This is a genomic window from Murdochiella massiliensis (assembly GCF_900059565.1).
Classification (GTDB): Bacteria; Bacillota; Clostridia; order Tissierellales; family Peptoniphilaceae; genus Murdochiella; species Murdochiella massiliensis.
This window is the reverse complement of sequence record NZ_FIZW01000002.1, coordinates 1,036,343-1,090,777: the sequence shown is the minus strand read 5'-3', so window position 1 is coordinate 1,090,777 and position 54,435 is coordinate 1,036,343. Positions and strand designations below refer to the sequence as shown.

70 protein-coding genes (1 of these 70 running past the window's edge) are annotated in these 54,435 nt (G+C 48.1%); 8 read left to right on the top strand and 62 right to left on the bottom strand.

The window, feature by feature from the left end; translation table 11 throughout:
* Positions 1-386 precede the first annotated feature (386 nt).
* The gene (locus BN3910_RS06555; protein WP_187367696.1) at positions 387-1,742 is read left to right on the top strand and encodes an ISL3 family transposase; all 1,356 of its coding nucleotides are present in this window, start codon (positions 387-389) and stop codon (positions 1,740-1,742) included.
* 107 nt (positions 1,743-1,849) lie between these two features.
* On the opposite strand, the gene BN3910_RS06550 is transcribed toward BN3910_RS06555, so the two are convergent.
* From BN3910_RS06550 to BN3910_RS06530, 6 genes are all read right to left on the bottom strand, one after another.
* The gene (locus BN3910_RS06550) at positions 1,850-2,428 is read right to left on the bottom strand and encodes a CHAP domain-containing protein (protein ID WP_082790345.1); all 579 of its coding nucleotides are present in this window, start codon (positions 2,426-2,428) and stop codon (positions 1,850-1,852) included.
* On the bottom strand, positions 2,373-2,801 hold the full coding sequence (locus BN3910_RS07910; protein ID WP_197457233.1) for a hypothetical protein: 429 nt from the start codon (positions 2,799-2,801) through the stop codon (positions 2,373-2,375). The genes BN3910_RS06550 and BN3910_RS07910 overlap by 56 nt, the downstream gene beginning before the upstream one ends.
* 264 nt (positions 2,802-3,065) lie before the next feature.
* On the bottom strand, positions 3,066-4,103 hold the full coding sequence (locus tag BN3910_RS07905) for a hypothetical protein (protein ID WP_197457232.1): 1,038 nt from the start codon (positions 4,101-4,103) through the stop codon (positions 3,066-3,068).
* Entirely contained in the window at positions 4,100-4,762 is a 663-nt protein-coding gene (locus BN3910_RS06540) for a hypothetical protein (RefSeq protein ID WP_066925646.1), read from the bottom strand. Before BN3910_RS06540 ends, BN3910_RS07905 begins: the two co-directional genes overlap by 4 nt.
* Positions 4,749-6,407, bottom strand: a complete 1,659-nt coding sequence (locus tag BN3910_RS06535; protein ID WP_066925644.1) for a hypothetical protein — start codon at positions 6,405-6,407, stop codon at positions 4,749-4,751. The genes BN3910_RS06540 and BN3910_RS06535 overlap by 14 nt, the downstream gene beginning before the upstream one ends.
* Before the next feature lie 106 nt (positions 6,408-6,513).
* Positions 6,514-7,659, bottom strand: coding sequence for a CD0519/CD1768 family membrane protein (locus BN3910_RS06530; RefSeq protein ID WP_066925641.1), 1,146 nt, complete (start codon positions 7,657-7,659; stop codon positions 6,514-6,516).
* 168 nt (positions 7,660-7,827) lie between these two features.
* Here BN3910_RS06530 and BN3910_RS06525 point away from each other — a divergent pair, with 168 nt between their 5' ends.
* Together BN3910_RS06525 and glmL are read left to right on the top strand one after the other, a co-directional pair.
* On the top strand, positions 7,828-8,598 hold the full coding sequence (locus tag BN3910_RS06525) for a putative ABC transporter permease (protein WP_066925638.1): 771 nt from the start codon (positions 7,828-7,830) through the stop codon (positions 8,596-8,598).
* 1 nt (position 8,599) lies between these two features.
* Complete coding sequence (glmL, locus tag BN3910_RS06520) at positions 8,600-10,003, top strand: methylaspartate mutase accessory protein GlmL (protein WP_066925635.1); 1,404 nt, start codon at positions 8,600-8,602, stop codon at positions 10,001-10,003.
* Between the two features lie 80 nt (positions 10,004-10,083).
* On the opposite strand, the gene BN3910_RS06515 is transcribed toward glmL, so the two are convergent.
* Both BN3910_RS06515 and BN3910_RS06510 read right to left on the bottom strand, forming a co-directional pair.
* On the bottom strand, positions 10,084-13,095 hold the full coding sequence (locus BN3910_RS06515; RefSeq protein ID WP_066925632.1) for a BTAD domain-containing putative transcriptional regulator: 3,012 nt from the start codon (positions 13,093-13,095) through the stop codon (positions 10,084-10,086).
* A 53-nt stretch (positions 13,096-13,148) separates the two neighbouring features.
* A complete protein-coding gene (locus tag BN3910_RS06510; RefSeq protein WP_148417349.1) occupies positions 13,149-13,382 on the bottom strand; it encodes a hypothetical protein in 234 nt (77 codons plus the stop codon).
* Between the two features lie 79 nt (positions 13,383-13,461).
* On the opposite strand from BN3910_RS06510, the gene hutH reads away from it, so the two are divergent.
* Positions 13,462-15,003: a histidine ammonia-lyase gene (gene hutH, locus BN3910_RS06505; RefSeq protein WP_066925626.1), complete on the top strand. Its 1,542-nt coding sequence runs from the start codon at positions 13,462-13,464 to the stop codon at positions 15,001-15,003.
* A 165-nt stretch (positions 15,004-15,168) separates the two neighbouring features.
* On the opposite strand, the gene BN3910_RS06500 is transcribed toward hutH, so the two are convergent.
* The 51 genes from BN3910_RS06500 to BN3910_RS08015 all read right to left on the bottom strand — a co-directional run bounded on the left by BN3910_RS06500 (position 15,169) and on the right by BN3910_RS08015 (position 50,086).
* On the bottom strand, positions 15,169-15,672 hold the full coding sequence (locus tag BN3910_RS06500) for a hypothetical protein (protein WP_066925623.1): 504 nt from the start codon (positions 15,670-15,672) through the stop codon (positions 15,169-15,171).
* Positions 15,673-15,756: 84 nt separating this feature from the next.
* Complete coding sequence (locus BN3910_RS06495) at positions 15,757-17,367, bottom strand: hypothetical protein (protein WP_148417348.1); 1,611 nt, start codon at positions 17,365-17,367, stop codon at positions 15,757-15,759.
* Positions 17,368-17,372: 5 nt separating this feature from the next.
* The gene (locus BN3910_RS06490) at positions 17,373-18,425 is read right to left on the bottom strand and encodes a glycosyltransferase family 2 protein (protein WP_075968007.1); all 1,053 of its coding nucleotides are present in this window, start codon (positions 18,423-18,425) and stop codon (positions 17,373-17,375) included.
* A gap of 106 nt (positions 18,426-18,531) precedes the next feature.
* The gene (locus BN3910_RS06485; protein ID WP_066925618.1) at positions 18,532-18,870 is read right to left on the bottom strand and encodes a type II toxin-antitoxin system HicB family antitoxin; all 339 of its coding nucleotides are present in this window, start codon (positions 18,868-18,870) and stop codon (positions 18,532-18,534) included.
* Complete coding sequence (locus BN3910_RS06480; protein WP_066925615.1) at positions 18,863-19,123, bottom strand: type II toxin-antitoxin system HicA family toxin; 261 nt, start codon at positions 19,121-19,123, stop codon at positions 18,863-18,865. The genes BN3910_RS06485 and BN3910_RS06480 overlap by 8 nt, the downstream gene beginning before the upstream one ends.
* A 413-nt stretch (positions 19,124-19,536) precedes the next feature.
* Positions 19,537-19,731, bottom strand: a complete 195-nt coding sequence (locus BN3910_RS06475) for a hypothetical protein (RefSeq protein WP_066925612.1) — start codon at positions 19,729-19,731, stop codon at positions 19,537-19,539.
* Between the two features lie 414 nt (positions 19,732-20,145).
* Positions 20,146-20,376 carry a phage holin gene (locus BN3910_RS06470; RefSeq protein WP_066925609.1) on the bottom strand — a complete coding sequence of 77 codons (231 nt, stop codon included), beginning with the start codon at positions 20,374-20,376 and terminating at the stop codon, positions 20,146-20,148.
* Positions 20,373-21,278, bottom strand: coding sequence for a GH25 family lysozyme (locus BN3910_RS06465; protein ID WP_066925606.1), 906 nt, complete (start codon positions 21,276-21,278; stop codon positions 20,373-20,375). Before BN3910_RS06465 ends, BN3910_RS06470 begins: the two co-directional genes overlap by 4 nt.
* 73 nt (positions 21,279-21,351) lie before the next feature.
* Entirely contained in the window at positions 21,352-21,675 is a 324-nt protein-coding gene (locus tag BN3910_RS06460) for a HigA family addiction module antitoxin (RefSeq protein WP_066925604.1), read from the bottom strand.
* 21 nt (positions 21,676-21,696) lie between these two features.
* Positions 21,697-21,993, bottom strand: a complete 297-nt coding sequence (locus BN3910_RS06455; protein ID WP_066925601.1) for a type II toxin-antitoxin system RelE/ParE family toxin — start codon at positions 21,991-21,993, stop codon at positions 21,697-21,699.
* 90 nt (positions 21,994-22,083) lie between these two features.
* Positions 22,084-22,812, bottom strand: a complete 729-nt coding sequence (locus BN3910_RS06450; RefSeq protein ID WP_066925599.1) for a hypothetical protein — start codon at positions 22,810-22,812, stop codon at positions 22,084-22,086.
* Between the two features lie 15 nt (positions 22,813-22,827).
* Positions 22,828-23,274 carry a hypothetical protein gene (locus BN3910_RS06445; protein WP_066925596.1) on the bottom strand — a complete coding sequence of 149 codons (447 nt, stop codon included), beginning with the start codon at positions 23,272-23,274 and terminating at the stop codon, positions 22,828-22,830.
* 13 nt (positions 23,275-23,287) lie between these two features.
* Complete coding sequence (locus BN3910_RS06440; RefSeq protein ID WP_066925593.1) at positions 23,288-23,833, bottom strand: hypothetical protein; 546 nt, start codon at positions 23,831-23,833, stop codon at positions 23,288-23,290.
* A gap of 10 nt (positions 23,834-23,843) precedes the next feature.
* A complete protein-coding gene (locus tag BN3910_RS06435) occupies positions 23,844-24,527 on the bottom strand; it encodes a hypothetical protein (RefSeq protein ID WP_066925591.1) in 684 nt (227 codons plus the stop codon).
* A gap of 11 nt (positions 24,528-24,538) precedes the next feature.
* Complete coding sequence (locus BN3910_RS06430) at positions 24,539-24,769, bottom strand: hypothetical protein (protein WP_066925588.1); 231 nt, start codon at positions 24,767-24,769, stop codon at positions 24,539-24,541.
* Positions 24,766-25,128 carry a hypothetical protein gene (locus BN3910_RS06425; RefSeq protein ID WP_066925585.1) on the bottom strand — a complete coding sequence of 121 codons (363 nt, stop codon included), beginning with the start codon at positions 25,126-25,128 and terminating at the stop codon, positions 24,766-24,768. Before BN3910_RS06425 ends, BN3910_RS06430 begins: the two co-directional genes overlap by 4 nt.
* A gap of 145 nt (positions 25,129-25,273) precedes the next feature.
* The gene (locus BN3910_RS06420) at positions 25,274-25,555 is read right to left on the bottom strand and encodes a hypothetical protein (protein ID WP_066925582.1); all 282 of its coding nucleotides are present in this window, start codon (positions 25,553-25,555) and stop codon (positions 25,274-25,276) included.
* Positions 25,556-25,662: 107 nt separating this feature from the next.
* A complete protein-coding gene (locus BN3910_RS06415) occupies positions 25,663-26,352 on the bottom strand; it encodes a hypothetical protein (RefSeq protein WP_066925579.1) in 690 nt (229 codons plus the stop codon).
* Between the two features lie 12 nt (positions 26,353-26,364).
* Positions 26,365-29,679, bottom strand: coding sequence for a phage tail spike protein (locus BN3910_RS06410; protein ID WP_066925576.1), 3,315 nt, complete (start codon positions 29,677-29,679; stop codon positions 26,365-26,367).
* Positions 29,680-29,692: 13 nt separating this feature from the next.
* Positions 29,693-30,469: a distal tail protein Dit gene (locus BN3910_RS06405; RefSeq protein ID WP_066925573.1), complete on the bottom strand. Its 777-nt coding sequence runs from the start codon at positions 30,467-30,469 to the stop codon at positions 29,693-29,695.
* A 9-nt stretch (positions 30,470-30,478) separates the two neighbouring features.
* Positions 30,479-32,674 (bottom strand): phage tail protein, encoded by a 2,196-nt coding sequence (locus tag BN3910_RS06400; RefSeq protein ID WP_066925569.1) that lies wholly within the window; start codon positions 32,672-32,674, stop codon positions 30,479-30,481.
* Complete coding sequence (locus tag BN3910_RS06395) at positions 32,667-32,846, bottom strand: hypothetical protein (protein WP_066925566.1); 180 nt, start codon at positions 32,844-32,846, stop codon at positions 32,667-32,669. Before BN3910_RS06395 ends, BN3910_RS06400 begins: the two co-directional genes overlap by 8 nt.
* A 170-nt stretch (positions 32,847-33,016) precedes the next feature.
* Positions 33,017-33,415, bottom strand: coding sequence for a tail assembly chaperone (locus BN3910_RS06390; protein ID WP_066925563.1), 399 nt, complete (start codon positions 33,413-33,415; stop codon positions 33,017-33,019).
* 66 nt (positions 33,416-33,481) lie between these two features.
* Entirely contained in the window at positions 33,482-33,991 is a 510-nt protein-coding gene (locus tag BN3910_RS06385; RefSeq protein ID WP_066925560.1) for a phage major tail protein, TP901-1 family, read from the bottom strand.
* 14 nt (positions 33,992-34,005) lie between these two features.
* Positions 34,006-34,392, bottom strand: coding sequence for a DUF3168 domain-containing protein (locus BN3910_RS06380; RefSeq protein WP_066925558.1), 387 nt, complete (start codon positions 34,390-34,392; stop codon positions 34,006-34,008).
* 7 nt (positions 34,393-34,399) lie between these two features.
* On the bottom strand, positions 34,400-34,759 hold the full coding sequence (locus BN3910_RS06375; RefSeq protein WP_066925555.1) for an HK97-gp10 family putative phage morphogenesis protein: 360 nt from the start codon (positions 34,757-34,759) through the stop codon (positions 34,400-34,402).
* On the bottom strand, positions 34,740-35,060 hold the full coding sequence (locus tag BN3910_RS06370) for a hypothetical protein (RefSeq protein ID WP_066925552.1): 321 nt from the start codon (positions 35,058-35,060) through the stop codon (positions 34,740-34,742). Before BN3910_RS06370 ends, BN3910_RS06375 begins: the two co-directional genes overlap by 20 nt.
* Positions 35,057-35,392, bottom strand: a complete 336-nt coding sequence (locus BN3910_RS06365) for a phage head-tail connector protein (RefSeq protein WP_066925548.1) — start codon at positions 35,390-35,392, stop codon at positions 35,057-35,059. Before BN3910_RS06365 ends, BN3910_RS06370 begins: the two co-directional genes overlap by 4 nt.
* 20 nt (positions 35,393-35,412) lie before the next feature.
* Positions 35,413-35,649, bottom strand: a complete 237-nt coding sequence (locus tag BN3910_RS06360; protein ID WP_075968006.1) for a hypothetical protein — start codon at positions 35,647-35,649, stop codon at positions 35,413-35,415.
* Positions 35,649-36,539: a phage capsid protein gene (locus tag BN3910_RS06355; protein ID WP_066925546.1), complete on the bottom strand. Its 891-nt coding sequence runs from the start codon at positions 36,537-36,539 to the stop codon at positions 35,649-35,651. The genes BN3910_RS06360 and BN3910_RS06355 overlap by 1 nt, the downstream gene beginning before the upstream one ends.
* A gap of 16 nt (positions 36,540-36,555) precedes the next feature.
* Positions 36,556-37,137 (bottom strand): DUF4355 domain-containing protein, encoded by a 582-nt coding sequence (locus BN3910_RS06350; protein ID WP_066925544.1) that lies wholly within the window; start codon positions 37,135-37,137, stop codon positions 36,556-36,558.
* A 138-nt stretch (positions 37,138-37,275) separates the two neighbouring features.
* The gene (locus tag BN3910_RS06345) at positions 37,276-37,470 is read right to left on the bottom strand and encodes a hypothetical protein (RefSeq protein ID WP_066925541.1); all 195 of its coding nucleotides are present in this window, start codon (positions 37,468-37,470) and stop codon (positions 37,276-37,278) included.
* Complete coding sequence (locus BN3910_RS06340; RefSeq protein ID WP_066925538.1) at positions 37,467-38,975, bottom strand: minor capsid protein; 1,509 nt, start codon at positions 38,973-38,975, stop codon at positions 37,467-37,469. Before BN3910_RS06340 ends, BN3910_RS06345 begins: the two co-directional genes overlap by 4 nt.
* Complete coding sequence (locus tag BN3910_RS06335; RefSeq protein ID WP_066925535.1) at positions 38,962-40,392, bottom strand: phage portal protein; 1,431 nt, start codon at positions 40,390-40,392, stop codon at positions 38,962-38,964. Before BN3910_RS06335 ends, BN3910_RS06340 begins: the two co-directional genes overlap by 14 nt.
* Before the next feature lie 13 nt (positions 40,393-40,405).
* Complete coding sequence (locus tag BN3910_RS06330) at positions 40,406-41,680, bottom strand: hypothetical protein (protein WP_066925532.1); 1,275 nt, start codon at positions 41,678-41,680, stop codon at positions 40,406-40,408.
* Entirely contained in the window at positions 41,661-42,041 is a 381-nt protein-coding gene (locus tag BN3910_RS06325) for a phBC6A51 family helix-turn-helix protein (RefSeq protein WP_066925529.1), read from the bottom strand. The genes BN3910_RS06330 and BN3910_RS06325 overlap by 20 nt, the downstream gene beginning before the upstream one ends.
* A 205-nt stretch (positions 42,042-42,246) precedes the next feature.
* Positions 42,247-42,663, bottom strand: a complete 417-nt coding sequence (locus tag BN3910_RS06320) for a sigma factor-like helix-turn-helix DNA-binding protein (RefSeq protein ID WP_066925526.1) — start codon at positions 42,661-42,663, stop codon at positions 42,247-42,249.
* Positions 42,664-42,702: 39 nt separating this feature from the next.
* A complete protein-coding gene (locus BN3910_RS06315) occupies positions 42,703-43,062 on the bottom strand; it encodes a DUF7768 domain-containing protein (protein WP_066925523.1) in 360 nt (119 codons plus the stop codon).
* A complete protein-coding gene (locus tag BN3910_RS06310; protein ID WP_066925520.1) occupies positions 43,059-43,385 on the bottom strand; it encodes a hypothetical protein in 327 nt (108 codons plus the stop codon). The genes BN3910_RS06315 and BN3910_RS06310 overlap by 4 nt, the downstream gene beginning before the upstream one ends.
* The gene (locus tag BN3910_RS06305; protein WP_066925517.1) at positions 43,385-43,795 is read right to left on the bottom strand and encodes a RusA family crossover junction endodeoxyribonuclease; all 411 of its coding nucleotides are present in this window, start codon (positions 43,793-43,795) and stop codon (positions 43,385-43,387) included. The genes BN3910_RS06310 and BN3910_RS06305 overlap by 1 nt, the downstream gene beginning before the upstream one ends.
* Positions 43,792-44,157, bottom strand: coding sequence for a hypothetical protein (locus tag BN3910_RS06300; RefSeq protein WP_066925514.1), 366 nt, complete (start codon positions 44,155-44,157; stop codon positions 43,792-43,794). Before BN3910_RS06300 ends, BN3910_RS06305 begins: the two co-directional genes overlap by 4 nt.
* Positions 44,148-44,621, bottom strand: a complete 474-nt coding sequence (locus BN3910_RS06295; RefSeq protein WP_066925511.1) for a hypothetical protein — start codon at positions 44,619-44,621, stop codon at positions 44,148-44,150. The genes BN3910_RS06300 and BN3910_RS06295 overlap by 10 nt, the downstream gene beginning before the upstream one ends.
* Positions 44,622-44,775: 154 nt before the next feature.
* Positions 44,776-45,240, bottom strand: a complete 465-nt coding sequence (locus BN3910_RS06290; RefSeq protein WP_066925509.1) for a DUF4373 domain-containing protein — start codon at positions 45,238-45,240, stop codon at positions 44,776-44,778.
* A gap of 12 nt (positions 45,241-45,252) precedes the next feature.
* Positions 45,253-45,969 (bottom strand): MBL fold metallo-hydrolase, encoded by a 717-nt coding sequence (locus BN3910_RS06285; RefSeq protein WP_082790343.1) that lies wholly within the window; start codon positions 45,967-45,969, stop codon positions 45,253-45,255.
* Complete coding sequence (locus tag BN3910_RS06280; protein WP_066925503.1) at positions 45,969-46,907, bottom strand: recombinase RecT; 939 nt, start codon at positions 46,905-46,907, stop codon at positions 45,969-45,971. The genes BN3910_RS06285 and BN3910_RS06280 overlap by 1 nt, the downstream gene beginning before the upstream one ends.
* A gap of 1 nt (position 46,908) precedes the next feature.
* A complete protein-coding gene (locus BN3910_RS06275; protein ID WP_066925501.1) occupies positions 46,909-48,828 on the bottom strand; it encodes an AAA family ATPase in 1,920 nt (639 codons plus the stop codon).
* A gap of 39 nt (positions 48,829-48,867) precedes the next feature.
* Positions 48,868-49,095, bottom strand: a complete 228-nt coding sequence (locus BN3910_RS06270; RefSeq protein WP_066925498.1) for a hypothetical protein — start codon at positions 49,093-49,095, stop codon at positions 48,868-48,870.
* Positions 49,088-49,474 carry a hypothetical protein gene (locus tag BN3910_RS06265; RefSeq protein ID WP_066925493.1) on the bottom strand — a complete coding sequence of 129 codons (387 nt, stop codon included), beginning with the start codon at positions 49,472-49,474 and terminating at the stop codon, positions 49,088-49,090. The genes BN3910_RS06270 and BN3910_RS06265 overlap by 8 nt, the downstream gene beginning before the upstream one ends.
* Positions 49,475-49,477: 3 nt before the next feature.
* On the bottom strand, positions 49,478-49,630 hold the full coding sequence (locus BN3910_RS07835) for a hypothetical protein (RefSeq protein ID WP_156469880.1): 153 nt from the start codon (positions 49,628-49,630) through the stop codon (positions 49,478-49,480).
* 12 nt (positions 49,631-49,642) lie between these two features.
* A complete protein-coding gene (locus BN3910_RS06260) occupies positions 49,643-49,939 on the bottom strand; it encodes a helix-turn-helix domain-containing protein (protein WP_066925490.1) in 297 nt (98 codons plus the stop codon).
* 12 nt (positions 49,940-49,951) lie between these two features.
* Positions 49,952-50,086 (bottom strand): hypothetical protein, encoded by a 135-nt coding sequence (locus tag BN3910_RS08015; RefSeq protein ID WP_262361707.1) that lies wholly within the window; start codon positions 50,084-50,086, stop codon positions 49,952-49,954.
* Between the two features lie 141 nt (positions 50,087-50,227).
* Here BN3910_RS08015 and BN3910_RS06255 point away from each other — a divergent pair, with 141 nt between their 5' ends.
* Entirely contained in the window at positions 50,228-50,416 is a 189-nt protein-coding gene (locus tag BN3910_RS06255) for a hypothetical protein (RefSeq protein ID WP_066925487.1), read from the top strand.
* Here the strand turns inward: BN3910_RS06255 and BN3910_RS08055 are convergent.
* The 3 genes from BN3910_RS08055 to BN3910_RS06245 are packed head-to-tail and all read right to left on the bottom strand — an operon-like array spanning position 50,340 to position 51,070.
* Positions 50,340-50,519: a toxin-antitoxin system HicB family antitoxin gene (locus BN3910_RS08055; protein ID WP_392390498.1), complete on the bottom strand. Its 180-nt coding sequence runs from the start codon at positions 50,517-50,519 to the stop codon at positions 50,340-50,342. The genes BN3910_RS06255 and BN3910_RS08055 overlap by 77 nt on opposite strands.
* Before the next feature lie 31 nt (positions 50,520-50,550).
* Positions 50,551-50,835 carry a hypothetical protein gene (locus tag BN3910_RS06250; protein ID WP_066925484.1) on the bottom strand — a complete coding sequence of 95 codons (285 nt, stop codon included), beginning with the start codon at positions 50,833-50,835 and terminating at the stop codon, positions 50,551-50,553.
* A 31-nt stretch (positions 50,836-50,866) separates the two neighbouring features.
* Positions 50,867-51,070, bottom strand: coding sequence for a helix-turn-helix domain-containing protein (locus tag BN3910_RS06245; protein ID WP_066925481.1), 204 nt, complete (start codon positions 51,068-51,070; stop codon positions 50,867-50,869).
* A 136-nt stretch (positions 51,071-51,206) separates the two neighbouring features.
* Here BN3910_RS06245 and BN3910_RS06240 point away from each other — a divergent pair, with 136 nt between their 5' ends.
* The 3 genes from BN3910_RS06240 to BN3910_RS06230 form a co-directional block, all read left to right on the top strand.
* Entirely contained in the window at positions 51,207-51,863 is a 657-nt protein-coding gene (locus BN3910_RS06240; RefSeq protein ID WP_066925479.1) for a LexA family protein, read from the top strand.
* Positions 51,864-51,879: 16 nt separating this feature from the next.
* Positions 51,880-52,911, top strand: coding sequence for a RhuM family protein (gene rhuM, locus BN3910_RS06235; RefSeq protein ID WP_066925475.1), 1,032 nt, complete (start codon positions 51,880-51,882; stop codon positions 52,909-52,911).
* A gap of 467 nt (positions 52,912-53,378) precedes the next feature.
* On the top strand, positions 53,379-54,435 hold the 5' portion of the coding sequence (locus tag BN3910_RS06230; protein WP_066925472.1) for a tyrosine-type recombinase/integrase. The gene runs 71 nt beyond the window's last position; 1,057 of the gene's 1,128 nt are visible here — the first part of the coding sequence; it begins with the start codon at positions 53,379-53,381; the stop codon falls past the right edge of the window.

Genomic DNA, 54,435 nt, shown 5'->3' with positions numbered 1-54,435 from the left:
AACTCCACATTGATTTTCCAATATTATACAACGCGACAAATTATTTGTCAATATGACAAATGAAAAATGCAGCAATTAATATTAACGATGCGATTATTGTCTTTTTTGCAGATCACTAATAAAGAAGAGTCTGGTTCTTTACTGATGATTTGAGCCATAAACAGGAGACGAAAAAAACGAAGGTGCTTAGCACAAAGAGTAATATATGTAGAATCCGGAAATGATTTTGGTTCGACCAGGTGTCACATTTGGTTCTGGGCTTAACATCATTACTCAATTTTTTATGGCTCAATCATTTTTCTTGTGGGATTGAAGTGAAGTAGGGTGTGCGTGTCAGTGTTCGTACTGGTATGCTTTTCGTAGCAATCAGCACGGGAGGCTCCGCCATGCAGTACATTCATTTGCCCTCTGGACTAACTGGATTTCGAAACTCCATGACCACCATAGAGATGGCCCAATCAGGCCGGGAGGTCTACTTGCTGCACGGAGAACTGGAACGAGGCGAGGTTCCTTTCTGCCCTGCGTGCGGTCAGAAAATGCACATCCACGGGAGCAGGATCACCATGCTCCGGCACCTGTGCTTTGGCTCCCGTCTTAGCGCAGTCAGCTTTGAGAAGCGGCGGTATCGCTGTCCTTGCTGTGGGCATACGGAGATGGAGAGCGTCCCCTTCAAGGCGGCCGGTCATAACATCACCCGTGAGCTGTTGCAGTTCACAAGGGATCTTCTGGCCTATGGGTTTACCAACAAGGAGGTATCCGAATTGACTGGCCTTGGAAAAAACACGGTGAAAGAGATTGACCTGCAACGGCTCAAGGACAAGTACACGGTGGACGGCAAAACCCTCATAAAGCCTGAGAAACAGGCTCATTTTCTCGGCGTGGACGAGTTTAAGCTGCACAACGGCTACAAGTACGCCTCCCTCATCATCGACATGGAGAGCGGACATGTCCTGTGGCTCGCACACGGCAAGCGCAAGCGTACCGTCTATGACTTCATAGATCATGTAGGCAAGGCTTGGATGGACGGCGTGGAGGCTGTTGCCTGTGACATGAACTCGGATTTTCAAGAGGCATTTGAGGAACGATGTCCCTATATCCAGCCTGTTTTTGACTACTTCCACCTCGTCAAGAACTTCAACGAAAAGGTTGTTGGTGCCATCCGCAAGGACGAGCAGCGAAGGCTTGCTGCCGAAGGGAACACAAGGGCCGTTGCCGCTCTAAAGAAAACCAAGTATATTCTCACATCGTCCAAAGACACCCTGCGCCGCAAGGACGAGGAAGCCGCTGAGGGCAAGGTCATCTCCCATGGTGGAGAACTATTCCCTCAGCCTGTTGTTGTCCGCAAATCCGGCTATGTCCAGCGACACGAGGAACTTATCCGGCAAAACCAGCTTTTCTTTACTCTGGACATCATCAAGGACAAATTGGCAAATGCCTACAAGCAGACGGACGAGGCGGCCATAGCGGAGGAAATGTCCGACATCATGGACATCTGCACCGTTACGAAGAACAAGCGCTTGCTCTGGTTCCGTCGTATTCTCGATGCGCATTTTGAGGGCATTATTGCCCATGCTACTTTCAATATCTCCGCTGGCAGGATCGAGGGGATCAACAACAAAATCAAGACTCTACGGCGCAAGGGCTACGGCTATCCAGATGACGATTACTTCTTCCTGAAGCTGTTCGATGTCAGCCGGAAACCCTACATTAGAAATCCTTCATCCCACAACTTTTATGATTGACCCATATTTTTCATAAGTTGTCGGTTTTGTTCGACATTTGTATGCACAAAAAAATCCAGCACCAAGCCCATCTCTGAGCTCGGTGCTGGATAAAATAAGGCTTCGCTTTACGGATTCACTACCCCGTATCCGAGGATCTCATAATGCCCCACCGGGTACTGATTGACCCGGCAGCTATCGCTGGAGTTGCCCTCGACGGTGTAAACAATGCCGTTTTCGACCTTTTGGACGATACCGACATGATCGGCCTGACCGTCCTGTGGACCGGAGCTGCCCTTGTTGTCCCAATCGAAGAAGATAATCATGCCGGGTGAGGGCTCCATGGCGTTATCCGCCCACAACCCACGCTTCCGGAACCATTGGACACCGTTGACACATCCTGCGAACTTCGGAATGACGCCGATATCGATGTATCCGCATTCGTTTGCGCACCAACTGACGAAGCAGGCGCACCACTCCACGCGGCTGCCGAAGCCATACCATGACCAATACGGCTCTCCACCCACATTGCCCACCTGTGACAGTGCCACGGCAACGATCTGGTCATCCACTCCGTAGATTCCGTAAAGCACCGCCGCCCACATGCTGCTGTCCTGTGCAAGCAGCTCCGCAAGCTGCTGCTTTTGATCCTCATTGAAGCCGTATTGCGCAGCTATTGCCGCCATAGAGAATGTGCGCAATGGCATTAACCTGATGCGGCCTCAGCGTGATCTCCGGGTTGATCCCCACGAAATTCAAATAGCTGCCGTCATATGCACGGGGGCGAATGCTGTTGAACTTTTCGTTATACAGCTTGGTCAGCTTTTCGCGGCGCTCCGGATCGCTCCAAATCCAGTCGGCAAAGGCCTGCTTGATAAGCTCCTGCTTTCCCTGGGCGATGGCGGTTTCTTTCTTGTTGAGCACAGCCGTTTTCCTGCCGTTGGCATCCTCGATATAGTCGAAAATCCTCACGTCACGGAGGTTCAGGGTTTCCTCCATGATTTTATAGCCGTTAACTCTGCTCGTTCCATAGGTGTTGTGAGCTTTCACATTGCTGCGGTCGTAGGACTTACCCTCCACATTCCATTCGCCGGTGTACTGTGCGTAGTGAACATGAATGTTCCATTGGCAGTAGCGAGGGGGCTGAACAGCTCAAACATGAACTCCTCGATGATTTCCGGGGGCAGCCATGTTGCCCCAAGCCTCACGGAAATTTCACTTGCCGTCAGGTCAACCGGCTGTACCGCCTCAAGAGCACGGACATTCTCACCGTAATTCTCGGGGTAGATCTCCGCACTCTGCTTTGCCCAACGGAGCTTTTCACGGACATTGCCGGAGAGATATTCATCGGCAGGGAGATACTTCGGCTTGCCGTCCTCTTCGCTTATGTGCATGGGGTTGAGGAAAATGACGCCCTTCAAATCCTCGAACAGCTCCTGCTCGTTTTTTTCCGGTGAGCTGTGACATATACGGCATATCGATTCTTGCTTTTTCTGCAAGGGACAGTGCATAGGCCTCGGAAGCCGTGTCAACCGACTGCACCGTTACCTTCTGCTTGATGGTTCTCTTGGAGAACATATCCGCCTTGCGAAGGAAGTTGCCTTCATCGTCCAGCACCTCCAACGAGGAAAGCAAGCAGTAGGAGCTGTCGGATTTGAACGCCGAATTGTTGGCTCTGCCGCTGATAAGCCCGTATTTCTTGCTAAAGTCGTCATAGAGCCGATTGAGCTTTTCCTGTTCTGCCTTGATATCGCCATCGGGATAGTCCTCCGTCTGGTACTCGATCAGCGTCCGGGCGCAGTCTCGGATACCGATCATGCCCTTGATACGACTTTCGGCAGTTGCAGAAACATCCACGGGGTTCATGCGGCTGTTTTCCCGGTAATAGATTTTGCCGTCCACCACTGTGAAGCTGAAGTTCCGCACATCCGGGTCGGCGGGGATAGAATGGTCTTCCGCCTCCGCCTCTATGTCATCCAACTCAAGCTCGGTAATCTCGGCATGAATGTTCTGGATGGCATCCCGCAAGAGGTCGCCAAGCTCTGCATTTTCATAGGCAATACAGGCGGACTCCATGCCATGGGGTCCACTGACCATCTGCATATCGCCCAGCACCATTTCGGGGTTGGACACAAAATAGGCGTTCATCCGGATTCCATTGGCATCGGTGACCAGATGTACCCATTCGGGTTCAATGTCGATCAGCCTGTCGCGCTTTTGGAGGAAGAGGATGTCCGATGTGACCTCCGTACCGGCAGCGGCCTTGAAAGTGTCGTTGGGCAACCGGATAGCACCGAGCAGGTCAGCTCTCTGCGCGATATATTTTCGGACATTGGGATTTTCCTTGTCCAGCGTACCCTTTGAGGTGATGAAGGCAATCACGCCGCCAGGCCTGACCTTATCCAAGGTGCGGGCGAAAAAATAGTCATGAATGAGGAAAAGGTTTCCTTCACCTCACCATGAAAAATCACCTGAATCAGCCAAGTTTTCTGATTGCTTCGAATTACTAAGGGGTCACGTTGCAGAATCGCCGCCCGAGGCTTGATTCGATTTTTCCGTATCGCCTCGGCGCAGGCAACGTCATTGACCAGCCATTTTCCGAATACGGCATAACTGAGTTCCTGCATCGTGCGATTGACCAGCAAAGGGGTTCCGTCCAATCGTGAAAAACATACACCATCCGGAAGATTGTCCAGACTTTCCTTGATCGAGTTTTTCCCGATTTCTTTTTTTTGACTCTTACGAATCCATCGGATAAAAAGCATTTCCAGAAGGAAAAGAACGATGAGTACGACGAGCAGATATCCGACCGGAACGGATAGAAACTTCCTACCGATCCGCATTTTACGGCTTCCGATCTCCGCTAAAACTTGTGTTGCGAAAAAACAGACGGAAAAGAGGAGAAGACTGCCAAGAAACGCAAGAGATTTCGGCCGCATGTCCACCATTTCAACGACGATGCGGATGCTGAGCATTAATAGAAATAGGCAGAGGGTAAAGAGAAGCGAAAGGGTTCCTTCCGGTATGCTATGCAAGGTCATTTGCCTCTCCTTCCACCGCGATACGCCAAAAAGCTTGGGTTCCTTCCCAAGTTTCCTCAATGCGAAGCGTGACACCATCTTCCGTTTTTTGCACCTGATCCAAGATAGAAAAATGCTCTGTTGTTTCCATCGTCATCGTCCAAACCGGACATTTCCCCTGTTCTACCAGATCAATCGACAGCGAAGAGAGAAACGAAAAATGGGGCTCAAGAATGGTCTGAAACACCGCATATATTCGTAGACACACCGCTGCATCGACAAGATTATTGCTCTGCCAATGCAAAGCGGTTGTAACACCTCTTAATCGTAGGTAATTCAGCGATTCGGAAATCGCCAGGCCGACCTCAGCGAGAGGAAGCTGTTCTTTCGTTTTGGCCAGTAAAAACAAATTGGAATAACGTTTGATGTACACGTTGTAAATGCAGGCGTCTTTCAGGGCATGTTCAAACGCTATCTCCTCTTCCGGCATATGCGCTATGATCTCTTTCAGACGATGAAATTGAGGATTCAACTTGGCATCGATCGCCAAACGAATTTGCTTCTGCTCGTCAAGTTGCGCCATTTTTTCCTTTAATTTATTGTCCGCGTCAAGAAGATCATTTTCGCTCATCATATCCTCGTTCAGAGCAAAGAGGCGAGCTTTTAAGGCGTTAAAATCGGTTAAGTCCACAAGCCAGAACGATCTTCCTCCTTGAATTTCAGCACTTTCCAAAAGTGTATTGGCATCAAGAGATACAGGATGCGCTTTGGTTTTCATGAGCAGATCGCTGTTGACAACCGGTCCTTTGTTCGGAGCAATAACCATCTCCCCCTCTGCATCCATGATGCCGATATTCAGCGCAGACATTTTTATGAAACGTCCATAGCCTCTATTGGAAGGCAAAAGCCTTGTAAGCACCAGCGCTTCAATGAATAAAATCACCGTTAAAATATTAAATTCTGCGCTTTTTATCATTAAGCGAATGGGATAAAACGGTTTCCAATCGAAAACATAAAGCAGCGTATATAGCATCCACAAAGAGAGAATTCCGATCGGCAGAGCAATCGGTTTGAACTGTTTTGTGGAAAAAGATGGGATAAGTGTACAGATGATCGTGGCCATCGCCAAAAGCAAGATATAGATGAGGGTCAAATAAAATACGGGGCCATATTGGTCGGCTCCTTTATCCGTTAAAGAAAACGCAAGTCCGTGAAACCCGTTTGTCAAAATGAGCAATACAAGAAGTTCCGTCGAAATCCACAACAGATTCCAATATTTATTGATGCGTTCCCGTTCCGACTTGTTAATCGATAACGAGGTGATAAAGACGAGATGAACAATATTGAGCGTGAAACAATAGTAGCCATAGCGAATATACTGTTTTGCCAACGGATTCTCCAGCAAAATTTCGTATTTTACTGTGCGCAACGCCAAATAGCCGATAAGCAACAAGCTGACGCTCTGAAAAATACGAATCGAAGATGTGCGCAACAGACGGTTTTCCATATTCCGTCGCCATAAAAAAATGATAAAGCCATACAGACAAAAAATCAGAACATGAACCGAAAAATGAATCACGTGAAAGGCGTCTAAAAAATGCAAAGTGATCGCCGTGAATACGAAAAGGAGAGAAAGGCAATAGCTAAGAGCCTCTTTACGATACATAATTCCTCCTTTCCTGCTGACGGGCATAAAGAACGATACACGCAACGCTCGGCTTTTGATGCGCATCATTGTTCCTTTTATAAGGCGACTTCCCGCTTACCGAAAACTAAAACAGCATAAAGAGAATATGCGCAAAAATGCCTGCACACAATCCGCCGATGGTATGGCTTAAAATCGAACGACCGGTCAAATCTTTGCAACCAAGCGCTTCCATCATCGCAACGTGTGTGGAAAGATAGCCTGACCAGCACATGCAAATCGCGGTGAAGACGGCGATGTCATTTCCGCTAACTGCACCAACCTGTGCCATGTTTTTCACCACGCCGATAGCGGCGCCGCTGGAGCCCAGAGCGGTAATGGGGACAGCGATACCTTCCGCACTGGTAAACCCGAAGAGCGGACGAAGCACAAACGAGAGTTTCTGTCCAATCCAGGGTAGGACAGGAACGCCTTCGCCGGCCGCTCCGGTATAGACGCCACCGGCTCCCGGACCGTTGGTAAGCAAAAGGACAATCGTGCAAATGCCGAGGACGCCGGGGATGATGGCCATACCCATATCCACCCCTCGTTTCCCGCCATCTAAGAGCGCCTCAATAAAACGCTGACCGACGCTTCCTTGACGGACGATACGCATGGTCGAAGGCAACTTGCCCTGTACGGTAAAGCCTTCTTGCGCATGAGTGCCATATTTCTTTTTGGTCGCCCGAAGCATCAGACGCACGCTCACCACACTGCCGAAGACCGCGCCAAGATTGCCCAGAAGGGCGGCTTTTAAGGCACCTTCCACAGGAAGTGCCATCATGGTAGTCGTGGTAATCAGCCCCATACCAAATGCCGTGCCCAAATTTGTCAGTGCCGGCTTTTGGTAATTCTTAAAATAGCGAATGAAGTTTTCTTCTGTGGCCAAGGTTAAAATGGCCGGATTATCGGATAAGTAACAGTTCATAACACCCAAGGAGGCTGCCCCGGGCAAATCATAAATGGGCTTCATGATGAGTGAGAGCACTTTATTCACTAACGCAATCAGGCCGAATTCCGAAAAGAGGCCGGACACTGCGCCGGCCATTACGGAGATGGCCATAATATAAAAGCAGGTGTGCATCAGGCTTTCATAGGCCGTGTTCATGAGCGTCATCAACATATTTGTTGCACCCATAACCTTCCCCATGCCGATAAAAAAGCCGAAGAAGCAAAGAAGAAATAAAACGCTTTCCAGACCGAAAATTTTTTTTAATCGTTGTTCGCCGTCCACCCTCAACCCTCCTCTATAACTATATATACGATATAAAAATTATAGCAAATCCGCCATAAGATGGAAGGTCTATGAACGGTAATGGGTACAATGATAGAAAATTCTTACACGATTCGGTACCGGTTTTGCTCTTTGTGTCGTATGTTTACAAGTCCGAAGGAGGCTTCTATGGATTATCCGTTGTTGCTCTATTTTTTTGTCTACGCATCCATCGGTTGGATGATGGAGGTCGGTTATAACGCCGTTCATTCCGGACGCTTTATCAATGCCGGCATGCTCAGTGGCCCATGGTGTCCCATCTATGGCTTCGGCGCTTGTGCGGTCCTTTTATTTCTCTCCGATATTGCAAATACCAATAAATTGCTTCTGTTTTTTGGCTCTATGCTGATCGCTTCCATCATTGAACTGGTAACCGGGTTTGTGTTGGAGAAATTACTGCACCGGAAGTGGTGGGACTATTCCGATCGACGCTTGAACCTTGGAGGCTATATCTGTTTAGAATATTCCCTCCTCTGGGGCATGTGCTGCTTTGTGCTGTATGAAGCCGTGCATCCTCTTCTACGCCGTTTGATCCGCTTGTTGCCGGTGAAACTTGCTTGGATCATCACATCGGTTTTGCTTCTGCTGATTCTCATCGATGCGACAAGCATGGCCGCCACCCTTCTCGGTCTCAACAAAAAGTGGAAATGCTCGGCAAAAATCAGCCGCGATATGCGAAAAGTATCTGATCAGATTGGTGAGCGTGTCTATGTGCATACACGCGACCTCGAAGAGAAACGCCAGGAACTTCAAGAAAGCGAAGCGGCAAAACGCATCGAAAAACGTCGCGAAAAGCTTCTGGATCGCTGGCTGGCATTCAGTGAAAAGCGAATGCTCAAGGCCTTCCCCCACCTAATGCGGGAAAATGAAGACGAAAAGAAGGACGCGGAAGGAAAATAATATGCATTATCTCTTAGTCGATATCGGCTCTACGTTTACCAAGGGCAGCCTCGTCGATACCAAAAAACACCGCATTATCGGCCACGGAAAGGCCATTACCACCATTGAAACCAGTGTCATGCACGGCATTCGGGAAATGCTTTCGGATCTTGAACAAGATGCTCATCAGCGCGGACACCGGCTGGTTTTTACGGATGGTAAATGTTGGGATCGCGCGCTGCTGTGCTCTTCTGCGGCCGGCGGTCTCAAAATGATTGCTGTCGGATTAGGACGACACCTCACCGCGGAAGCCGCCGCCCGTTCCGCCTTAGGTGCCGGCGCACGCATATTAAAAACCTATGCGTTGGAACTTTCCGATGACGACTTGCGCGAAATGGAGCGCCTGCATCCCGATATTCTCCTGCTCTCCGGCGGAACGAATCATGGAAACCGTCGAAGCCTTGTGGATCATGCGCGAAAGCTCTCTACCCTTTCGATTCGCTTTCCCATCGTTATTGCCGGAAATACGGAAGTTGCGAAAGAAGCGGCCGATATTCTTTCCGATTTTGACGTGACCGTCACGGAGAATGTCATGCCGCAGGTGAACGTTCTGAATGCCGATCCGGCACGTCGTGAAATTCGACGTCTTTTCATGGAGCGCATTACCCACGCCAAGGGGCTGGACGAAGTAAGTGCAACCATCGGGCCGGTGCTGACGCCTACGCCGGATGCCGTTTTGCAAGCAGCGCGCCTGCTCTCTCTCGGAACGACCAATCGCCGGGGTATGGGAGATTTGCTGCTTGTGGACATCGGCGGAGCGACGACGGATATTCACTCGGTGGGCAAAGGAAAACCCGCCTCCCCCGTCATTTCCATCGACGGACGCGAAAGCGAGTTGCGCATAGAAGGCTTGCAGGAACCTTTGGATAAGCGCACCGTTGAAGGCGACCTCGGCATGCGTTATTCCGCCTGGAGCCTTTATGAAAGCGTGGGCAGCGAAGCGCTTGAAGCACTTCATCCCGCCGACTACGCCAAGGAATGCGCCATGCGCGCCGAGCACATCAAATGGATTCCGAAAACGCCGGAAGATTTTGCCATTGATCGCGCGTTGGCTCGATCCTGCGCGCAAATGGCTCTCTCTCGGCACGTCGGCACGCTTCGCCGCGATTACGAGAAAGGGCGCTATATCTACTACCTCAGCGGAAAAGATCTGTCGTCTTTTTCCACCATCATCGGGACGGGTGGCGTCCTGGTTCATCAGGATCAGCCGGCGTATATTTTGCGTCCGGATACGCACCTACTCTATCCGCAGCATCCGAAGCTATATCTGGATCGTTCATACATCCTTTCGGCCATGGGGCTGTTAGCAACCGAAGAAGCGGATGTAGCTTTTGATCTGTTATCCTCCTCACTCACGCGACTCTAAAAAAAAGCCGGTTGTCCGTTTTCCCGACAACCGGCTTCTCTTCTTTTTTTCGCCGTACCGATAGGATTTGTTCCCTCGGCTTAACTTTCCTGCAAATATGCGCGCTCAAAATGATCCCGATTCGGATCAAGCAACAGCATTGCCTCATGCAGATACTCTTCTTTTGAACGGTCACAAGCCGCAGCAAAACGAGCGGCTTCTGGGGTCTTTTCGGTCTCTTTCAATAAACGATACGCCGCATAGTAGGCAGTTCCTTGTGCGCGCGGATCATTCATTTTTTGCGAAAATTCAAGGGCTTGTTGCAGTGACGTTACCGCCTTATCCGTATCGCCTTCCTTCCAGGCAATAAGAGCCACATATGCGTCCAAAACGGGACGTTTCCAGAAGGAATCGAATTTGCCGTAGAGCGGATAGGCGCGGGCGAATTCGGCCTTGGCCTCTTCATAACGGTCCAATGCGAAAAGCGCCTTCCCTTTATTAATGTAGAATACGGACATGGCGGAAAGAGCATTCTTATCTCGTGAAAGCGTAATGGCTTCTTCAAATTCCTGAAAGGCTTCCTCGTAGCGCGCCTGATGAAAGCGAATTTCTCCAATGTAATTGTGCGCTGCTGCAATGTTGATGGCATAACGGCGGGCAACTTCCGGCGTGACGGTAAAGGTTTGAATGGATTCGTTCAAAAGTTGCTCAGCCATCGTATGATGGCCGGTCATAATGTTGTATAGGCCTTTCAAGCGCAACAAAATGCCGATTTCCTTATGGTAATTGCACTGCACCGCTAAATGCAGCGCGCCTTCAATGTAGGAAAGCATCTCTTCCGCCTGGTTGGTTTGAATATTATAGAAAATGAACTGTTTATAACCTTCCAGCTCATAGTCCTTATCGTTGAGCGTTTTTGCCTTGCCGACAGCCTCGCGCATATCTTTAAGCCCTTCCGCATAGGCCCCGTCACGAATAAGATAGCGTCCCTTCATGTAATAAAACTGCATTTCCAGACGCGTCAAATCGGTACCGGAGGTATTGCTCTGCAGGACGTGAAACTTTTCTTCGAGCGTTTCAAACATGCTTTGCAGGCGGTCACGGGAAATATACGCTTCTTCTCCCGCATCCGCTTCCTGGATGCTCAAAATTGGAAAGAGCTCGTGCGAAAAGTTCAGATAATAATTGAGCATCTCCAGCTCAAACTGAATGCTTTTGAGCGGTTCTTCCGCACTGGTATAGTGATAGACCAGCTTTGAATAGAGGTAGAGCGACGGCTTGATTTTCAGTGAATCTTCCAAAATCTGCGCAATGCGCTTGTGGATCACGCGACACTTGGAATGTGGTTGCATCATATAGATGTATTCTCTCAGCTTGACGTGCGTAAAACGAATGCCGATGTCGCTTTCATGCGCCCGCTCCGTCAAAATATTAATGTGTTCCAAATGTTCAATCAACCCGATAATATCGGACTCGCTTCGCCCCATCAGATTTGTCAATACGGAAAGCGGCGCCTCATCATAGAAAAAGCTGACCAGATCCAAAACATCGCGCTCAGGCTTGGATAAATACGCAAAGCGCGCCCGCAACGCGTCCTTCATCTTTTCCGTCATCAGCGAATCGATTTCGGATGTCGTCAACAACTGCACGTACTCCGTCAAAAAGAAGGGATTGCCTTCCGTTTCCTGATAAATTTTTTCCATAATTTCCGAAGAAACGGGCTTTTTCAGTGCTTCCTTGATAAAGGCAAAGGACTGTTCCCGGTCAAAGCGATGCAGAACAATGGACTCCACAAGACCGTAGCTGTTAAGCGTAGCCAGCGCATCTTCTAATTCCCGATTCATCTCCGGACGTGCCGTCAGCAAAAAAATCGCATGCTTTTCCATGCGCAGCATGACGGAAGTCAAAAGACGTACGGACACGTCATCAAGCCATTGAATGTCTTCCAATACAATAATCAGAGAATGGGAGCGTGCAATTTCACGCATCCCTTCAAGGAAGATCTGCGTCAGTAAATCAAAGTTAAGTCCCTTGCTGACTTCCGGAAAGAACAATTCCTTGGTGGCGGATTCCAGAGGAGGAAACAGTTGTTTCATGGTGCTGTCCCAATAGGTGGGTAGGGGGATGCCCAAACGCTCAAGCGCTTCACCCATGCGCTCAATGAGCACCGCAAAGGGACGGAGCGCATATTCCTGCTCGGCATTGTAACAGTAGGCCTGCAAAATAACAGCATTTTCTCCGGTTTCTTCCAAGGTTTTTCGTAACAGCGCGCTTTTTCCGATGCCGGCCTCTCCTTTAATCAGCTGAGATTTCGCCTGATGCTTCGGCAGAAGTTGTAAATTCTTCTGCAGCAACGCACGCTCCTGGAAGCGGCCGTAAAAAAATTCTTCATGGAGATTAACGTGTCGTTCACTCACATCAATCTGATTCACCGCTTCTTCATAAATCGTTTTGGTTTCGATATCGGGACTGACGCCAAGTTCGTCACGCAAGAGTTTTTTGAGATTGTAATAGGTTTCAATGACTTTGCCGGTTCGCCCGGTTTTCGCATAATAGCGCATGAGAAGGCGCACACTGCGTTCGTCGTATTCATCCATGTCGATGAGCGTATGGATGGATTTTTCGACGTGTTCGTTGTGTCCCTCTTCAATTTCCTTTTCCAGCTGCTGATAGGCATGGGCGATGTACTTTTCCTCGTAAAACCCGCGCATACGCGTCACCCAAAAATCGTATTGTTCTGAATCCTTTACATAAAAGCCCTGCAAAAAGGGTCCCTCATAAAGCGCCAAGTTGGCTTTGGGATCTTCGGCAAATTGTGTGGCATCACAAACGATGCCGAGCGAGCGGTTCAATTCGAGCAACAGTTTCTTCGGAGAGAGGATAAAGTCTTCTCCGATGCATCGTTTTGCCTGATAAATGGCATTCCGTAAATTTTTCTTCGCAATCGCTTCGTCCTCATCCGGCCAAAGCAATCCGGCAATTTCGGTGCGAGTGATGGTCTCATTGACCGCCAAATAATAAATCATGGCATTGATTTTGTTATAGGGAAAAAAGATTCGTTCGCCATCCCTCTCGACATGAGGCACGCCGAATAGTTTGATGCGTATGGTCATGAGCCCCTCCTCTCTACGCTGCTACGTCATTTCTTCTCCTATTATACTATACGTCAAAATATCGTCCACGATTTGACGGAAAAGAAGACAATGTTTTCCTCTTTTCCTGCTAAATTAGAAAGAAAAAGCGGATAATCGGTTCCGGATATTTTATTACCTTTGGACGCTTGCCCGATACACTGTGCATGACGAGCCTGCAAAGGCTTATTTGCCAAGCCATAGACCGCACGCAACACCGTCTTTCGTTTGACAAGGGCGGAAAAACGGTTCCCGTGTCGGTCCGCCACAGCCAAAAAGCCATTCTCCCGATTTCTGAATGGCAGTAGGAAATAACAAGGTAACATGAAACAGCAATAAGGAGGAAACATGGAAAAAGTAATTTTGAATGGTTCGGATTTGACGCTGGATCAGCTGGTTGCCGTTGCACGCAATCACGCGACCGTCGAATTGGCCCCTGAAACAGTGGACGCCGTAAAGAAATCCCGCGGTATCGTCGAAAAAATCGTCGAAGAAGAGCGTGTTGTTTACGGTATCACGACCGGCTTCGGTTCTCTGCACAATGTTCACATCTCCAAAGAAGACTGCGTACAGCTGCAGGAAAACCTGATTCGTACCCATGCCGTCGGCGATGGCGCTCCGCTTCATGAAGACGAAGTTCGTGCCGTCATGCTGATTCGTGTCAACTCCCTGGTCAAAGGTGTTTCCGGCGTTCGCCTGATCACCGTCCAGACGCTGATTGATATGCTCAACAAGAACGTTGTTCCGCACATTCCGGAAAAAGGATCCTTGGGCGCCAGCGGCGACCTGGCTCCGCTTTCCCATATGGTTCTGCCGATGCTGGGTCTTGGCCGTGCATTCTACGAAGGCAAGCTCATGAGTGGCAAAGAGGCCATGGCGAAAGCCGGTATCGAGACCATCCATCTGGAAGCCAAAGAAGGCTTGGCGCTGAACAACGGCACCACCGTTCTTACCGCCGTCGGCGCTCTTGCCACCTATGATGCGATGCAGCTCTTAAAGCTGTCGGATATCGCCGGTGCCCTTTCTCTCGAAGCCCATCGCGGTATCATCGACGCCTTCTACGAGAAACTGCATGCCATTCGTCCGCATGCCGGCTGCATTGCGACCGCAAAGAACATCCGCAACCTGACCGAAGGCTCGACCTACCTGACCCATACTGCCGAATTGCGCACGCAGGATGCCTACACGCTCCGTTGCATGCCGCAGATTCACGGTGCAAGCAAAGATACCATCAACTACGTCGCATCGAAAGTCGCCATCGAATTGAATGCCGCTACGGATAACCCGATCGTCATTTCCGACACCGAGATCATCTCCGGCGGTAACTTCCATGGTGAGCCGATGGCACAGCCGTTTGACTTCCTGGGCATCGGTGCAGCCGAAATCGGTAACGTCTCCGAACGCCGCATTGAGCGCTTGGTCAACCATCAGCTTTCTGACTTCCCGTCCTTCTTGGTCAAACATCCGGGTCTCAACTCCGGCTTCATGATCACGCAGTACAGCGCCGCTTCACTGGCATCCGAGAACAAGGTTCTTGCCCATCCGGCAAGCGTGGACTCGATTCCGTCCTGCGAGAACCAGGAAGACTTCGTCTCCATGGGCACCATCGCGGCACGCAAAGCGCGCGACATCGTCCGCAACAGTCTGCGCTGCGTCGCCACCGAAATGCTCGCTGCGGTTCAGGCCATTGACTTCCGCAAGGAAATGACCGACGGCAAACTCGGTGTTGGTACGCAAGCTGCTTATGACGCCGTTCGTGAAAAACTCAACTTCATCGCCGATGACCACGAAGTGGAAATGTACGATGAGCTCGAGAAGATCACCGCGCTTCTGCTTGACGGCAGCCTGCTGAAGGCCGTTGAAGAGAAAGTGACCTTGGATCTTCAGTAATTCAAGTACAGCGAAAAAACAAAAAGGAGAGGAAACCTTCACGGTTTCCTCTCCTTTTTATCGTTTTGTCCTGAAACGAAATCCTATTTTTTTCTGCAAAGTGACGTTCCTCGTCATCGTCAAAGGAGCGATTGCGGATAATGCAGGTCGTTATGCGTGTTATCCTTATGCTTGGCTGTCTCTCGATAACGAAAGCTTTCTTACTTCAACGATAATCAATCCGGCAAGCCAAAGCGATACAAATTCAAGATTCACCCAGTCAAAAATTGCCGGGTATTCCACCACCGGCATAATACAGGTGGCGTAAAACACACCACTTGCGCCTAAGCAAAGCACACCGCCAATCACAAAGGGCTTGCTGAGGATGGTTCCTTGCTCACGATAATGCAGAACCAAATAGACAACGAGCGTCACAACAAAAAGGATGCCAATCACCCATTTGGCAAAAGTGAGGAAGGAAAGAAAGAAGTCAACCGAACCCGATTTTTGGGGCGTAGCAATTTCCGTCATTGCCATCCACTTTTCAGGGGTCATTTGACGAAAATTGATGAATGTCTCATGTTGAAGGACAAAGACAGCAGAAAAAAAGAGCAGTTGCCAAAGAATATTCAGAGGAATTGCCCATTTTAGCCAATCATGCCAATCCGGTTTCATCCTTTTGGTATTCATAAAAGCTCCTTTCTCCATAATAAGATGTCCTTTTCGCTATTGTATTTACCCCCCCCTCTATGCTAAAAACAGGAGCCTAAAGCCTTATTCTTTTTCATATAGCGCATAATGCTGCGGCGCTTCAAAGAAAAAGTCTGCACGATCAATGAGCCGGTAACCGGGAAATTCCCTCTCTTCTCCTCTTGTGACGATGAAATCGACACGTTTCTCAAGGATCGCATCCTCCTGCTCCTGCTCCATTTCTGAAGAAGGAAGATTCAATCGGCAAAAAGCGCGAACATTCGGTACGATTCCGGTCACCGTGTAAAAGCCGCCATCCAGGAAGCCGTAATTTAGAAGCGTCGGGTGTTCTTTTTTTTGGATCTGTTGCGCAAAGCGATATTGAGGCAACTCTTCGCGAGCGGTTCCTCGCAAATAGGCATTCGGTGAGAAAAACGTGGCGTAACTGACAGCAAAAGCTAACGTCAATATGCCGGCCTGAACGAAAGAAGAAAGCGCTTTTCGCTCGCCACGCCTTTCCTTAGTCCTGTTCTCTTGCGACGTTTCCATCGATACTCCCCTGCGATTCCTGAAAACGCGTTGCCAAAAGACGGCTGACCATTCAACCAACGCGGCACATCCGATACAGGCAAAAACAGCGAGTGGCAGCGCATAGTAAACATAAAATCGTCCACCAATATAGATAAAGAACAGCAGAAAAAACGCCTGAACCAACAAGTGAAGAAAGGTACGCAAAGGACGATAAATCAAACACCAAAACAGACCAAGCGCCCCCATGCTGAACACAAGGCCGAGCGTTGCCCTGGCAATCCCATAACCGGTTTTCAGGTTGGAAAACAGCGAATTTCCTTCTCCATCAACACGTGAATAGGAAAACAAATTATCGATAAAATAGCCCTGAACGAGATCCGATAGCGCCCCTTGCAGAAGAAAATAAAGCAAGATGGGAACCGTAATCAGCAGTAGGCCGACAAATATTCCTCCAAATAGACGAAGCAAAGCGCCCATACCGGCCTCTTTCACCGTGACAAACGCCACCATGAAAATCCAGCCGATATAAAGGCCTACCAGCGTGTATTTGCTCCAGAACACCATGCCCGAAGTGATTCCGATCGCGACGGCTTGTCCAAAGTGCATCGGCTGTTTTCTTTCCACTACCAACAGCCCCTGATAAAGTGCATAGGCAAGCGGTGCCAATGCCAGCTGTTCGACACTGTCCCCATGTGCAAAGGGCCGTGATGAAAAAACGAGTGCGCCCATTAAAGGAAGAAGAACAAGCACCATCGATTTTTCGGTCAATACACGGCAAGCGCGATAGCTATACCATAGGAAGCCGAATGCCGCAGCGATTTCCAACAAATATACGCCGAAAAAAGTGCGGTACGAAATCATGGCGGAAACGGCATGGAGCATATACAAAAACGGCCCCTTTTGTTCCCACAGGTCGCGATACGGCAGAAGTCCACTTAACATAGATTTTCCAACGGTAAAGAAGCAATTGGCATCCACCCAGTCATTGAGCGGATAGAGCGGTGACGATTTGGAACACAGCGTAATCAACAGTACAGCGGCAAGCAGAAGATACACCGCAGCCATGCCTTGACGCAATCTTTGCGATGACGTCATCGAAGGCATCGTTTGTTCCAAAACGTGGAGCTCGCCCGAAAGGGAGGATTCGGCGCTTGGTTTATTCATCGGCATCATGAGCATTTTTCCCTTCGCTCTCGACGGTTTTTGCTGCCATCAGATCCGCTACTTCCTGCGTTTCCTGCGATTTTTTCCGTCGCAAAAAAACTCGACTCGTTTTTCTCCTCTGTGCGCTCAGCAACGATATAGCGCGGACGACGTTTTGTTTCCAAATAGATCTTGCCCACATATTCACCGATTACGCCCAAGCAGATGAGTTGTATCCCGCCAAGAAGTGCCGTGGAAAGCACCGTGCTGGACCAACCGGGGACACTATTTCCGGTAAAGTACGAAATCAGCACCCAAATAATCAATAGAAAGCTTAATAACGAGATGAGAAGCCCAAATCCCGTAATAAGACGAATCGGTTTTACGCTAAGGCTTGTTACGCCGTCAAAGGCGAGCGCCAGCATTTTTCGAAGAGGATAATGACTCTCGCCCGCCATGCGTTCACTGCGATCATAGTAAACACTGGTGCAGCGAAAACCGACTAAGGGAAACATACCGCGCAAAAAGATATTCACTTCCCGAAAATCCGAAAATTCATCCAATACGCGCTTGGATACCAAGCGATAGTCCGCATGATTATACACGACATCTGCGCCCATCCAGCGCAGAAGTTTATAAAATGTCTGTGCGCTGGTACGCTTAAACCAGGTGTCCGTATCGCGTTTTTTCCGCACGCCATAGACAATGTCGCAGCCGTCCCGATACGCATCCACCATTTCGTCCATAGCGGAAAGGTCGTCCTGCCCGTCGCAGTCAATGGAAATGGTGATGTCCGCCTTTTCCTTGGCCTCCATCAGCCCTGCAAGCAGCGCATTCTGATGTCCCCGATTGCGGCTGAGAGAAATACCTTCCACCTCTTCGTATTCCCGCGCCGCCTGTTGAATGAAGGACCATGTCTCATCCTTGCTTCCATCGTTGACAAAAAGAAGGCGACTTTTCGCATCAATTTTTCCCTCTTCCACCATCTTCGTTCGCTGCGCAAGAAAAAGCGGCAACGTGACCGGCAGAACCTTCTCCTCGTTGTAACATGGGATGACGATATAGAGTATCGGGCGCATGACCCCTCCTTTGGACAAAACGTTTCGGATCTTTTTTTCATCATAGCAGATCTTGTGTCCCATGAGGTTTCAAAATGGAGAGGGAGAGTGCGATGTTCAAGTATGCTTATTTCATTGCTAATTCTCTTTCGATTGCTTTTTTTACAAAAGCGTTAAGACTCAATCCATGCTGAAGGGAATACACGGCTGCCTGTTTATGCAGTTCAGGAGTAAGTCGAACATTAAATCCGCCTTTGTAAGGTTTTTCCGGCTCTTCCCCGGTCTCTTCGCACAACAATATATAGGCATCTACTGCTTCATGAAAATCACGAATAAGAGACTTTGCGTCTTCTCCTTCATAAGAAATCAAAGAACGAATGCCTGTAACTTTTCCATAAAAAACTCCATCCTCTTCCGAGTATTCTAAGGTGCCAATATAGTCTTTATATCGTAATACGTTATCCATCAAGTTCCCCCATTTCTCCTAATGCCTCTAAAATGACTTTTATCTGATACGTAAGCAATTCTTTCCTTCCATGCGGCTTGTGGAGAATCAGCGTTGGAAAATTCTCTTTATAATATGCAACACGAGAGCCGCTAGTTTTTCCTTTGTTTCGTTCTTCATAGCCTAAATAGGATAAAAGGCTCTTTAATTCTTCATAGGTAAAATCTTTTGGCTTCGCTTTTATCCTCTGCATAAGCTTGTCTTTTTTCGTCATAGCGCTCTCCTTTTGTTGAGCGTAGCACTCTATAAAGAAATTTGCAACTATTTTTAGTTGCATTCAAACAGTATTGTACGCGCTTTAACATATCTGAATAATAATGACGCAAAAAGAGACGGCTAAAAAACCGTCCCTTTCCTTTTTCCGTATCAATTTCGCATCATCCGTTTTAGAAACAGCTAAATCTCAACGTTTCCATCATATCTATTCGGAGTGACAGGATTTGAACCTGCGACCCCTTGTCCCCCAGAAATTTTTTGCGATTTTTTCGATCTGGCGAAATCACCTTAAAATGTTGATTTTTAGCCATTTCTAAGGCTCATTGCGAACATTTGTTCACGGTATTTGTCCCCACTTTCACAACCTACTGGGGACAAAATGGGGACAAAAACCATAGCGTAATCGGGGTATTATTCCGCGCTTTCATCTATCATTTTTCGCCGTTCTTTGATTAACTTTTCCAGCTCTTGAAGATCTTCTTCTGTGGCATGGCTACGGATGAAAAGTCTTGCCGTTCTCCTATAACCGTCTATGCGTGTTTTCTCTCTGTTGCGCTTACGGTATTCCTCTATCGCCCGCTTTTGTGCATCACTTGTTTTTGCCATAGTATCCTCTCCATACAATAACAAGGGTGGCGATCGACGTTATAAGAGAGCAGATGCTCACAATCAGCTGTAATTCTTTCATATTTCCTCCTTTATGGGTATACTTACAATACGCCCCCCAGAGGGGGCGAGGGGATTATTCCCCTCGTTTTTGTTCTCTGATCGTCACTATCATCGTTATTACGTTTGCCAGCGTTCCGATGATTGTGGCGATCATTGTTATTATCTCTATCAATTCATCACCTCCTTTCTGTATATATTATAGCGCGTTCGCTATATGCTGTCAACACTTTTCAAGCGATTTAATCGCAATTAAATGTGTATATTTCAACGTTTCTTCTGAAATCCTCACGATAAGTCACGCGATTTTTTGCACAAAAAAAGACCGCCCTATTTGGGCGGCCTCTTCTTTATTTAATGTTCTTCCGCATCGTAATTCGTCAGCACGATTTTGTCTTCCATGTACGTGTCATGTACGCCCTTGAGAATCGTCCCAGCGCACGCTGTAATCGCACCGAGGATAGTCATGGTGATTTCCGTGTATGGCCATGCTACGGCTTGTCCGATTGCTCCGATGCAAGCGATAATCGCTGGGAAGGCAATCTGAATTACCAGCTTGCATACGTCATACTGTTTGTTCGTCATTTTGTCACCTCCACAATGAATTTTCCAACTTCTACCGCCACCGCACGACGGTCTTTCCCGGACAGTACCTTGTCCGCATGGGCAACCGTCGCACCACCGACCTGAATGACGTACTTCGTCGCGTTGTCCGGGTCTCCGCGTCTAAGGTCAAGGGTTTTGCATAGGCCGTTTAGTGCGTTGAAAAGTGCCAAGGCGTTTGACAGATCGCCGTCATTCTTAAAGCAGATCACCACGTGTTTATCTTTTAGCATCATGTTTTTTCCTTTCATCTTCGGCCAGCCGTTGAGGCCAGCCCGCTTGATTACATCGGGATAATCGACATACGAGACATTGAGATCGCTCCGCTCGATGCCGGCACCATACTGTGCGCCGTAGTTTGTGTACTGCCACATCCCGCACGGTAGGTCAGGGCGGCCTACATCCCACTGTGCAAGCCATAGATCATAGTTCTTCAGGTCCGGTCGGCACCGATAGAGATTCTGCGCCCAATATTTGCTCGTGTACCACATGGCGTAGTAGCCTGCAGATTCGATTGCCTGTAGTTGCATGACCAGCATATCTGCCGTCGTCTGCCATGACGGGTTGCCGTTTTTTGCACGCCATTTGTCATCATCCTCAGTGTCAATGATCACCGGGTAGGTCGGTTTCAGACCGCGAATGGCATGAAGAAATCCGGCGATTTCCTGCCGTGCCTCGTCCATCTCGGTTGCGTAGGTGTAGAAATACAGGCCATAATCAAAACCGTGTTCCTGCGCTTCCTTCACGTTTCGTGCGAAGGATAAATCTGCGTTGTACCACCCATAGCCTGCACGGATGATCACCCCCGTGATTCCGTCAGCTTTTAGTTTCTGCCAGTTTATGTGGCCGTTGTGGTTACTGATATCAATGACTTTCTTCGTCATACTGCCTCCTTTCAGGGCATGAAAAAACGCGGTGCCATTTGGCATCGCGTCCTCTCGCTGTTGGTATTGCTTTTTACTTGTGCTGGAAATATATGGGCATAGACGCTCCACGTCCTCTTGCCTTATCCCTTGCGTTCTCTTCTTCTGCGCGAATCCGTTTCTGCTGGTAGATGGTTTCTAAATTCATCCAGAATGTCGCCGGAACGCCTAAAGCCAGCTCCAACTTTCTTGCCATCTCCTGTGTGAGTGCGGTCTTCCCATGGATGAGGTTGCTCATGTGCTTTTGCGTAATACCCAGCATAGATGCAAACTCGGTTTGCGTCATATTGCGCTCTTCAAGCTGTTCTTTTAGCGTCGCCCCGGGAGGCGTTGCGATGAATGTTTTACTCTTAATCATTGTTCTTCCTCCTCTTTAGCATCAGTGATAATCCACAATTTCCTGTATCTCAACAAGAGTAATCTCTTCTTCCCTCTTCGCGAAAATCAGCCGATAGGGATGAACGAGATCAAGGGCATACTGCCCTTTTCGATTTCCACTAAGCGCATGACAGCGACCGATATGAAACTTAACCATCATCTCTACCGAATCCGCGGCGCTTAGTTCGTCTACTCTCTGTTGGATTTTTTCTGCCATACGGACGCCATACTTCTTTTCTGCTACAGAAGCCTGTGTACATATTTTCATTAGCATTCGGCTTTTGTAGGTGATAAGCATGGGTGGTATTCTCTCCTTTTTTTCTTTACCTTTGAGGTAAATATAGGATACCAAAAGAACAATGATTTTTCAACGTGAAAGGCAATGTCGCTACAGCTTTTTCACCGTCCCGCCCTGCTTCACATACACCCCGGACGGCTTAACCAGCTGTTGGTTTCGCTTAACCCATAGGCCGCCGATGCGCTTGGATTTGACGAAGATGGCGGGAAATCGCGGCGGTGGGTTGTATGCGGCAAGGAGTTCTTTCTCTGTAAGTCTGCTTTTTCTGAACGACCACTTTGTATACGGGTAACTGGAGTAAGGCTTGTTTTCGAAAAAAAACAGGAGATCGTATTTTTTGTAGATAGAATCGTATTTCATGTACAGTCTATTAAATTTTGGCGCATCACGTTCATCAAACTGAAGTTTCGCAATTCCGCCATCGCCAAGGAAAATACAATCCGGTTTTGTGCCATATTTTGAATATTCTACTTCCCGGGCACCGCCGGGATAAGGACCAACTTTTGTTTCATCAAACCACTCTGGGCGTGCTTCGATTGTCCCATTTATAGCATTGCGAGAATAGTCCGGGTCAAAAGATATATATATCTTTGACTTGCAACAATAAACAATGATGTAGTCTGTTTTCCCGCTTTTAAGTCGGTCGTACGACGAACCTGCGGCATAAAACCGTCCTTGCACAGGCTCTTCGGCTTCACCGAAAGTACCGTCTGCCATCAATGGATAAGTCGGCCTTTCCAATTCTTTGTTAGGGTCTTCGGCGGTATAAATATAGAATTCAAGTTCTTTAAGTCGTTCCAGCGTCATGTACTCAGGCATCACATCACCCCCACTCTACATGATTTTCTTGACCACTCCATCCTTCTTGATGTAGACACTTTGTACGGTCTTGAGTACCCCCCCCTCACGACAGAAGATCTTCTGCACAGGGTCTATCCCAACGAAGATAGGGATTGGTGGTACATCCGGGTACTGAGCAATTAAGGACTGTAATTTCGCCTTAGTGATAGAAAAGCCTTTGGTGTATTCTCCTGACGTAAAGTAGGCAAAATCACATTCGTCGGCGATTTCTTCATAAGCATCAGCCGCGGCCGAATATGCATAGAAGTGCCCTGCGACAGGATTCGTATCTTTTCCCGTGTCGCCATTGGAAAAAAGTGGACACATCACCCTGCTCGTCGAAAAATAGGAATAATCGTCTAATTCTGACGCACCCTTTAGTCGTATCCCAGCTTTCTGAAGAAGATACGTCATTCTTTCCCATGTCATATATTCTGCCATGTCACACCACCCCCTACACCTTAAAGTAGATCGTCCCCTCCGGGTCACTGGCTGTGGAGGATGCGGTCGGTTCAGTGGTTACGATTTTGATTTTGTCTTGCTTGAGATTCAGCTGTGCGTTCATACCAACTTCGAAACTCTTCACGACGTTATCCACATGCGACACCCCGGCGGCGGTTCCTTGGTATTGGGAGTAGAGGACGGAATCTTGATTGTCCAGGAGTTTTACTGTACCATCTTTGGAAGCCGTTGCCGGGGAAACTTTGCTGTCAAACTCATCTTTTGTGACGGTAGTACTTAAGACCATGCCTATGTCTGCTTGCATTGATCTCTTGGCTGCAATAACATAATTTACTGTAGCCGCACGATACCTATCACTTAGGCTTGGCTCATCGGTAAATTTGTTCAGCAACCGTACCCCACCAAGCGACGTTTCCGTCGCCTGTGGGAGGGTGTATTTGTTCGCTGCAATCTTTGTGTCCTGCTCCGAAAACTTCCCCTTTATCCAGTTCACAAGACGCGTGAAAAGGTCTTTTAGTTTAAGGTCATCTTTTGCCATAGCGCACCGCCTACTTCAAAATTTCGTCAAGCTCTGCCTTGGTAATCCCCTGCACGTCGTCATACGTCACATAGTTCGATAGATCAACCTCCGTTGCGGTCGTGCCGATTTTTTCCATTGCGCCGTTCACAAGCATATACTCGCTGTAGGCATCGCCTGATACACCACCACTATTTTTCACCATGTAGATGACATTGTCTTTTGCCGATGATGCAGCGGGTAGTGTTGTCACAATTTCTTTCGTGAGTTTCCCGGCTTTAGAAACCGCATCCGTCACCTGTGAAATGGTGGCAAAATTCTGGTCATTCGTGAGTTCCGACACCTTCGTCGGCATCTTAATATCGACCGCTTTTCCCGACACGGTTTGGTTCGTCCCGTTAACCTTTACCGTTTCAATGACGTTCGCATTCGCGCCCGATGCAATCCCGGCAAGTTTCTGTTTTTCAGGCGTGGTGTAGTCGTTTGTGGTAAGCGTCTTCCCGGAAACTGCATCCACTTTCCCAGCAAGTTTGGTCGTCATATCGGCCTGCGTTGCATAAGTCGATACGAGATTGTCTAACTGCTCTTTGTATGCCGGCGTAAAGTTTTCTTCGGATAGGCCTTTGTTCGCCTCTTCCTGGATAAACTTTCCCTTCGCCCAATCAATCACTTTCTGTGTGCCCTGCGCATCCAAAAACTTTTTCGTCTCTGCCATGTTTTGCCTCCTTAAAGCATTCTCAGTAGTTCATCTTCCGGAATCGCGCCGATTAGTGTATCGGAAACGCTATCTTTGATCTCTTGCATCTGCTCTTCCGTAAGTTCTGCGCTATCCCCTTTGTCGCCCTTCTCTCCCTGTGCAATAACATCAATGACGATGGTCTTTGACGATCCATCACAAACCGTCGCTTGTACGCCTCGGCGCATCGATTCCTCACAACATAAACATTCGCCCATCATGCACCATCCTCTCTTCTCGTCACATCCGCTTCGATAATCAGCGTGCCGGTGTACAATGTGCAGACAACGGAGTAATCTTCTTTTCGAAGCTCGATGTCGTAGGTGTACTGTCCCGGGGGAAGTATCCGTGTTTCCTCATGCGTAAAGTTAAGCGACACTGAACCGTCACCAACGATTGCCGATTTTTCAAGCACCTTTTTTCCACCGAACCTTGCCCGGGCGGTAAAGGTCACGCGCATACCTCTAAGCGTACTTTCTTCGGCATCACTGCACGCCGATGAGACGAAAATTGACACGGTTTTTGTGTCACCGCGAAACCAGCGGATGGTTGTATCCCCTTTTATGCTTAAAACTTCCATCCTAAGTCCTTTCTGTTCTTTTCCTCAGAAAACAGCGCTGTCAGACGTGCCACACGGACGTTTTGTAGGCCATCCCATGTCGTTACATGCCAAACGTATAAAAACGCCGTATCACGCGTCTGGTGCGCCGTAGAAGGAAATCGCCTTATCTAAGCAAAACGCCGACGATATATCCGACAATTGTGCTTACAAAAGTCGTGATTACCGCAAGTTTTGCCGTATGATACGTCTTTCCGTCGGCGGAAACGAGTGTCTCCAGTTTTGCATTGATTGCCGTTAAGGTTTTATCTGTCGCCTGACGCCACTGGTACTCTGCCGAGTAGTTTCGCTCCAAGTCGCGGATGCGCCCTTCGTGCTCGTTTAGTACCGTGTCATGGCGTTTGACACGGGCGTCCACTACTTCCATGGTTGTTTTATCTTGTTCCATCGCATCATCCTTTCTCCCAACGCAAAAGCCCCACGGGAGGAGTTGTCGTAGGGCTTCGGTTAGGTCTTCTTTTGTCATGCCGCTGCAGGATACGGCGCTATAGCTTTTTAGTCTTTCGGTTTGTTGGCCAGTAAGTCCCAAGTCGGATAGCCTACTGACGGCTCTTCGTTGGTGTCCACGCACGCATAATACATGGTGCCCATATACTCTTTCTCGGTGCCCTTCGGATACTTGTACTCGCTTGTAGGCGGCTTATCTTCCTGTAGACCGCCACCAATCCAGTACTCACTTCCATGCTCGCCAGTCGGCGCCATGGTGGAGCTGTCGTATACCATGTCTTTTTTGGCACGGTACAGGACTTTACCACCCTCTTCTCGGTAGTAGTCTCCCGCGTCGATTGCGATGCCATCCTTCAGTTCCGGATACTGTGCGGCCATCTCATCGGTCATAACCGCTCCCGGTGTTCCCGTTAAGAGTTCAGCCAAATGGTCTTGCGCACGCTTCAGATTCGCTTCGGCGATGCGTGCTTTTTCTTCGGCCACTCCCGCTTTTTTTCGTTCTTCTGCCGCTTCGGCGAAGGCCACTTCTTTTTCCTCTTTTAGTGTCGCAATTTCTTTCTGCTCAAGGCTTCGAAGTCCCGGTAAGGCGTTAAGAAGGCTTTCTGCCTCGGCGGCCACATCGCTAAACGCCGCGCGACATTCTTTTCCGTCTGCAACGAAGGCGATGTAGCCGCTGCCAGGAAATAAAATGTTCATCTGTACGTAGGAGATTTTCTTAGCTTCATTGGATAAGGTCATTTATTGCCTCCTTTAGGCTTTCGAGTTCTTTTCTAGGCTTTCGAGTTCTTTTCTCATTTCTTCGTTTTCTTCTTTCAGGCGTTTTATCTCGCTGGATAGCTCCTGTATCGCCTTGCCATTGATGGCGCTCATGGTGTAGCCATCCACCGCAAGGTAGCCATCTTCTCGCTTCACCTGAGCCATGGGAATGGACTGTGCGCTTACACCGTAGTGCTCCTTCGTGTCATTCCCCTCTTTCCAGCGAAAGCGGATGAAGTCCGTCGCATCAATCACGTCAAGCGCACGGACGTCCCACGGCTTAATGTCTTTTTTTAAGCGAATGTCTGAGCTTGATGCCATTTCCGTTGCCCGGATCATCGCACCGGCTACTGCCCACATTTTTGCCTTGACAATCATATCTTCGCGCACCTCAGACCACGGCCCTTGCGATGTGTGAAAAAAGATGATGTGCTGCTTGTAGCCACTATCGCTCTGATCAAGCTGCGTACCGATGGAAAGATTAAAGCCATGCGACGCATAGAGCATGACGCCGGACGTTTGACCGCTCGGGTTTGTTGTCCCGCGAAATCCACCAAGACGCCCGTTCGCCCACTCGCGTGAGTGGATCGCAAAGCACTTGTCATCAGATGTCATATAAAAGCGATCGCCGCCAATGCGAAGGCCATCCGTCGGCGTGTATGTCATCGAGCCATAGCCAAAATTGAAATTCGAGCCGTTAAGGTCAATGTTTGTCGCGCCATTTTGCGATCGTATCGCGCCGGTCGTGATGTTGTAGCCGTTGATCGCCGTTTCCCCGACCGTTCCAAGCTGCGTTTTGGTCACAAAGCGTGCCTGACCATTTTTGATCTCGGTGTAGCCGCTCTCGATCGAGTTCATCTTCTGTCGCAGGTCTTTCATCGCCTCCGACGAGAATTTCTCGGGCTCGGTGTAGCCGATGCTCCCGTCGGTATACGTGATCTTCAAGCGTTGCCAGATTGTCGCACTGTCCGGCCACGTGGTAGGTGGGATGTCCGACCATCCAGCTGTGCCTGGTTTCCCGCTACCGTACATGGTCGCATACTGCGTGATGGTGTTTTTTACGCCACGCCCGTCTTTTCCGATTGTCCCGTCTTTGCCACGGATTCGTGTCCACTTGTAGCGCGTAGCGTCGGTGGATGTTTCCGGATCCTGATCGGTGTACTGCCCCATGTAGGCTTTATCTGCGTCATCAAAGCTAAGACCGCTCCCTTTATCATCGTCTGCGTAAGCGATATGGACATAAGCTCGCTTTCCGTCTTTCCCAACACGCTCAGCCGGTGAGTACTTCACTGTCCCGTCCGAGCATTTATAGACTGTGCGCATCCAAAGGCATCCCGTCTTAAAGAGCTTTTGGAAACCACCGTCCGTGTAATGCTCGATGTAAAAGCGCTTAAGCGTTCCGACCGGGTTTGCTGTCCCCGTGTAGTAGGTCGGGATGGAGGATTCCCACCCGCTAAGCGTTGCCGGCAGCTGATCGACGTAGACATAAAAGCGATCGGGCAGAAGCTCACTCAAAGAAAAAGACGAGTCACTAAAAGACCCGTCCTTTTTGATCGCACGCATTTTTTCTTGGCGCATGGCACTGATCGCAACATCGCCGTTGTACGGAAGATTCACCCCGTCGTTTTTATCCGCCAGGGTTAAAAGCGCATTCTCGCTCCAACCATCCATCGGTGCAGCATTTCCGCATCCGCCCATCGCATACTCAGTGGATGTGTCCGTGATTGCTCCGGATAACTCGATCGCCTGGTTGATTTTGCCTTTTGTGTCCTCGTCCAGCGCATCAATCGTGACCGAGCCTTGTGCGAGATGGAGTTCTCCGGTAGATGGGTCGTAGATGAGTTTATCGCCGATATTGAGATAACCCGTCTCCAGATTCCACTTAACGCCGCCGCCCTGTAGCATGCCTGCACGGATGAGGTTTGCAGTAAAGCCGTCGCCCGTTCCGAAAGTGTAGATCTTCCATGATCCGTCCGGATTCTTTTCGTTCGATATGACGAGTTTTCCGGCGCTCATGCCGATCATTTTTGAAGGATTCTTTTCGATCGGTGCGTTAAAAGAGTAGAAGCCAGCCGGAAGGTGATATGGATTGTCGGCCTTTAGGTCGTAATTGTAGCCGTCCTCATTAAGCCACTGCTCCGTGAGTGCTTTTGCGATCGACGCGATGTAGCTTTCCTGCGCGGCCTTTTCCTTTTCCGCTGCACGTTTTCCATCTGCCGTTTGCTGTGCCGGGCTTTTCACAAGCTGCTCGCCGAACTCAATTTCTTGCTTCGCCGGAAGAAGAAAAGATCGCTTTGACTTAAAGACGTGCGTCTTGTAGGCGATATTTAAGACCGGGTTTTTAATCCGGACAACCTCGTACAAACTGATTCTGCGATCATCAAACACGGTCGATTTGAATTGCACCATTGGTCGGCTATGCGTCATTGCGTAGTCATAGGTGAGCCGCAGTAGCTCCGCCGGATCTTCCACGTCGTTAAACTCAACGAAGCCGATTCTCGGCTTCCCGTCTGCGTAGCCATACAGTGCGGTTGCACTCGGAATTTCGATGTACTCCTGCCCGAGTGGCTTATCTAAAGGATCACCTTTTGCCTTACTCCATGCGATATCCTTAAAGGTGATTTTTCTTCCATAGCCTCCTGTAGCCTCTCCGCTTTCGTCTTTTTTCTCTTCCCCTTTTCCGCGTCCGATAAAGGCTGTGTAGAGTTCCTCTTCCGAAGCACTTGCCGTGACAGTCAGAAGCCGATCTCCGTAGACGTAGAGGCGTCCGAAGTCCTCGTCAAAGCTGTCGGCAAAGTAGAGTTCCTGTGCAACAATTTTGCCATTCGTGAATGTGATTTTTGGCTTAAATTCACATCGCCACGTTTTGATCGCGTCCCAAAAGGCATGAAGACGCGATGTGTAGTAAAAATTCGTTGAGGCGATGCCGGAGACGCTGTTTTGCGCCATGTTCCACCCGGATCCTTGCAAAACGGGAGCGATTGCCGCGTCAAATCCCGTCTTTTGTGGCCTTGCGTCTTTGATATAATCCTGTGCCTTTAGATCGTCGAAAAGTTTATAGATGCCGTCGACGATGATCTCGTATCCTTCTTTTTTGCGCGTCACGATTTTATATATCCAGAAATTGCCACGATCGAGTGGATCTCGCATCCCGAAGTACGCGGCTTTGTCCAGACTTTCTGTGTATTTTGCGTTCACGCTATGCGTGATAAGACCGGCTCTTTCGGCGATCTGATCACTCTCTGTCAGAATGTCGTTTGGTAGGACATCGATAACCGAAAGCCGTCGGTCAAAAAGGTACGTTCCCATAGCTATCCCCCTTTTACATCATCCGCTTTCGATATGTCATAATCCCCGTCCCGCTTACGGAATCGCCGTGACAAATGATAAATTCCGGGAACTGGCTTACTTCGAACGCAAGCCTGCTCGTGATGTTCACGTTCCCTCTGTAAATCCTTGCTTCGATAAAGTCGACGGTGATTTCGGAATTTTCCGCCGACTGCAAAGCAATTTTTTCCGCTGTAGTGACGTTTTTAATTAGTGTCGCATCCGATGGAGTTGTGACATAGCGGATTAGCTTGTATGGAACGCCTTTTGGCGCGCTATCTGACAGCATTTCTTGTAGTGAGACGGTTTTTTCCGCCCCGTAACGATACGGATCCGGGCAAGATATCGTGATCTCGAATTTTGAATTGTTCTTCCCGGACTCCGGCTCGGAGATAGAGACGATGCGCCCAAAATAGCGATATTCTGGATCGTCGGCAAAGATAATCTCTCTTAATGTCATACTTTGGCGAAAAAAAGTTCTTAATTCGCTAAAATATCTAATCATCTCTCCCGACGTCTTCGTCTTTATCGCACACCCGACAATGATTTTTCGTGTAGGAAGGGATCTGGCATAGACAATTTCGCCGTCTCTTCCAGGAATCTTCCCCGAATTGCTTTCCTGGATGCTTATGCCGTGACGGCCGCTTGTATAAAGGACACGAAGAGAGGCTCCGTGCCATCCGGTCATCCACTGCCCATCGATTGATACGTCTTCACTCGGGCGATTCATTTCCGGCGGCGTTCCATTGATGTCTTTGTAGTCGTATAGCATAGTCTTCTCCTATAGGTACGCTAACTCAAGTTTCGCCTTGCGGCCTTGCTCACCGCTGATGTCATCGACGTATGCGCGGTACTCACGTCCGCCAAGAGATAGGTTCGCGATGAGCGGCTTTTTTTCGCCTTTGAGTCTCGAGTCAGCGATTTTTGCGCTAACCGCCGTTGAAAAATCTCCCATCGTCTGGCCGATATTAGGGTTAATCATTGCTGATGCCTCAAGCGTTGGAACTTTCAGGATATCTTCCATTGCGCTTGTGATTTGTGGCTCTCCTTGATAGATGCTGTCGCTTATCGTTCCGCCAAAATTTAGACGATTCAGGTCACGCAGTGGCCCTCTTTTTGCCGGCGAAAACGGTAAGAAATCACGTACCGCGCTCACGACATTCCCTATCGCTCCCGTAACAGCACCAATCGCGCTCCCGATGCCGTCGGCGATGGAGTTGACGATATTTGCGCCGGCATTGAAGAAATCGGTGATCCAGCCTTTGACAGTGTTATACGCATTTTGAATGCCGTTTGAGACAGCAGAAACGACGTTATCAAAAGACGTTCTCACCCCACGGACAATGCCGTCCCATATCGACGTGAAAAAGTCAGCAATCTTCGATAGTCCTGAGGACACGAAGTCTTTCGCTGAGTCGATTCCGCCAGAAATGGTTGATGTGATTCCATCCCAGATAGATTTTAGAAAGTTCACAATTCCATCCCAGATAGACGAAAAGAAATCAGCAATTGCTCCAAGTACGCTCGAAATGATATTCCAGGCAATTTCTAAAGCGCCCTTTACAATCGAAGTGATCGTATCCCAGACATATCTTACGAATCCTATGATGCGATTCCAGATTGCTTCAAAGATGCCTTTTACGCCTTCCCATGCGCGGCTCCAATCTCCTGTAAAGATTCCGATAAACACGTCCAAAATTCCAAGTATGACGTCTTTCGCCGTTTCGAAAAGATTGCAGATGTTGTCCCATGAGGCGGTGACAATCCCGACGATCATGTCAATTGCGGGAGAGAACACGTCCAGTAAATAGCTGACGATGTTTCCGATTGCTTCCATCAACGGTGCCATTCGTTCCGCTATGCCTTGCAGAAATTCGTATGCCGTCTGTGCGAGCTGTGAAAGATGCTCTGCAATCACTGGTAGAATTTGCTCAATCAATGGCTCCAAAAAAGCCATCACCTGCCCGCCGATGTCCCCGATTCCTTGTGCAAACTGTCCGATGGCTTCTGCGGCTGTTGAAAAGATTCCTTTCCAGTCGATTTGCGTAAGAAGGTCAGCAAATGGTCTAAAGTACGTTTCAACCTGCGATCCGAGTGCGCTAAGATCAATCGTTCCAATAGAATCTTTTAGCGAATTCCAGCCTTCTTTTACGAAGTCGATCATAGGCCCGAATGTCGCGGCCAGGTCTACTCCGTCTACAAAATCGACGATTCCGCTTATGGCGTCAATCCCGATTTTCGATACCCCGTCAAAGGCCGGTTGCAGTTTATTCGCCAGTGTCTCAGTGAGACCGCCCATTGCTTCATCAACCGTTTTGTATTGTCTCGCCATTTTTGCGAAGTCGCCATTTGTTCCTACTTGGCGAACGGTATTTAGAAAGTCCTCGGTTTTAATCTTCCCCTCTTGTACGCCAGTGACAAGCTCCTGCGTCGTCATGCCCATTGCCTTTGCAATCGCCGAAACGCCCGCCGGAGCCTGATCGAGGATGAGTTTGAAGTCCTGCCAAGCGACCTTTGGCTTTGCCGCCATCTGTGTAGCTTGCGTCGAGAGCGTCTTCATCGCCTGCTTTGGATTCTCAGCCGATGCGGCAATCCCTCCAAAGCCTTTAACAAGATCTTCTGCAGACGCGACGCCAACCGCGTCCAGTTGCGCATAGGTTGACGCCATCTCGCTGGAGGAGTAAATGGTTTCTGCCGCGAATTTTGAAAGTTCGCCACGGATGCGCGCAATATCCTCTTCGCCATGTCCGCTGATTTTCATGTTCGCATTGAATGTCTTCCATGCCGCTGAGGATTGATTGAGCTCACCGATCATCTCTCCAGCACCACTCACAATGCCATCAAAAAGTTTCATGCCGATGCCAATGCCGACTCCGTCTTTTATCCGGTCTATGAGCGATCCCGCTTTATCCATTGCCGATGAAAAACCATTATCGACTGCGGATAGAACAGCCTTTATCGTAAACTGCTCAGCCATTATTTCCTCCTTTCTTTTTCATGTACTTTGCGAAACGTTCGATTTTCGATTCCTTCGCTTTTACCTTTCCGCTCATGACGGCCTCTTTCTCTGCGTCATAGTCATAAAAATCCTTAAAAGTACGAAATGCCGATTCGTAAGAGGATCCGACCTTTTTTGTTGCTTTAACCATCTGGTTTGCCCACGCCTGCTCGTGTATTATCAGGCGTTTATCAACATAACGAAGTTGATATGCCTCGATAAGGGTGCGATATTCAGGGATGGTTAAGCGGTCGACTTCATCAAATGTGCGGAAATTAAAGAAGCGAAAACAGTCCAGCGCTACTCGCTTATATAGATCTTTTATTCTTTCTGGTTCACCATCTTCACCAGCGCGTCCTGAACCTTTTTCGCCTTCCCTGCCTCTTCCTGCACCCGCTTCATCGTCATCTTGGTACAGTTCGCTTGCATAAAAAAATCGGTCACCATCTCAAAAATGCCATCAAGATCATCGGCTGATTCAATGTATTCCTCAAGCTCTTTTTTTGAGATTTTCGGTTCTTCGGTTCGGTTTGCGATGAAAAGAATCCGGGCAAGCTGCTCGACGTTTTTATCGATTAGCCCTGCGGCCGCTACCGCGAGACCGATGTTTTGATTCACTCCAGTTGGTGACTTTCGTGTCTCCATTGCGTCAATCTCTCGGATGAACCCAAACCCAAAGCGAAGCGGATAGACCTCGCCGTTAATTTCGATGTTGTACATACTTCCTCCTTAAAAAATGGAGAGGCGATAATTCGCCCCTCCGTAACACTTTTTGCCATTCTTTGATTATGCGCCCGTTTTGGGCGTGTCCGCAAACATATAGTCGGCAAGTGCCTGCTGTTCTTTCGTGACGGTTACATCGCCCTTCACGCCCTTGCCATTGATCGCAAAGGTTGTAGCAATCTCGGCATACCCTTCTGCGGACGATGTCACTTCAAACTGCGTGAGATAGCCTTGGAAGTAGCGGCCGGCAAATTTGTTTTCCCCAGACTTTGCCTTCTCCTGAAGGTTTGCCTCCCAGATGTCCATCAGCTCGTTTTCATCCATCGCATCTTCGATCACCTTCATGCTTTCATCGTTCTCGGCCATGTAGGACTTCGCTGTGATTTCTTGCTCCATCGTAGACGGGGAAACGATTGAACCGTCTTTCGTCGCAGTCGATTCGGTGTCCACCTTCTTTGAGCGTTTATTTTCTGTCACAAATGCCATCACAGTCCCATCCATCGCCGACGCCTTACTATGCGGGCGAAAAAGATAGACGAGATTTTTACCGTGTACAGGCTTTCTTTCTTCCATTGCTTGCTCCTTTCTTAGCTAAAAATAAAGGTCATTTCTACGACCCCATGAAGTAGTGGCGTCTTTGTCGTATTGTCCGGGAGAATTGTTTGATGTATCCCGGAGACTTGCCACTGAAAATTTTTCGTTCTGTTTATCGCGCGCGCCGTCTTCTTCACATCCAGCATCATCGAAGAAAGCGTGCCTCTCTTTTTCACATCCGCCATCCATACGTGAACGCTTTGCGTTACCTCGCCAAAGACAGCACTTTTGTTTGCATCGTCATCTGCCGTACTCTCTCCGAGATAGATGAAAGGATATGGCGTTGATGCGTCCGGAAGTGCTCCATCGTATACACGGCCTGGATATAGACGAAGAAGGCGTGTGCGAAGTTCGGTAAAAATTTCTTGCTGTGGATCCATAAAAACCTCACGATTCTTTCAGAAGTTTCATCAAATCTTTCTCAAACTTCTTTCCTTGCTCCTTCGCTGCTGGCCGAACGAACGGCTCTGCATCCATGAAGCGCGTCCCATTCTCAAGATAGAGTGCGTACTCTGTCTGCGCTCCGACATACGCTGTCTTTCCGCCGTCGACAATTTCAACGCCTATGCTTCTTGACGTCTGTCCTGTTGCGTATCCTTTAACGAATGCTTCGTCTGCCTTTCTCTGCATCCTCTGCTGTAAATCGGCGCCGTTGTCCTTAACGACTGCGATGATTCCGCTTGTATCCTCGAGCTTCGATAGCTTTCGGATGAGCTTCGGATCAACTTCAACCTTGATTCCGCTCATTTTGCACCTCGCTTACTATAAACGTCTGCCGATGTCTAAGCCTTCGCGTAAGGTCGACGTGGTAGGACTTTCCATCAATCAAGATATAGCGGAACGCCTTTTCATAGCGCCCAAGAATGTGGACGGTAAAGGATTTCTGTCGGATATCGCCATAGAGAAGTTTTAGCGTCTCCTCGTTTGTGTCATGGACAGCGGCGTATACTTCCGTCTTTACGATTTCTGGCTCCAGATAGTCCCCTGTCGTTTGGTCATACTCGCCGTCTACTTGCGAGACGAAAAAAATACGCTTGTCGTATCTCATATGAATCTGACCACCCCTCTGCCATTTCGTCTGGCATTATCGCTATATAAGAGATAGCGCTTAATGTCGTCCATAAACGGCGAAAAATCGTCATCGCTCCACTCCATCGTCTCTCCTTCCACGCGATGCGCGGATAGTCCCTCGGAGCCTATGCGATTAAATCGTCGAATGGTCACCTCATCGGCGATGTAGCCCATCTCTATCGGGATCTCCGCTACTCCGCCAAGCAGAAAAGAAAGTCTTTCCTGTGTGACACTGGCGATTGCGATGATCTGCCCGTCGATATGATCGTCCTCGATACCCAGGATGCTCTTAATTCGCGTGATATCCATAAAAGCCTCCTATCGGCGGCCTACTTTTTCTTCTCGACCGCCGCTCCTTTTCTTCCTTGTCTCGTGCTTCGTTCAGGTTGTTCATCCTTGACCTTTTCGATAAGTGGCTGCCCTTGAAGGTTTTCATCGCCTAAAAGCTCCTTTACACGGGAATCAGTAACGTCCACCCCATCTCTGGGGTAGGCGTCACCGACGTAATATGCGTACTCGCCGTCATGAAGGTCGTTAAAGTACTTCACTACTCGATAGCGAGCCATTAGGCAGCCGTCCCTGTCGCTTTTACAACTGCGACCTTGTTGTCGTCAAGGATGAATTCTCCGGCTTTTCCTGCACCTTGCAGTGCGACGCCATCAAAGTCCTCGGACTCAATCGTGCGTGCGGTGTTGATGCCGGTGAAGGCTTTTCCAACCGCTGCAGGATAGAAGTATGCCACCTCGTTCTTCTGGAAGAGGTCTTCAGGGATTTCTTCCACGCGGAAGCCTTTGAACATTGCAACGCCATTTTCATCGATGTTTACCGACGAACGCTTGCTCGTGGTTGTAGCCGGCTGATCGACGATGAGATTCCAAATGTCCGGCGTCACCTTTGCACACCAGACGAGATTTTGTTTCACCTTTTGATTGACGAAGTATTTGTGCGCGTCATTAAAGAGTGCCAAAACGCCTGCAGCGTCCTTCGTCGCAAGTGTCAGCGTCTTTCCGGCATTATCGGAAATGAATTTACCTTGATGCTGATTAAAGAGCGCAACCTTCTCCTGCGCCTGCAGGTCAAGGCGATCTGCAACAGCGGCCATGAAGTCGTTATTTACCGTAAAGCGGTCAATTCCTTCATGGAACGCCCATTCCCAGGTGTACTTAACCTCTGTGTCGGTATAGATGATTTCCGTGCGGTTTCCAAATCGAGTGCTTTTTGCCGTGCCTGTTCCAAAGGCAACATTCGCGTCTTTTGAGTAGGTGTTGACAGCAACCGGGATGCTTGACGTTTTTACCGAAAACGCCACTGCATTGTTGGAAACACCATCCAGTGCTTCGATATTGCCGCCAAAAAAGTCTCTAAAGTATGCCTGTTTCGCAAAAACCGCGCCAAGAAGTGCCTTAAATTGCGCCTGATATTGACGAACGGAAAGAGTGTTGTTAGTCGTAGCCATGATTCATTTTCTCCTTTTATTTGTATTTTTTCAGAATGCGATCAAACTCATCTTCAGGCTCAATCGTTGAGGAGTAGTCCCTCGGCGTTTTGCCTGAATTGCGTTTTCGCTCGATCGCTTCCACCTGTTTTTCCACGACAGAAAGAAATGCTTCAATGTTTTTCCCGGTCGCGTCCTCGTCCGCGCCAACGACGAATTGAAGAACCGTTTCATCTGCTTCGATTCCGCTTTTGCTAAGCGTTGATGCCGCTATTTTCCCAAGACGCTCACGGTTTAAGGCGTTTTTGAGTTCGTCTCGCTCCTTTTCGAGTTTGATGCGCTCGTGATTCGCCTTTTCTTCCGCGTTCATTTTGGCGACCTTCTGCTCTTCCGCAAGGCGTGCTTTGATGTCGTTCTCGATCTCGCTTCGGATATTTTCCTCGCGTGTCTGCTGTGCCTTGCTCAGCCGGCGGTCAAACTCCGCCTGCATCTTCGGGTCTTTCAGGATGTCATCAAAGGACGGAGTGGTTTTTTCCGTTTTCTCCGTGTCTTTCTGTTCATCCACTTTAGCCTCATCGACCTGTTCTTCGTCTTTCGCTGTAATCATTTCTTCTGTCATTGTTTTCTCCCTTCTTTGTCCGCCGCGTTCTTCGCCCACGGCGTCCTTCTTGTTGCATATAAAAAGCGCGACCGTTTCCGGTCACGCTTCATGCCTATGATGTCCTTTGAATAAATAAGCCGCCTCCAAAGCGATGGTTTATTTTAGATGTTTCTCGTATTCCTCTTTTGTAATATCAATGGTGAATATCTCTCCGATGAGTATTGGCATAAACCTCTCCTCATCAATTATCTCTTGTTTCTTATCGTCAATTGAATAAAATATGCCGCCTTCTCGCTTTACATATTTTTTGTAGTCTGGGCAATAATAATACTCAGTCGGCGTCAGACTCATAGCATCCCCTCGCTTTTGATTCTTCTTACTCCATCCGGATTCGGTATACTTCGACTTAAATTAATCATCTCATTTGTTAACAAATCGAATTCATCCTTTTGGGTTTCAATATCAAGAGTTCTCTGTTTTTCATACAGCTTGTGAAGCTCTCCTTCTTTTACTTCGAGAGACTTTCTCGTGTGAAATTGTAATTCAAATTCATTGCCTTGAGAATCGGCGATGATGGTGTTAACGCCTTTATACGCGGCCCCATCTTTCCAAGTGTTCTTTACCCGTTTTATGCGATACCCATTCTTGATAAGCGCATCTTGTGTAGCAAAATAGCCATCCGTAAAGTTCTTCTCATCCCGTAGCATAGTGTATCGCAACACGTCTCTTATTTTCTTATCTGCTTCTTGTAGTGAAACGCTCTTCTCATCGGCGTCCTTGGAAATTTTACGCGCTAAGCTGTCCTCCGTCTTTAGCCTGTATTCAAGCCCAGCCATCTGCGCATTCGTTTCCGCTGCAATTGTTGAAAGATCGGACGTTATTTTCGGCTCAACCTTTTTCATTCGTTCAATATGTTTTCCTGCTAACTCTTTCGCTTGCACCTGTTCAGTTGTTGCCGCTGCAATGGAGCAGAAACAGTGCGGATGGATGGGCGGCGCATTCACGCCCGGTCGAATGTCTTTTACTGCGAAAATCTTTCCATCAAGCGGCGCGCAATGATCGCAAGCGCTCTCTCTTGCGATGAAAACATAGTGCGTATATCCGTTTCTCTCAAAGGACTGCATCTGCGCTTCCGTCTGTACACGCGCCATTTCGGTTCGTGCCAGACGTGAGGCGTTATACATGGAGACGCCGAAGCGTCTGCGTAGTTTCCTTGCCATTTCCTGCGAGCTTTTTCCTTGTATGAGTCCGCTTCTAAGGTCGTTTGCGATTTCGTTGCGGAGCTGGTCTTGATACATCCAGATGCGATCACTGAAATTCGCATTTTGAAAGGAGCTATTCGCGATCGCCTCTGCCTTTTGTTCTGGATTGATCACGCTTTCTCCAAGGATTCCTGCCTGGCGCTTAAATTCATCCACCCCGGCATTTGCCAGGAGCATCTCCGTCAGCTTATCGATCTCATCAAAGCCATCAACAAGACGCAATCCGATCCTCGCCTTTAGTAGCTCCAGTCGGTTGACCTTCATGGTGAGATTGTATAGGCGGAGCGATGCATTCGCCTGCGGTGAGAAGTCCTTCGCTTCAACCATGTGCTTTGCCGTCTTACTAAAGGCTTCAACGTCCATTCTGGAGACGCGCTTCTTTGCCTCGCTAATCGTGATTCCTTCTTTTGAGGCGTAGCGGCCATAGAAAGCGTCAATCTCTTTCTGCGCGTCATAGAGCATTCGGCGATAGATTTCCTTGACGTTTTTATCGTAGCGCTTTAGAAATTTCTCTTGCTGAATGAGATTTTTCATCTCCCGCTCGCGTGCGTCCCAGTAGCGATCTTCTGTTTTGATTCCTCTATTTTTCGCCATTTTCTGTCACCATGTGGAAAGGATCGTCGGTAGGAATTTCTGCGCGGCTCTCCTCTTCGACCTTCTTTATCTCCGCTTTTGGATCGCGAATGAAAGACAGAAGAGATAATTGCGACTCTCGCGAAACAATCCCCTCAACAGTCTGTGCGACCTGCGCCTCCTCGGCAATGTTTCGCGGAATGTTTCGTGTGAACTGGATCTCAATATCTCGGTAGGCGTCAACGTTTGATGTATTCGTTGATAAACTGCAGAAAATCTTATAGCGCTTTCTTAGGCTTTTTTCGATCTTGCGATCAAATGTCGTTGCGAGATTGCTCATCGCCTGCAGCTTGTAGGCTAAGGCGACGCCCGTCGTTGACGTTCCGAAGCTATCGTCCGTAATGTTGGCGACCATGCTGATTTGATAGATCAGGTTTTCTAAGCGGTTCAGAAGGTTCTCTTGCGTCCCATCCGCCGTCGGCTTCTGCAAGAATTGAACCAGAACATCTTTTGCGCTATCACCGCCAAAAAAATTGATTACACGGTCGTCTCGAATGCGGCGAACACCTTCCTCGTCCACCTCTGCACCGAGGATTTCAAGATATGCCTCAGCGAAGGCGTCAACGTCGTTTGCTTTCTCTGCAATCGTGAAATTGTAGCTTTCAACAAGCCCTGCCACCTGCTCATAGATTCCAATTCGATCATCGTTTAGACGCCACTCAACAATGGGAATGTATCCATACGGATTCGGCTTTTCCTCGCCGATTTTTCCATCCGAGAAGTGGACAATGCGGTCGCGATACAGAATCTCACCGAACGGCTCGCCGCTGTACTTGATAGCGTCTTCTTTGTCCTCGTATTCTTCTGCGGATTTATAGCCGTATCGAATAGCGAAGAGCGCACGGCCTGTCATGTCATTGGCGTAAACAACGACCACATTCTTCGGCGAACAGGCTGTAATTTTTGTCTCCGCTCGTTCATTTTGATACATATACTCATAGGCGTGCCCGTAGATACAGCACTTCCGCACCATCTCGGAATTATGATCTGTAATTTCGTTTCCGCGCCCAAAATCCTGAATCACAGTGTCCACTTTTTCATCCGGGTGAGTCACTTTTATCGGGATGCCATAGCCATATCCACAGAAGGTCTCTGTGATATAGCGCGGAAAATTGACTGCAAGGCGGTTGTCCGGCTTCCATGCTTCTTTTTCCGGTGCGAAGAAAATGTCGTGAAAGCCTTGATAGAGCTTTTCCAGATAGTCGTATCGAAGAATTCCCTTCTCGTGCTTTCCAATCCACTTCTTGATTTCTCGAATAGAAGGCTCTTTCATTTCCTCTTCCGGATTTGCCCGAAGTGTCGTCGGCAGAAGAAGAGGCCGATTCTTTCGCCGTCTAAAATTATTTAGCAGGTTTTCTACTGCGCATTCACTGATCATCTCTGTTCCCTTCTCATAGTCTAAACGTCCTTAACTTAACGCCATTTTCGAGCCGTCGCATGATGCAGGCGAGGCTATCCGGTGCGTCGTCGTGCTCCGCGTTCTCGGTGTAGTCTAATACCTGCTGGACATACTCCGGATCCGTCTCGCGCAAAAAATAAACACGCGACCAATTGGATCGTAGGTGCGTGCTGATTTTTATGAATTTGTTCATCGTTTCGTTGTAGTTTCCAGCCGGAATCCCTCGTCGCATGAGTTCCTTCAGTAGGTAGCCCTTATCCGCGTTCTTTTCAGTGTAGACCGTTCCGGCCCGGAAGGCTTTGTGAAACGCCTCGATCTCGCCTAAGCAATCATCGACGTGCTTTGGCCATAACTTGCCAAAGACGATGATCTTCTCATCATCAATGCGCTTGGCGATGGTAAATGCTGTGTAGTCACTTCCACCATATGCCGCATCAATGTGAGACGTGCCGTCGTAGATGTCCGCGCTGTCTCCTTCATAAAATCTCGGTGCATCAAACATCGCCTCTTCATCCGCGATGTGCTTTAACTCATAGTTTGCCGCGAAGAGGGACGGTGACATGGACTGGCGAAGCCTTTTTTCCTGCTCGTGGTCAATCATCCCCGTGTCGTAGATACTATAGCGGTCAATCTCGCCCATCAGCTGAAAGGCGTCTTCTTTATGCCATGGCGTTCCGAGATTAGTAATACGTCCGCCTCGGTTTACCACGTTTTGGAGCTCCATGTACATTTCTTTTGTATGCTCTCTCTCCGCTCTTGAGATGCGATCTCTAAGCGTCACAATATCATCCGTGATTACCCAGTCAGCGTGCTTTCCGGTTAGCGATCCGGAAAGTGATACCGTGTCAAACTGATAAGCCCCTTTGACGCCGGAATTTAGATTCGTATCAAGCGACAGCATTGAAGATTTTGAAAAGTGAAGATCTATCCCATACAGTGCCTTTGCCATTTCACGTAGCACTTGATTCCCCAGAATATTTTTCACCTGTGATACAAATGTGGCTACATCGCCCTCCGTTTTTCTCACCAAGAAAATGGTTTTTGTTGGATACATAACCATGAAAAGGGCCACTGCCACGGATAGCGCCGTCGTTTTATAACTGCCACGATGGGCCTGTATAGTAGTAACCGTGTTATCTGCGAACAGGATCTTCTTTAGCCAGTCGTTATGCGGCCACTCACGAAAATCCTTGAACCCAACTGCTTTTGCGACTAAATACGGATCATTGACCAATAGCTTAATGATCTCATCCATCTTGGCCGGCATATTGCACCGCCTTTTGCTTTTCAATAAGCTTAGCCAAGCTTTCCGCCGTTTCTTCAACCGGGCGGATCATTTCAATGCTTTCTGTCGGCTTGTATCCTGTGCGGTCAAGAATGTCTTTCGCCGCTGCCAAACGAACATAGTCCGTGTTAGAGTCAAGTAATTCTGCTAATGTTCGCAACGCCTTTGCAGATAATGAACTTAGATATTCGCGCTCATAGTCCTTCTTCGCTTTATTAAAATCCTCTTGTTTTTTCCATCTCGAAATCGTTGCTTCATTGACGCCAATTTCCTTGGCAATTTCTTTTTGCTTTTTCTCCGTTGTGACCATTAGAATTATGGCCTTCGTCTGTTTTGATGCCATCCATGATCACCCCCTTAAAAATCGACATAAATTGGCATTTTCTCCAGTAAAACGATAGACACAAAAAGAGGCTGACGCTTTTCCATCGCCAAAATAAAAGCGCGCCCACAAAACTGCGAGCACGCTTTTATCATGACGTGGATTGTTGAATCAGTACAATTCACTACCCGCTATCACAATAACACATCTCAACTGGTCAAATTGTTCATTTTTCGAGCGATGAAATTGCGTTGTAGTACCTTCGTCTCGTCGTCGACACCGACCAATTTGTCCTGATTCCTATCTCCTCAAACGTCAAACATTCCTTGCATCTCAGCTCAACGATCTCTTGCTCTCGTGGATCCGCAAGAGAGGCGATGAAGCAGTCAATCTCTTCCAGTAGGCTAATCAGGTACCGTCTCCTGTCTAAAATCCGCTGCCGATAACGATTCTTCTTGTCGATGTATGACGCGAGCGCTCCGTCAATGCCGCGCGGGAAGTTCGAGTGCGCCGGATTAAGAGATAGGGAGAGTGCTTGCACGTCGCAAGGCGGATCTTCTTCCAGTTCCTTAAGCTCCGCCTCATCTCGCTCAATCCGACGCCTTATGGCGTGCACAGATTCTAATTGCTTTCTTGTGAGCATCCACACCTCCCATCTCGTCTCGATGCGCCGATCGATTCTTCACTGTATGAGCCTATCCTCGGCAAAGACAGATTCGCCCAAGCGGTAAAACTGAGAAATCAGCATCCCTTTCTTCTTCGCCAGGTCAATCTCCATTTTCATACCGCTGGTGATCACATCAGACAAGACGAAAAGAGCGTCACACTTCTCTACCACCTCAAGGCACATCGACATCGCCTCTCCCCGGTCTGTCTCATCGTCCAGATAAGGGAAAAGAAGATGTGGAATGATAGGCAGAAAGCCTTTCTCGTGCGCCATTTTTCCAAAATCGATCGCGACCTTTTTATTTTTCTCCACATCTCCTGCGTATGGTGCGCAGATGTATGCGAGTTTTCGTTTTTCGTTCGTATTCCCTGTCATTTCTTCTCCTCGTCGTCCGGAATGAAAATTCCCCTGTCCCCAATATCGACACCGATCTCGCGCTTTAGCTCAATGCGACAATCTAACAAGTCAAAATATCCTGCTTGCAGGTCGCCCACCATACTGCCTAATCTGCGCATGACGCGAAGCATTCTCGTTTTTCCAAAGTGAAATTCATCTCGTAGCGCGATGTAGGTCATCCAAAACAGAAGCGTCACGCACTCGCTTACAGCCTGCTGATAGCCCATGCGCTTGTACTGCTCAATCTGCGATAGTGTCACTTGGTAGAGCGGCTCCTTTTTCTTTTTCTCGCCTTTTCTCATCAAAACACCTCTTCCAGCACGACCTCCGCCCGCGTCTCTCCGTCTATCGCATAGTGCTTTGTGATGCGACTTTCGACGATCTGCGAATCGTCCTTGTAAGCAATCTCGTTTAGCGCATCCAGTATCGCCTTTGCGCAATTGTCCACATCCGGGCGCTTCGTATGCTTTATCTCGCCGTTTGCAATGCGTCTCTTCTTGCTCTTTGAGTAGCTTTCCGGTATGGGGAAATATAAATCAATCATTGCGACGATCGCGGAGTCGCCCAAGTACTCGCCGACGGTCAATCGGTAGACGTCTTTTACAAGCGTCTCGTAATCTTTCGTCTTTTTCGGTGTAAAAGCGTGCCCCCTGACAACGCGCGGTCTCGCTTTCGGGATGGGGACGCCGGGAATGGTGAATTTCACTTTCATTCTTCGCTGTCCTCGTAGTCGTCAAACATATTCATCTGCGCGCCCGCTTTTCTTGCTGTCATTTGTCCGCTTTCCGCCGTCGTAACCATAAGGCCAACCGTGGAGTCGTCGCGATTAAAAACATCATCCTGCGCTGTGACTTTAATCTTGTAGTCAATTGGGCTTATCAGTTTTTCGTTTTCTCCAAGCGGCGGCATATCGTCATATACCGTGCCTTCGTCAAAATTCATCGTGACCGACACTTTTGTCTTTCGTCCTTCTCCCGCAGCAAGTACCGCTGAACGAATCGCAATGTCTAAGTCCGTCTTTATCGTTGAAAACCAAGGATTATCAATCCCAAGCTCTTTATTTGTTATTTGCATAGAATCCCCCCCAGTCTCTTTATCGCCTCATTCGGACGCTTCCCGCCATTCTTGATCCAGCTGTCGATTTCCCAGACAGTCTCTTTTCCCGCCGCCTCGCGTGCCAAGCCGCTCAGGTACCCATTAACGCTAAGGGCTCTCCGATTTCTTGCGACGCCATCACGAAGCCACTGCTTTTCACGTTCCTTCTGTGCATCGGACTTGAAGGAATCGTCCTGTAACGCTGCAGGGTCTCTCGCTTTTCTCGCGCTCTCACGTGCCGCATTCCCGTCTAAGGCTCTTGCGATATAGGCAAAACTAACATCCGTTGTTCCTCGCCGATATAGCTCGCGCATCATATTCAGTACAGCGTCCTCTCCATGTTGCGCAACCGTTGTGAAAATGAGATGGCTTATATGTGGCATGATTGGCTGATGACAGAAATGTTGTTGATAAGCCTGTTCCACTTTGCCTGTACTAACCACGCGCAGGCACCTCCTTTCGTTCTATGTGCCGTGCTTTATAAACCTCATATCTTGAAGTTATGAGACTTATACGCCATAGAGTAAATATTTAAGATCACATTACTATTCGTAGTAGTGTAATAACTTAAAACATATATCTTTACTTTACTTTCCTTTACTCTCCTTTACTTTGTGGATTATTGAATACATTTATCGGGTTATTGTCGACATAAACAGCGTTATTGCATACATTTACTCCATCGCATACAAAATCCCTATGGACTAACACCGCGGTCTTCCGCGATGCTGCGGCAAAATATCGCTCTTGAATATCTCTTGAGGTTAATATTTTGTAGGTATTAAACTTGCCGGAATCAAATATGCCAACTTGGATCGCCTTCTCGACAATCTTCTCCACTGCATCCTCGCTCACGCCGAATGTCTCAGCTATGAGGAATGTCACATCGCTGTTGATTTCCACGTAGTACCCCTCGTCTCGATAAGCAATACAGAAAATCGCGATGAGTATCGAAATGGCTTGATTCCCGCAGTCTTTTTTTAATCGCCGTATCTTTATATCCTCGAACAACCCGACATCCAAGGGGAAATAATCCAGCCCCTGCTTTGTCGGACGTGCCACTGCATCACCCCCTTAACAAGTCACCACCGGAACCCCGAAAGACTCCACCATCACACGCTTAATTACTTCTTCGTCGCTGTTTTTATCGGACAAATGCACACAGTAGATTACCTTTGCCATGCTTGCATTTGATGACCGTAACATCTCTACCGCCGTATCTAAGGACATATGGCTTTGCACGGTTCGCTGTCTTCGATTTAAGTTAACCGCCCCGTCCACCGTGTTCGCGTCAAGAATCGATTTTACGTAATTCACCTCAATCATCCAGAAGTCAATGCCTGTAAAGCGATACTGGCAATATGCGCTATCTGTTATAAACACAAGCCGCTCTCCTGTTTTTTGGGATTGTATTAGAAATCCGACGGGTTCCGCGGCGTCATGAATCGTATGGAAAGGACTTATGAGAAAGCTCTTTATCGCTACGGACAGATACCGGCACGGCGCCTGTATAAAAAAGGTACGGAAATTATGCTCCTCAGCGTTCAATGCCTGCTTAGTTCCTTCGCTCATATACACCTTGATTCCATAGTCAGCTAAATGCTGCGCGCTCTTCGCGTGATCCATATGCTCATGCGTGAGAAGGCAGGCGTCGATAGCTGTTACACGGTATCGCAGCGCCTTCTGTAAGGCTTTCCACGGTAGGCCACACTCCAGTAAAAGCGTGGCCTTGCCATCCGAAATCAGATACGCATTTCCGCTGCTTCCGGAACCCAACACATAAATCTCCATCAGAACGGCGCTTTCGTCTTGTCGTTAAAGTCAATCGGGACAAAATCTGATCCCAAGAAATCATTGTCTGATTTTTTGGATTCCTGAATCTCACCGGTTTCCGGATCGACGGATTCTTGAATCGCCATAGTGTGAAATTCTTCCTGATTCGCCTGTTCCTGTATCTCCCAGCTCATGCGGTCGTCAACATCGCTCATCTCTGCCTGCTGCATTTCCGTGGATAGAACGCCATATTTTGCCAAGAGACGACGCACTAATGTTTTCATCGCCATTTCATCAAAATGCGCGTCCCAAACATACTTGTCTGCGTTGTAATAGTCTTTCTTTTTGGCGTTTTCCATAGTTTTATAGGTCTGCGAAAATTTCGCGGCATGTTCTTTCACGCGCTCAACCGACCAATAGACTGTTTTTTCAAATCCGTTAATGAGTCGAAAATACGCAAAATATCCGATGGGCTTATCAGAGGTTTTCTGTCCGGTAATCTGTACTTCTCCAGTCAAATAATTTTCTTCGACCTGCATTCCCTCATACACCACGCCCGCATGGATCGTTTTGTACTGCCCAGTGCGCATGGCAAGCTGCACATATCCTTTGTAGCCAATCTGAAACTGCGGGTGCGGTTCTTTAATCCACTTCCCGCCCGCCTTTTTGTTTTTGTTGTATGGGACAATATAGGCAAACCCCAGCCCCTTGTTGATCGGAAGTTTCAGCGTTGCCGCCTTTAAGGCTTCCAGCGCTACCTCTTTTGCCTCACACTCTTTGAGTGTCCCTTCCGGGTCACTGTATAACTCAATCAAAGATGTGACAAAATTATTCGCGTTTTCGCCCAGGGATTGTGAGAACAGGCTCATCATCGCCTGATTGCTCATCAAGTCTTTCATCTGATTTGCCGGAGAAAGCGTCGGTACTTGCGTTGCTTTTTTTGTTTGATTTGTCATGTTATTCCCCCTGTATTTTTAATGTTTTGTCCTGACTCACGACTAATGCAATGCACTGCGTGCCGATATCCAGCAGATCATTTACGCTCTCGGCATTATCTACAAAGACCGGGACTTGCACACAAGCTTGACGACCAAAGGCGCGGATGATATCCAACCCCGCATTGATCTGTGCGGCGTTGTTTGCACTCTCGTAGGGCACCCCGTCGATGAGTGCCTTGCAGGTGTCTTTGATTCCACCGTTAATCTGCTCTTCAAAAAGCTGCCAATGAACTGTAGAGAAGTGTGAATCGACCTGTTCGCCCACCGCGGACATTTTCTTCCGGGTATACGCTTCACACAAAGCGATTATCCGCTGCGTTTTTTCATACGATTTTCCCAACTCCTTTTGGCGTTCTTCCAACTCTTCGATACGTGCTCGGTTATCGGCGTTGATTTTCTCGTAGGCTAAATCGCTGTCGATTTCTTCAATCCTGCGCTGGATGTTTCGTATCTCTTCTCTATTTTCGGACGGTTTTTCTGCTTCTCCTTTTTGGGACAACCTCTGCTCTGCTTGCCTTCTTTTTTTCTGTAGTGCAGCAATTTCTGTCGGTTCTGGTCTTTTGGATAGTTTCTCCTTGATGGCGCTCAAATCGTCTTGGGCAGTCTTTTCCGCCTCTTCTGCGTCTTGCACAGATTCGTTCAACTCCTCGATAATGCTTTTCATTTTTGCAAGCTCTGTCCGCAGTTCATCTTGCTCTTTTTTCGCGCGTAATCCCCGTGTGGTAATCGCTTCTAACTCCTCGGCGCGCGCTTGATGGAATTTCGCAACGGCTTTTTGAATCTGCTCTTTTGGAAGTGTCTGCCCGCAAGAGGGACAATTCGATTGTCCATCGTAGACGCGCATTTGCACTTCTTCATATCGCTTGCGATCGCTGGATAGCTTCTTTTCATATGCGGCAATCTCTTCCTGCAACTGCCTTGCTTCGCCATTTCGCGCCAGCAAATTTTGACGCATGATGCGTAAGCTATCCTGCGCCTGATCTGCCGCTTCGCGCTTTTCCAGTAGCAGCTTGTCGATTTCTTTTCGCTCATTCTGCTCGATTTTCCGGATTTTTTGATCGTAAGAAGCAATCTCCTCCCGCAACTTCGCCAACTCGGCAAGGATACTTTCAGGCATCTTTTGTCCGGTCTGCAATTCTTTTAGCTTTTTTGCCAGCGTCTCTTTAGACGCCCGCAAGGCGCCAAAATCATGTGTACAAATCATGCCGGAAAGCTCATCTACGCGCGCAGGAATCTCATCGATTTCTTTATTGATTTTGCGCGCAGAGGCTTTTTGCATTTTTAAGATGTCCTCGACGTTGTACGTAGCAAGAAGCGGGGAAAGCTCTGAAAATTGCTCGTCACTTTGCAATGTTTTTTTTACCGCTTCTATGTCCGTCAGTTTGAGAAGCAGTCCCCGGCGCTCGGTATCCTTGAGAACGGTGTTAAAATAGCGTGGATTGCTTAAGAGCTTGAGTATCTTTTCGTCCACAATAGCCGATAACTTTTCCTCATACTCCGTTTTTTTTACGGGAACGCCTTGCCACTCATAGTCGGTTGTATGTCCGGTAAAGTTTTCATTCGTCGAACCCCGCTTCTTTGTCCACTGCTCGGCGTAGGTTTTTTTTAATGTCAATTCCTCTCCGTCTACGTCAAAAACGCCCTCGACGCTTGTTGCAATCCGGTGTTTTTCTTCGCCGGATTTCTCACGCGGCTTGATAGCAAACGACGCACTGTCCATGCTATCTTTGCCAACGAGCAACCAAAGATACGCGTCATACACGCTCGTCTTTCCCGTCGCGTTTGCCCCGCATAGGCGGGTATGCTCGCTAAAATCGATAGAAAGACAATTGATCCCCTTAAAATTATTAATCTGTAACTTTTTTAGTGTTACTATCATTTATCCCTCCGGTCTGTTATACTGAAGGCGCAAAGATCGCTAATCCTGCACCTTTTGGCCATCGTCGTCACGGACGGTGGTCATCTCTTTTTCTAACTCGTCCATAAAATTTAGGATTGTTCTCCCCATGTCTTTTCCACCTTCTGCTTGGAGGCGCTCATCGTTGCTCATGTCTTCGGATTCTGCAAAGCGAAGCGACGCCCAAGAAAGAATCCCTGTATACACTTTCAGATTTTTCCATGCTTGCTCGTAGTCCATGTCACTCATCGGCTTCATCCTTCTTGTAACCATCAGCCGACCAAACAACGGCATCCCCGCCTATCATAAGATTCCCTACAATACAGGCACCGTCGCGAATCTCTGCTCTCTCAAATACACGAGCGTGGTCTGTAACGTGGGCGCCACCATGCACCTGAGCATCTCCAGAGACAAGAGCAGAACCTGTGACCGTTGCATGGTCAAATACTTTGGCATTTTGCCCTATCCAACAATCTCCTTCTTGGCTCAGATTGCTTTCATCTTCTACATATCCGCCAAGTTCATACGCCTTAACGTTTCCAAAATCACGTAATGCAACGATTCGATGAAGATTTGAGTCGCGCATAAATCGGATACAGTCGCTTGTAAGCGCATATTTTTTTAGCATCTCTCACCTCGTCACCATAAAGTAAAACAGCCAGCTGCCAATGATGATGTATCCAACCGTCGCAAATCCTGCAGCAACCGCAAGGATGGTCTTTAGTACCGGATGCATCCGTGCCGGGTTAAACGTCCAGCCGATCTTTTTTTTGCCTCGTTTCATTTCTTCCTCCTCTCACATCGCCCTAAGTGCTTCCTTGAACGTCGACAGCGCGTCAAGTGCCTTCTGCTCTTTCTCGCTTTTGAAAAGTTCCGGATTCGGCTTGAACGGTCGGTCAAAGGCAAAATAGAACATCTGCTCGTCGCTCCAGCCGTATGCCTTCTGCCAAGCGACAATCCACTCGCCGCGGAAGGGCTTTCCGGTTGTGAAGTACGGCGACAGCGATGAGCCGGACATCCCGACAACGGCGGCTAAGTCCTCTCGCCGTATGCGGTAGATCTGCATCCACTCGCGCAGTTCTTCGTGATACATGGTTTCCTCCTTTCATTCATTCTGTTTTTTGTACTCACTCAATATGTAAGTGATGAGTGCTGTTAATGAGATTCCGCGGCTTTCCGCGTCGCCGGTCAGCCACTCTTTTAATTCAGTCGGCAGCCGTAGTAGAAACGTATCTTTCATGCGCAATCCTCTCTTTCATTTCTTAGTGACTTCACTTTGATTTACATGTTAATCATATTTCATAGTGATGTCAATATGAAATATTGTTATTTTTTCGAGTGTATATCATAATGAAATCACCCCGAACGGAAAGGACGCATTATGGCTACCGATAAACGAGCATTTACTATGCGGATGCAACAGAATAATTTTGATAAAATCAAAGTGATTGCCGCAGCAAACAAACGTTCCATTGCAATGCAAATTGAATTTCTCATTGAGAACTGTATCCGCTCGTATGAAGAACTCCATGGGGAAATTCACACGGAAAGCGAAAGTTCGGTGGATTGAGCTTTAGAAGAATGTACGAATTTAGACTCATTCCCAAATTTTCAGCTTCAATCTTTAACGCTCTATATGTCGCATCCGGCATACGGAGCGTTATTGTTTTCATGGTGTAGTCCATGGTTTCCTCCTTTCACTCGTTAATCGGTTCCTTCGCCTTTACCAATTGAAAGTTCATCGTTTCGGATTGTCCAATAAGGCCCTCCATGAATTTCAGGCGCTTCAATATAAGGCATATTGTCCAGACTCGCTCTGTTATTCTTTTTACTTTCCGGCTCATCTTCCTCATCCCGAAACATGGAAAGCTTTTTTATCTCTGTCAGTAGGTGGGACAGCTTTTCGATTTCTTTTTGAAACTCGTTAATCGGCATGCCGTTAATCTTTAGCTCCAGCTTCACGTTGATGTTTGTGGTTGCTTTCTCCATCCCTTCCTCCTTTCTCTTTATTAAGTACAGTTTAACTGTTCTTTTTGACTAAAAAAATAATGTCATCGTATCCTACGCCATACACCTCTTCCATCTTTTTAATCGTTGGGACATCTGGGAATGTCGCCCCTTTTTCATAGTTGTTCATCGTACTCATTGATATTCCAAGCTTTTCAGCCGCTTCTGACTGGCTAAGGCCGGCATTCACTCGTGCCGCCTTTAACGTAATTTTCATATCTCACCTCCTTTCGAGAATAAGGTTAGCACAGTTAAACCGTACTGTCAACATCTAAACTGTATTATCTTGCTGTTCTTCTTGATTATTGTGCAAATTTACTGTATTATATTGTCAGCAAAAGGGAGGTTGAGATATGAGCGGACTCGGAAACAAGGGAATAATGGCTGAGAATATAAAGCGCTACATGGAAAAGAAAGGTATTAACGCCAAGCAGCTCGCTGAAATTCTTGATTTTCCGTATACAACTGTCCTGTCTTGGATTAACGCAGCGAATTATCCGAGGATAGACAAGATCGAACAGATGGCCGACTTCTTCGGCGTAAAAAAGTCCGATCTCATTGAAGACAAGATTGACGCCATCATCAACCGTCACCCCGACCTGCATCCTATCCGTAAAATCCGAAGTGTCCCCATTCTTGGCACCATCGCCTGCGGAACGCCCATCTGGGCGGAGGAAAACTTCGAGGGCTATATCGGCATCGACCCGATGCACATGGACGGCGAGTTTGCCTTGATCTGCAAGGGCGACAGCATGATCGACGCGGAAATCCACGACGGAGATATCGTTCTGATGAAGAAGGTTCCGGACGTTGAAGATGGCGAGATCGCCGCTGTTTTGATTGACAATGAAGCGACGTTGAAGAGGGTCTACAAGAAAGAGAGCCTGCTTGTCCTACAGCCCTGCAATCGGAACTATAGCCCCATCGTCTATAGCTATGACGAAGCGGAAGATAACGGCGTACAGATCATCGGCGAGTGCGTAGGCGTGTATCACCCGAAGAAGGGGTGAAAAGGGGAAGGCTAATATGAACGACAAGATTGTTCTATATCAAGATGATGATAGAAACGTTGTAGTTGATGTGATGTTTCAAGATGAGACGTTCTGGCTCTCACAGAAAGCAATGGGAGAACTGTTTGATGTAAATGTATCCTCTATTAGTCGACACCTCAAGAACATCTTCGACGATGGGGAATTAGAGGAACGAGAGGTAGTTGCAAAAATTGCAAACACCACTAAACACGGTGCAATGCCGGGAAAAACACAAACAAAGGATCTAAATTTATATAACCTTGATGCCATCATCGCTGTAGGTTACCGGGTTAACTCCAAGCAGGCAACACGCTTCCGCCAATGGGCAACAAAGACCCTCAAGGAATACATCGTCAAAGGCTTTGTCCTCAATGATGATATGCTCAAAAATGGGCGGCCGTTTGGAAAGGATTACTTCCAAGAACTGATCGAACGTGTCCGCTCTATCCGAGCAAGCGAACGACGCATATGGCAAAAGATCACAGATATCTTTGCGGAAGTTTCAACCGACTATGACCCTCAATCCGAAGTCACAAGAAACTTCTACGCTATGGTTCAAAATAAGTTCCACTATGCGATTACAGGAATGACTGCTGCTGAAATCATTAACAGCAAGGCAGATCATACGAAAGACAACATGGGGCTTCAAACATGGAAGAATGCTCCAGATGGACGAATCTTAAAGATGGACACGCAGATAGCCAAAAACTATCTTTCAGAAAAAGAAATAAGAGCATTAGAGCGAAATGTATCCGGCTTTTTTGACTACATAGAAGATCTCTTGGAAAGGGAAAACACCTTTACGATGGATCAATTCGCCTCTTCTGTTAATGAGTTTTTAGCCTTCAGAAAATACAAAGTTCTTCCGGATGGAAGTAAGGGTAGCATCTCAAGCAAGCAGGCGAAATTAAAAGCAAGTCATGAATATGACGTGTTCAATAAAACACAGAAAATAATATCCGACTTTGACAAAGCAATTCGTCGCAAGATCGAGGAGCAAAAGCACGATGAACCGAGTGAAGATTGACGATATTGTAATCGGCGAGTGCGTCAGCGTTTATCATCCGAAGAAGGGGTGAAGAAGAGCAATAGGAAAAATAACTGGGCCGCATGAACAAGCATATGCCTATTGAATTTCCGTAGAGAAAGTCGTTTTTAGTTTATTTTTATCATGATTCATGATAATATTCAATCACACTAAAGGAACGGCTCGTGTTAGAGCCTGAATGAGGAGGACTTTCTTCGGATGGTCTTCCTTATTCTTTCTTAAGAGGGGAATGATCTGCTTCCAATTTGTAAGCAGTTGTACGATATTTTCGTACAACTGAGGCCGGCATGTTACCAATGTGGGATAGAGTTACTTAGGTGGAATAAGGTTACCGAAAACAAAAAAAGAAACCGCCCAGCAGCAACTGGACGGCATCAAGTATGGAGGTTGTGAAACCAGCATATGCAAATACAGTGTATCACAGCCTCCGAAAGGAGGCTATTTTTATGCCAAAAAATAACGTCTCAAAGGGAAAAGACGGTCGCTATCGCTACCGCACAACAGACGCTAACGGCGCACGAGTGGAATTGCGCTCACGATCGGGCGAAAAAAGGAGCGACTTTCTGCGCCGATGCAATGCGATTGATCAGTCGGCGGAAACAGCGTGTTACAGCGAGACGTTCGACGACCTCTTTACGCTATGGATGACGGAGTACGTCAAAGAAAAGTGCTCCAAGGGATACTATAGCACCTGCGCACATATCTATGAGCGCTATGTCAAACCCTATCTTGGGCATCTGGGAATCCATGAAATCAAAAGAAAAGATGTGTACGAGTGCATGACGCACGCGGAAAAGACAGGCATCGCCTCTTCAACGGTTAAAAAAGTCCGCCTCTGCGTGTCTGCTCCATACGCCTGGGCGCAAAACATTCTGGGGCTGGATCTCATATCGCCTACCATCGGCATGGTCTATCGCTTCGAATCCAAAGTGAAGATAGACAGAAAACGCGTGATCGAAGCGGAGGAAATGAAGCGAATACTGGATGCGGCCAAGGCGTCAAAGTATGAGATGTATTTTCGCATCTTAGCACAGACCGGGATGCGCCCTTCGGAGGCACTCGGTCTGAAAATTAGCGATATCGATCTAAAAGAAGGCGTCCTTCACATCCGACGAGGTATCACCATGTACGGAATGTCCCCTCTAAAAACAGAACTTGCCAAGCGTGATTTTCCTCTATCTGACACCTTGCGAGACGATCTCATCGCACAAAGAAATGCCGTCGCCTTCACGACGAAGGAAGGATGGCTCTTTCCGGCTGCAGACGGTGTCCCGAAGATGAATGCCGTTAAGATCGCCTTGAACCGGATCCTGCGACAGACAGAGGTATGGGAGCGCGGCGGCCACAATCACCTGAAAAAACTATCGCTTCTAACGCCTGCCGTCACCTGCTCCCTTTATGACTTCCGCCACACCTTCGCCACGCGCATGGCGGAGAAGGGAATCAATCCAAAAATGCTCCAGTATCTCATGGGACATAGCGACATCAAGACGACGCTTTCCT

Bases quoted from the DNA above. Each gene is read 5' to 3' on its own strand.
- BN3910_RS06555 (WP_187367696.1), top strand. From the start codon at position 387: ATGCAGTACATTCATTTGCCCTCTGGACTAACTGGATTTCGAAACTCC.
- BN3910_RS06550 (WP_082790345.1), bottom strand. From the start codon at position 2,428: ATGCCATTGCGCACATTCTCTATGGCGGCAATAGCTGCGCAATACGGC.
- BN3910_RS06540 (WP_066925646.1), bottom strand. From the start codon at position 4,762: ATGACCTTGCATAGCATACCGGAAGGAACCCTTTCGCTTCTCTTTACC.
- BN3910_RS06535 (WP_066925644.1), bottom strand. From the start codon at position 6,407: ATGTATCGTAAAGAGGCTCTTAGCTATTGCCTTTCTCTCCTTTTCGTA.
- BN3910_RS06525 (WP_066925638.1), top strand. From the start codon at position 7,828: ATGGATTATCCGTTGTTGCTCTATTTTTTTGTCTACGCATCCATCGGT.
- glmL (WP_066925635.1), top strand. From the start codon at position 8,600: ATGCATTATCTCTTAGTCGATATCGGCTCTACGTTTACCAAGGGCAGC.
- BN3910_RS06515 (WP_066925632.1), bottom strand. From the start codon at position 13,095: ATGACCATACGCATCAAACTATTCGGCGTGCCTCATGTCGAGAGGGAT.
- hutH (WP_066925626.1), top strand. From the start codon at position 13,462: ATGGAAAAAGTAATTTTGAATGGTTCGGATTTGACGCTGGATCAGCTG.
- BN3910_RS06500 (WP_066925623.1), bottom strand. From the start codon at position 15,672: ATGAATACCAAAAGGATGAAACCGGATTGGCATGATTGGCTAAAATGG.
- BN3910_RS06495 (WP_148417348.1), bottom strand. From the start codon at position 17,367: ATGAATAAACCAAGCGCCGAATCCTCCCTTTCGGGCGAGCTCCACGTT.
- BN3910_RS06490 (WP_075968007.1), bottom strand. From the start codon at position 18,425: ATGCGCCCGATACTCTATATCGTCATCCCATGTTACAACGAGGAGAAG.
- BN3910_RS06485 (WP_066925618.1), bottom strand. From the start codon at position 18,870: ATGGATAACGTATTACGATATAAAGACTATATTGGCACCTTAGAATAC.
- BN3910_RS06480 (WP_066925615.1), bottom strand. From the start codon at position 19,123: ATGACGAAAAAAGACAAGCTTATGCAGAGGATAAAAGCGAAGCCAAAA.
- BN3910_RS06475 (WP_066925612.1), bottom strand. From the start codon at position 19,731: ATGGCAAAAACAAGTGATGCACAAAAGCGGGCGATAGAGGAATACCGT.
- BN3910_RS06470 (WP_066925609.1), bottom strand. From the start codon at position 20,376: ATGACGAACAAACAGTATGACGTATGCAAGCTGGTAATTCAGATTGCC.
- BN3910_RS06465 (WP_066925606.1), bottom strand. From the start codon at position 21,278: ATGACGAAGAAAGTCATTGATATCAGTAACCACAACGGCCACATAAAC.
- BN3910_RS06460 (WP_066925604.1), bottom strand. From the start codon at position 21,675: ATGATTAAGAGTAAAACATTCATCGCAACGCCTCCCGGGGCGACGCTA.
- BN3910_RS06455 (WP_066925601.1), bottom strand. From the start codon at position 21,993: ATGCTTATCACCTACAAAAGCCGAATGCTAATGAAAATATGTACACAG.
- BN3910_RS06450 (WP_066925599.1), bottom strand. From the start codon at position 22,812: ATGCCTGAGTACATGACGCTGGAACGACTTAAAGAACTTGAATTCTAT.
- BN3910_RS06445 (WP_066925596.1), bottom strand. From the start codon at position 23,274: ATGGCAGAATATATGACATGGGAAAGAATGACGTATCTTCTTCAGAAA.
- BN3910_RS06440 (WP_066925593.1), bottom strand. From the start codon at position 23,833: ATGGCAAAAGATGACCTTAAACTAAAAGACCTTTTCACGCGTCTTGTG.
- BN3910_RS06435 (WP_066925591.1), bottom strand. From the start codon at position 24,527: ATGGCAGAGACGAAAAAGTTTTTGGATGCGCAGGGCACACAGAAAGTG.
- BN3910_RS06430 (WP_066925588.1), bottom strand. From the start codon at position 24,769: ATGATGGGCGAATGTTTATGTTGTGAGGAATCGATGCGCCGAGGCGTA.
- BN3910_RS06425 (WP_066925585.1), bottom strand. From the start codon at position 25,128: ATGGAAGTTTTAAGCATAAAAGGGGATACAACCATCCGCTGGTTTCGC.
- BN3910_RS06420 (WP_066925582.1), bottom strand. From the start codon at position 25,555: ATGGAACAAGATAAAACAACCATGGAAGTAGTGGACGCCCGTGTCAAA.
- BN3910_RS06415 (WP_066925579.1), bottom strand. From the start codon at position 26,352: ATGACCTTATCCAATGAAGCTAAGAAAATCTCCTACGTACAGATGAAC.
- BN3910_RS06410 (WP_066925576.1), bottom strand. From the start codon at position 29,679: ATGGGAACGTACCTTTTTGACCGACGGCTTTCGGTTATCGATGTCCTA.
- BN3910_RS06405 (WP_066925573.1), bottom strand. From the start codon at position 30,469: ATGCTATACGACTACAAAGACATCAATGGAACGCCGCCGGAAATGAAT.
- BN3910_RS06400 (WP_066925569.1), bottom strand. From the start codon at position 32,674: ATGGCTGAGCAGTTTACGATAAAGGCTGTTCTATCCGCAGTCGATAAT.
- BN3910_RS06395 (WP_066925566.1), bottom strand. From the start codon at position 32,846: ATGGTTAAAGCAACAAAAAAGGTCGGATCCTCTTACGAATCGGCATTT.
- BN3910_RS06390 (WP_066925563.1), bottom strand. From the start codon at position 33,415: ATGTACAACATCGAAATTAACGGCGAGGTCTATCCGCTTCGCTTTGGG.
- BN3910_RS06385 (WP_066925560.1), bottom strand. From the start codon at position 33,991: ATGGAAGAAAGAAAGCCTGTACACGGTAAAAATCTCGTCTATCTTTTT.
- BN3910_RS06380 (WP_066925558.1), bottom strand. From the start codon at position 34,392: ATGGATCCACAGCAAGAAATTTTTACCGAACTTCGCACACGCCTTCTT.
- BN3910_RS06375 (WP_066925555.1), bottom strand. From the start codon at position 34,759: ATGAGCGGAATCAAGGTTGAAGTTGATCCGAAGCTCATCCGAAAGCTA.
- BN3910_RS06370 (WP_066925552.1), bottom strand. From the start codon at position 35,060: ATGAGATACGACAAGCGTATTTTTTTCGTCTCGCAAGTAGACGGCGAG.
- BN3910_RS06365 (WP_066925548.1), bottom strand. From the start codon at position 35,392: ATGGATATCACGCGAATTAAGAGCATCCTGGGTATCGAGGACGATCAT.
- BN3910_RS06360 (WP_075968006.1), bottom strand. From the start codon at position 35,649: ATGGCTCGCTATCGAGTAGTGAAGTACTTTAACGACCTTCATGACGGC.
- BN3910_RS06355 (WP_066925546.1), bottom strand. From the start codon at position 36,539: ATGGCTACGACTAACAACACTCTTTCCGTTCGTCAATATCAGGCGCAA.
- BN3910_RS06350 (WP_066925544.1), bottom strand. From the start codon at position 37,137: ATGACAGAAGAAATGATTACAGCGAAAGACGAAGAACAGGTCGATGAG.
- BN3910_RS06345 (WP_066925541.1), bottom strand. From the start codon at position 37,470: ATGAGTCTGACGCCGACTGAGTATTATTATTGCCCAGACTACAAAAAA.
- BN3910_RS06340 (WP_066925538.1), bottom strand. From the start codon at position 38,975: ATGGCGAAAAATAGAGGAATCAAAACAGAAGATCGCTACTGGGACGCA.
- BN3910_RS06335 (WP_066925535.1), bottom strand. From the start codon at position 40,392: ATGATCAGTGAATGCGCAGTAGAAAACCTGCTAAATAATTTTAGACGG.
- BN3910_RS06330 (WP_066925532.1), bottom strand. From the start codon at position 41,680: ATGCCGGCCAAGATGGATGAGATCATTAAGCTATTGGTCAATGATCCG.
- BN3910_RS06325 (WP_066925529.1), bottom strand. From the start codon at position 42,041: ATGGCATCAAAACAGACGAAGGCCATAATTCTAATGGTCACAACGGAG.
- BN3910_RS06320 (WP_066925526.1), bottom strand. From the start codon at position 42,663: ATGCTCACAAGAAAGCAATTAGAATCTGTGCACGCCATAAGGCGTCGG.
- BN3910_RS06315 (WP_066925523.1), bottom strand. From the start codon at position 43,062: ATGACAGGGAATACGAACGAAAAACGAAAACTCGCATACATCTGCGCA.
- BN3910_RS06310 (WP_066925520.1), bottom strand. From the start codon at position 43,385: ATGAGAAAAGGCGAGAAAAAGAAAAAGGAGCCGCTCTACCAAGTGACA.
- BN3910_RS06305 (WP_066925517.1), bottom strand. From the start codon at position 43,795: ATGAAAGTGAAATTCACCATTCCCGGCGTCCCCATCCCGAAAGCGAGA.
- BN3910_RS06300 (WP_066925514.1), bottom strand. From the start codon at position 44,157: ATGCAAATAACAAATAAAGAGCTTGGGATTGATAATCCTTGGTTTTCA.
- BN3910_RS06285 (WP_082790343.1), bottom strand. From the start codon at position 45,969: ATGGAGATTTATGTGTTGGGTTCCGGAAGCAGCGGAAATGCGTATCTG.
- BN3910_RS06280 (WP_066925503.1), bottom strand. From the start codon at position 46,907: ATGACAAATCAAACAAAAAAAGCAACGCAAGTACCGACGCTTTCTCCG.
- BN3910_RS06275 (WP_066925501.1), bottom strand. From the start codon at position 48,828: ATGATAGTAACACTAAAAAAGTTACAGATTAATAATTTTAAGGGGATC.
- BN3910_RS06270 (WP_066925498.1), bottom strand. From the start codon at position 49,095: ATGAGTGACATGGACTACGAGCAAGCATGGAAAAATCTGAAAGTGTAT.
- BN3910_RS06265 (WP_066925493.1), bottom strand. From the start codon at position 49,474: ATGCTAAAAAAATATGCGCTTACAAGCGACTGTATCCGATTTATGCGC.
- BN3910_RS07835 (WP_156469880.1), bottom strand. From the start codon at position 49,630: ATGAAACGAGGCAAAAAAAAGATCGGCTGGACGTTTAACCCGGCACGG.
- BN3910_RS06260 (WP_066925490.1), bottom strand. From the start codon at position 49,939: ATGTATCACGAAGAACTGCGCGAGTGGATGCAGATCTACCGCATACGG.
- BN3910_RS08015 (WP_262361707.1), bottom strand. From the start codon at position 50,086: ATGAAAGATACGTTTCTACTACGGCTGCCGACTGAATTAAAAGAGTGG.
- BN3910_RS06255 (WP_066925487.1), top strand. From the start codon at position 50,228: ATGGCTACCGATAAACGAGCATTTACTATGCGGATGCAACAGAATAAT.
- BN3910_RS08055 (WP_392390498.1), bottom strand. From the start codon at position 50,519: ATGAAAACAATAACGCTCCGTATGCCGGATGCGACATATAGAGCGTTA.
- BN3910_RS06250 (WP_066925484.1), bottom strand. From the start codon at position 50,835: ATGGAGAAAGCAACCACAAACATCAACGTGAAGCTGGAGCTAAAGATT.
- BN3910_RS06245 (WP_066925481.1), bottom strand. From the start codon at position 51,070: ATGAAAATTACGTTAAAGGCGGCACGAGTGAATGCCGGCCTTAGCCAG.
- BN3910_RS06240 (WP_066925479.1), top strand. From the start codon at position 51,207: ATGAGCGGACTCGGAAACAAGGGAATAATGGCTGAGAATATAAAGCGC.
- rhuM (WP_066925475.1), top strand. From the start codon at position 51,880: ATGAACGACAAGATTGTTCTATATCAAGATGATGATAGAAACGTTGTA.